The sequence below is a fragment of the Methylophaga sp. UBA3613 genome (genome assembly GCF_002375415.1).
In the GTDB taxonomy this organism is placed as follows: domain Bacteria; phylum Pseudomonadota; class Gammaproteobacteria; order Nitrosococcales; family Methylophagaceae; genus Methylophaga.
In genome coordinates this window covers 57,672-114,623 of the sequence record NZ_DFLS01000002.1, presented here as the reverse complement: position 1 = coordinate 114,623, position 56,952 = coordinate 57,672, and the positions used below count along the sequence as shown (strand labels likewise).

The 56,952-nt window shown below is 45.0% G+C and carries 56 protein-coding genes and 1 tRNA gene (2 of these 57 running past the window's edge); 27 read left to right on the top strand and 30 right to left on the bottom strand.

The features are described from left to right. Both hisD and hisC read left to right on the top strand, forming a co-directional pair. Positions 1–841, top strand: the 3' portion of a protein-coding gene (hisD, locus tag B3S93_RS00995; RefSeq protein ID WP_292356541.1) for a histidinol dehydrogenase. It extends 464 nt beyond the left edge of the window; 841 of the gene's 1,305 nt are visible here — the last part of the coding sequence; its start codon lies off the left edge, out of view; the stop codon is at positions 839–841. Next, positions 841–1,896: a histidinol-phosphate transaminase gene (hisC, locus tag B3S93_RS00990; protein ID WP_292401255.1), complete on the top strand. Its 1,056-nt coding sequence runs from the start codon at positions 841–843 to the stop codon at positions 1,894–1,896. Before hisD ends, hisC begins: the two co-directional genes overlap by 1 nt. Here hisC and B3S93_RS00985 read toward each other — a convergent pair. Continuing rightward, a complete protein-coding gene (locus B3S93_RS00985; RefSeq protein ID WP_292401252.1) occupies positions 1,893–2,561 on the bottom strand; it encodes a DUF4124 domain-containing protein in 669 nt (222 codons plus the stop codon). The genes hisC and B3S93_RS00985 overlap by 4 nt on opposite strands. Positions 2,562–2,588: 27 nt before the next feature. Between B3S93_RS00985 and B3S93_RS00980 the strand changes: the two genes are divergently transcribed. After that, complete coding sequence (locus B3S93_RS00980; protein ID WP_292401249.1) at positions 2,589–3,347, top strand: sulfite exporter TauE/SafE family protein; 759 nt, start codon at positions 2,589–2,591, stop codon at positions 3,345–3,347. 328 nt (positions 3,348–3,675) lie between these two features. On the opposite strand, the gene pyrE is transcribed toward B3S93_RS00980, so the two are convergent. The 6 genes from pyrE to B3S93_RS00950 are packed head-to-tail and all read right to left on the bottom strand — an operon-like array spanning position 3,676 to position 8,234. Next, the gene (gene pyrE, locus B3S93_RS00975; RefSeq protein ID WP_292356533.1) at positions 3,676–4,317 is read right to left on the bottom strand and encodes an orotate phosphoribosyltransferase; all 642 of its coding nucleotides are present in this window, start codon (positions 4,315–4,317) and stop codon (positions 3,676–3,678) included. Further along, entirely contained in the window at positions 4,314–4,916 is a 603-nt protein-coding gene (gene metW, locus B3S93_RS00970; protein ID WP_292356531.1) for a methionine biosynthesis protein MetW, read from the bottom strand. Before metW ends, pyrE begins: the two co-directional genes overlap by 4 nt. Then, positions 4,916–6,064 carry a homoserine O-succinyltransferase MetX gene (metX, locus tag B3S93_RS00965; protein ID WP_292401246.1) on the bottom strand — a complete coding sequence of 383 codons (1,149 nt, stop codon included), beginning with the start codon at positions 6,062–6,064 and terminating at the stop codon, positions 4,916–4,918. Before metX ends, metW begins: the two co-directional genes overlap by 1 nt. 21 nt (positions 6,065–6,085) lie before the next feature. Beyond that, complete coding sequence (locus tag B3S93_RS00960; RefSeq protein ID WP_292356527.1) at positions 6,086–6,661, bottom strand: YggT family protein; 576 nt, start codon at positions 6,659–6,661, stop codon at positions 6,086–6,088. Next, the gene (proC, locus tag B3S93_RS00955) at positions 6,654–7,487 is read right to left on the bottom strand and encodes a pyrroline-5-carboxylate reductase (protein WP_292356525.1); all 834 of its coding nucleotides are present in this window, start codon (positions 7,485–7,487) and stop codon (positions 6,654–6,656) included. The genes B3S93_RS00960 and proC overlap by 8 nt, the downstream gene beginning before the upstream one ends. A 48-nt stretch (positions 7,488–7,535) precedes the next feature. Continuing rightward, positions 7,536–8,234 carry a YggS family pyridoxal phosphate-dependent enzyme gene (locus tag B3S93_RS00950; RefSeq protein WP_292356523.1) on the bottom strand — a complete coding sequence of 233 codons (699 nt, stop codon included), beginning with the start codon at positions 8,232–8,234 and terminating at the stop codon, positions 7,536–7,538. Positions 8,235–8,325: 91 nt separating this feature from the next. On the opposite strand from B3S93_RS00950, the gene B3S93_RS00945 reads away from it, so the two are divergent. The 7 genes from B3S93_RS00945 to B3S93_RS00915 all read left to right on the top strand — a co-directional run bounded on the left by B3S93_RS00945 (position 8,326) and on the right by B3S93_RS00915 (position 14,834). After that, positions 8,326–9,363 (top strand): type IV pilus twitching motility protein PilT, encoded by a 1,038-nt coding sequence (locus tag B3S93_RS00945; protein WP_292356521.1) that lies wholly within the window; start codon positions 8,326–8,328, stop codon positions 9,361–9,363. Between the two features lie 9 nt (positions 9,364–9,372). Further along, the gene (locus B3S93_RS00940) at positions 9,373–10,515 is read left to right on the top strand and encodes a PilT/PilU family type 4a pilus ATPase (protein WP_292356520.1); all 1,143 of its coding nucleotides are present in this window, start codon (positions 9,373–9,375) and stop codon (positions 10,513–10,515) included. 172 nt (positions 10,516–10,687) lie between these two features. Further along, positions 10,688–11,533, top strand: coding sequence for an OmpA family protein (locus tag B3S93_RS00935; protein ID WP_292401243.1), 846 nt, complete (start codon positions 10,688–10,690; stop codon positions 11,531–11,533). 392 nt (positions 11,534–11,925) lie between these two features. Continuing rightward, positions 11,926–12,117, top strand: coding sequence for a CsbD family protein (locus B3S93_RS00930; RefSeq protein ID WP_292401240.1), 192 nt, complete (start codon positions 11,926–11,928; stop codon positions 12,115–12,117). A 216-nt stretch (positions 12,118–12,333) separates the two neighbouring features. Beyond that, positions 12,334–12,894 carry a BON domain-containing protein gene (locus tag B3S93_RS00925; protein WP_292401237.1) on the top strand — a complete coding sequence of 187 codons (561 nt, stop codon included), beginning with the start codon at positions 12,334–12,336 and terminating at the stop codon, positions 12,892–12,894. 7 nt (positions 12,895–12,901) lie between these two features. After that, the gene (locus B3S93_RS00920) at positions 12,902–13,363 is read left to right on the top strand and encodes a hypothetical protein (RefSeq protein WP_292401234.1); all 462 of its coding nucleotides are present in this window, start codon (positions 12,902–12,904) and stop codon (positions 13,361–13,363) included. 220 nt (positions 13,364–13,583) lie between these two features. Continuing rightward, positions 13,584–14,834 (top strand): sigma-54 interaction domain-containing protein, encoded by a 1,251-nt coding sequence (locus B3S93_RS00915; RefSeq protein WP_292401231.1) that lies wholly within the window; start codon positions 13,584–13,586, stop codon positions 14,832–14,834. Positions 14,835–14,869: 35 nt separating this feature from the next. Here B3S93_RS00915 and B3S93_RS00910 read toward each other — a convergent pair. The 3 genes from B3S93_RS00910 to yihA form a co-directional block, all read right to left on the bottom strand. Beyond that, positions 14,870–14,946 (bottom strand) — tRNA-Arg (locus B3S93_RS00910). Between the two features lie 122 nt (positions 14,947–15,068). Then, entirely contained in the window at positions 15,069–17,576 is a 2,508-nt protein-coding gene (locus tag B3S93_RS00905) for a glycogen/starch/alpha-glucan phosphorylase (protein ID WP_292401228.1), read from the bottom strand. A 208-nt stretch (positions 17,577–17,784) separates the two neighbouring features. Continuing rightward, complete coding sequence (gene yihA, locus B3S93_RS00900; RefSeq protein ID WP_292356508.1) at positions 17,785–18,399, bottom strand: ribosome biogenesis GTP-binding protein YihA/YsxC; 615 nt, start codon at positions 18,397–18,399, stop codon at positions 17,785–17,787. A gap of 85 nt (positions 18,400–18,484) precedes the next feature. Between yihA and B3S93_RS00895 the strand changes: the two genes are divergently transcribed. The 4 genes from B3S93_RS00895 (at position 18,485) to B3S93_RS00880 (ending at position 23,027) form a co-directional block, all read left to right on the top strand. Further along, a complete protein-coding gene (locus tag B3S93_RS00895; RefSeq protein WP_292356505.1) occupies positions 18,485–19,093 on the top strand; it encodes a c-type cytochrome in 609 nt (202 codons plus the stop codon). Between the two features lie 73 nt (positions 19,094–19,166). Beyond that, positions 19,167–21,185 (top strand): cytochrome c biogenesis protein ResB, encoded by a 2,019-nt coding sequence (locus B3S93_RS00890; RefSeq protein WP_292401225.1) that lies wholly within the window; start codon positions 19,167–19,169, stop codon positions 21,183–21,185. A 28-nt stretch (positions 21,186–21,213) separates the two neighbouring features. Then, positions 21,214–22,362: a c-type cytochrome biogenesis protein CcsB gene (ccsB, locus tag B3S93_RS00885; RefSeq protein ID WP_292356503.1), complete on the top strand. Its 1,149-nt coding sequence runs from the start codon at positions 21,214–21,216 to the stop codon at positions 22,360–22,362. Between the two features lie 23 nt (positions 22,363–22,385). Next, positions 22,386–23,027, top strand: coding sequence for a thiol:disulfide interchange protein DsbA/DsbL (locus B3S93_RS00880; protein ID WP_292401222.1), 642 nt, complete (start codon positions 22,386–22,388; stop codon positions 23,025–23,027). Positions 23,028–23,080: 53 nt separating this feature from the next. Here the strand turns inward: B3S93_RS00880 and mltF are convergent, their stop codons facing one another. From mltF to waaA, 3 genes are all read right to left on the bottom strand, one after another. Beyond that, positions 23,081–24,502, bottom strand: coding sequence for a membrane-bound lytic murein transglycosylase MltF (gene mltF, locus B3S93_RS00875; protein WP_292401220.1), 1,422 nt, complete (start codon positions 24,500–24,502; stop codon positions 23,081–23,083). 78 nt (positions 24,503–24,580) lie between these two features. Then, on the bottom strand, positions 24,581–25,009 hold the full coding sequence (gene tadA / locus B3S93_RS00870; protein WP_292401216.1) for a tRNA adenosine(34) deaminase TadA: 429 nt from the start codon (positions 25,007–25,009) through the stop codon (positions 24,581–24,583). Between the two features lie 7 nt (positions 25,010–25,016). Next, on the bottom strand, positions 25,017–26,291 hold the full coding sequence (gene waaA, locus B3S93_RS00865) for a lipid IV(A) 3-deoxy-D-manno-octulosonic acid transferase (protein WP_292401214.1): 1,275 nt from the start codon (positions 26,289–26,291) through the stop codon (positions 25,017–25,019). 150 nt (positions 26,292–26,441) lie between these two features. Here waaA and lpxL point away from each other — a divergent pair, with 150 nt between their 5' ends. After that, positions 26,442–27,290, top strand: coding sequence for an LpxL/LpxP family Kdo(2)-lipid IV(A) lauroyl/palmitoleoyl acyltransferase (gene lpxL, locus B3S93_RS00860; protein ID WP_292401211.1), 849 nt, complete (start codon positions 26,442–26,444; stop codon positions 27,288–27,290). 61 nt (positions 27,291–27,351) lie between these two features. Here the strand turns inward: lpxL and B3S93_RS00855 are convergent, their stop codons facing one another. From B3S93_RS00855 to B3S93_RS00840, 4 genes are all read right to left on the bottom strand, one after another. Next, on the bottom strand, positions 27,352–27,840 hold the full coding sequence (locus tag B3S93_RS00855) for an acyloxyacyl hydrolase (protein WP_292401208.1): 489 nt from the start codon (positions 27,838–27,840) through the stop codon (positions 27,352–27,354). 122 nt (positions 27,841–27,962) lie between these two features. Then, positions 27,963–28,352, bottom strand: coding sequence for a 30S ribosomal protein S9 (gene rpsI / locus B3S93_RS00850; RefSeq protein WP_292356490.1), 390 nt, complete (start codon positions 28,350–28,352; stop codon positions 27,963–27,965). 12 nt (positions 28,353–28,364) lie between these two features. Next, a complete protein-coding gene (rplM, locus tag B3S93_RS00845; protein WP_014705973.1) occupies positions 28,365–28,793 on the bottom strand; it encodes a 50S ribosomal protein L13 in 429 nt (142 codons plus the stop codon). Positions 28,794–28,879: 86 nt separating this feature from the next. After that, positions 28,880–29,677 (bottom strand): undecaprenyl-diphosphate phosphatase, encoded by a 798-nt coding sequence (locus tag B3S93_RS00840; protein ID WP_292356484.1) that lies wholly within the window; start codon positions 29,675–29,677, stop codon positions 28,880–28,882. A gap of 123 nt (positions 29,678–29,800) precedes the next feature. On the opposite strand from B3S93_RS00840, the gene B3S93_RS00835 reads away from it, so the two are divergent. Beyond that, entirely contained in the window at positions 29,801–33,658 is a 3,858-nt protein-coding gene (locus tag B3S93_RS00835; RefSeq protein ID WP_292356482.1) for a DUF3683 domain-containing protein, read from the top strand. A 58-nt stretch (positions 33,659–33,716) separates the two neighbouring features. Here B3S93_RS00835 and B3S93_RS00830 read toward each other — a convergent pair whose 3' ends face one another. From B3S93_RS00830 to B3S93_RS00820, 3 genes are read right to left on the bottom strand one after another with little or no spacing between them, the layout of a single operon-like run. Then, entirely contained in the window at positions 33,717–34,064 is a 348-nt protein-coding gene (locus B3S93_RS00830; protein ID WP_292401206.1) for a HopJ type III effector protein, read from the bottom strand. A gap of 15 nt (positions 34,065–34,079) precedes the next feature. Beyond that, the gene (locus B3S93_RS00825) at positions 34,080–34,745 is read right to left on the bottom strand and encodes a nitroreductase (protein ID WP_292401205.1); all 666 of its coding nucleotides are present in this window, start codon (positions 34,743–34,745) and stop codon (positions 34,080–34,082) included. Continuing rightward, on the bottom strand, positions 34,735–35,124 hold the full coding sequence (locus B3S93_RS00820) for a YbaN family protein (RefSeq protein WP_292356477.1): 390 nt from the start codon (positions 35,122–35,124) through the stop codon (positions 34,735–34,737). Before B3S93_RS00820 ends, B3S93_RS00825 begins: the two co-directional genes overlap by 11 nt. Before the next feature lie 324 nt (positions 35,125–35,448). Here B3S93_RS00820 and B3S93_RS00815 point away from each other — a divergent pair, with 324 nt between their 5' ends. The 9 genes from B3S93_RS00815 (at position 35,449) to gnd (ending at position 44,366) form a co-directional block, all read left to right on the top strand. Beyond that, complete coding sequence (locus B3S93_RS00815) at positions 35,449–38,604, top strand: HD domain-containing phosphohydrolase (RefSeq protein WP_292401202.1); 3,156 nt, start codon at positions 35,449–35,451, stop codon at positions 38,602–38,604. Positions 38,605–38,655: 51 nt separating this feature from the next. Further along, positions 38,656–39,564, top strand: coding sequence for a ribosome biogenesis GTPase YlqF (gene ylqF, locus B3S93_RS00810; protein ID WP_292401199.1), 909 nt, complete (start codon positions 38,656–38,658; stop codon positions 39,562–39,564). Between the two features lie 82 nt (positions 39,565–39,646). After that, entirely contained in the window at positions 39,647–40,162 is a 516-nt protein-coding gene (locus B3S93_RS00805; RefSeq protein ID WP_292356471.1) for a Slp family lipoprotein, read from the top strand. Between the two features lie 108 nt (positions 40,163–40,270). After that, positions 40,271–40,456, top strand: a complete 186-nt coding sequence (locus B3S93_RS00800) for a hypothetical protein (protein ID WP_292401196.1) — start codon at positions 40,271–40,273, stop codon at positions 40,454–40,456. A 2-nt stretch (positions 40,457–40,458) separates the two neighbouring features. After that, positions 40,459–40,725: a hypothetical protein gene (locus B3S93_RS00795; protein ID WP_292356467.1), complete on the top strand. Its 267-nt coding sequence runs from the start codon at positions 40,459–40,461 to the stop codon at positions 40,723–40,725. A 31-nt stretch (positions 40,726–40,756) separates the two neighbouring features. After that, the gene (locus B3S93_RS00790; RefSeq protein WP_292401194.1) at positions 40,757–40,975 is read left to right on the top strand and encodes a hypothetical protein; all 219 of its coding nucleotides are present in this window, start codon (positions 40,757–40,759) and stop codon (positions 40,973–40,975) included. 218 nt (positions 40,976–41,193) lie between these two features. Further along, positions 41,194–41,901, top strand: coding sequence for a peptidase (locus B3S93_RS00785; protein WP_292401191.1), 708 nt, complete (start codon positions 41,194–41,196; stop codon positions 41,899–41,901). Between the two features lie 45 nt (positions 41,902–41,946). After that, a complete protein-coding gene (locus B3S93_RS00780; protein WP_292356462.1) occupies positions 41,947–42,903 on the top strand; it encodes a hypothetical protein in 957 nt (318 codons plus the stop codon). Then, positions 42,900–44,366, top strand: coding sequence for a decarboxylating NADP(+)-dependent phosphogluconate dehydrogenase (gnd, locus tag B3S93_RS00775; RefSeq protein WP_292356461.1), 1,467 nt, complete (start codon positions 42,900–42,902; stop codon positions 44,364–44,366). Before B3S93_RS00780 ends, gnd begins: the two co-directional genes overlap by 4 nt. A gap of 58 nt (positions 44,367–44,424) precedes the next feature. On the opposite strand, the gene B3S93_RS00770 is transcribed toward gnd, so the two are convergent. From B3S93_RS00770 to guaB, 5 genes are all read right to left on the bottom strand, one after another. Next, positions 44,425–45,291, bottom strand: a complete 867-nt coding sequence (locus tag B3S93_RS00770; protein ID WP_292401189.1) for an SdiA-regulated domain-containing protein — start codon at positions 45,289–45,291, stop codon at positions 44,425–44,427. A gap of 125 nt (positions 45,292–45,416) precedes the next feature. Further along, a complete protein-coding gene (locus tag B3S93_RS00765; RefSeq protein ID WP_292401187.1) occupies positions 45,417–45,848 on the bottom strand; it encodes a DUF6524 family protein in 432 nt (143 codons plus the stop codon). Positions 45,849–45,874: 26 nt separating this feature from the next. After that, entirely contained in the window at positions 45,875–46,150 is a 276-nt protein-coding gene (locus B3S93_RS00760; protein ID WP_292401185.1) for an acylphosphatase, read from the bottom strand. After that, positions 46,141–47,718, bottom strand: coding sequence for a glutamine-hydrolyzing GMP synthase (gene guaA / locus B3S93_RS00755; protein WP_292401182.1), 1,578 nt, complete (start codon positions 47,716–47,718; stop codon positions 46,141–46,143). The genes B3S93_RS00760 and guaA overlap by 10 nt, the downstream gene beginning before the upstream one ends. Before the next feature lie 64 nt (positions 47,719–47,782). After that, positions 47,783–49,246, bottom strand: coding sequence for an IMP dehydrogenase (gene guaB, locus B3S93_RS00750; RefSeq protein ID WP_292356453.1), 1,464 nt, complete (start codon positions 49,244–49,246; stop codon positions 47,783–47,785). A 62-nt stretch (positions 49,247–49,308) separates the two neighbouring features. Here guaB and xseA point away from each other — a divergent pair, with 62 nt between their 5' ends. After that, the gene (xseA, locus tag B3S93_RS00745; RefSeq protein ID WP_292401179.1) at positions 49,309–50,811 is read left to right on the top strand and encodes an exodeoxyribonuclease VII large subunit; all 1,503 of its coding nucleotides are present in this window, start codon (positions 49,309–49,311) and stop codon (positions 50,809–50,811) included. After that, positions 50,808–51,644, top strand: a complete 837-nt coding sequence (locus tag B3S93_RS00740) for a peptidoglycan DD-metalloendopeptidase family protein (protein ID WP_292401175.1) — start codon at positions 50,808–50,810, stop codon at positions 51,642–51,644. Before xseA ends, B3S93_RS00740 begins: the two co-directional genes overlap by 4 nt. Here B3S93_RS00740 and B3S93_RS00735 read toward each other — a convergent pair. The 5 genes from B3S93_RS00735 to kdsC all read right to left on the bottom strand — a co-directional run. Next, on the bottom strand, positions 51,638–54,310 hold the full coding sequence (locus B3S93_RS00735; protein WP_292356448.1) for an ABC transporter substrate-binding protein: 2,673 nt from the start codon (positions 54,308–54,310) through the stop codon (positions 51,638–51,640). The genes B3S93_RS00740 and B3S93_RS00735 overlap by 7 nt on opposite strands. Before the next feature lie 73 nt (positions 54,311–54,383). After that, entirely contained in the window at positions 54,384–55,109 is a 726-nt protein-coding gene (lptB, locus tag B3S93_RS00730; RefSeq protein ID WP_292356447.1) for an LPS export ABC transporter ATP-binding protein, read from the bottom strand. Positions 55,110–55,122: 13 nt separating this feature from the next. Beyond that, a complete protein-coding gene (gene lptA, locus B3S93_RS00725) occupies positions 55,123–55,932 on the bottom strand; it encodes a lipopolysaccharide transport periplasmic protein LptA (RefSeq protein ID WP_292356446.1) in 810 nt (269 codons plus the stop codon). After that, the gene (gene lptC / locus B3S93_RS00720) at positions 55,913–56,482 is read right to left on the bottom strand and encodes an LPS export ABC transporter periplasmic protein LptC (RefSeq protein ID WP_292356444.1); all 570 of its coding nucleotides are present in this window, start codon (positions 56,480–56,482) and stop codon (positions 55,913–55,915) included. The genes lptA and lptC overlap by 20 nt, the downstream gene beginning before the upstream one ends. Continuing rightward, positions 56,466–56,952 carry the 3' portion of a 3-deoxy-manno-octulosonate-8-phosphatase KdsC gene (kdsC, locus tag B3S93_RS00715; protein ID WP_292356442.1) on the bottom strand. 35 nt of this gene lie beyond the right edge of the window, so the window shows 487 of its 522 coding nt (coding positions 36–522); its start codon lies off the right edge, out of view; the stop codon is at positions 56,466–56,468. Before kdsC ends, lptC begins: the two co-directional genes overlap by 17 nt.

The window sequence follows — 56,952 nt, the reverse complement described above, 5'->3', positions numbered from 1 at the left end:
AGGGGTTCAGGAATTAATCATGGTGGTACCTACACCGGATGATGAAGTAAATGATCTGGTTTTAGCGGCTGCAGCGATTGCTGGTGTTGATCGCATTTTTGCAATTGGTGGTGCGCAGGCTGTTGCGGCATTGGCTTATGGTACAGAAACGATTCCACAGGTCGATAAAATTGTCGGCCCGGGCAATATCTTTGTGGCGACAGCAAAAGGCATGGTGTTCGGTACTGTTGGCATCGATATGATTGCCGGACCATCAGAAATTCTGGTGATTTGTGATGGCAAGACCGATCCTGACTGGATTGCCATGGATCTGTTTTCTCAAGCTGAACATGACGAAGATGCTCAATCGATACTGATTTCTCCTGATGCAGCGTTTCTACAGAAGGTGAAAGAATCCATTGCACGTTTGCTACCTACCATGGAACGCAAGGCCATTATTGAAACGTCACTGAATAACCGTGGTGCAATGATTCTGGTCGAGGATATGCAGCAGGCGATAGAAGTCTGCAATTATATTGCGCCAGAACATTTGGAATTGTCTGTTGATGAACCGATGGAAATGGCCAAAAAAATACGTCATGCCGGTGCAATTTTTATGGGACGTTATACGCCTGAAGCATTAGGTGATTACTGTGCCGGACCAAACCATGTATTGCCGACATCCCGAACTGCCCGTTTCAGTTCTCCCCTGGGCGTCTATGACTTTCAAAAACGTTCCAGCCTGATTCAGGTCTCACCACAAGGCGCTCAAAGCCTGGGGCAAGTTGCATCGGTGCTGGCGCGCGGTGAAAGTCTGACAGCACATGCTCGCAGTGCTGAGTATCGGTTACAGGAAAAATAATGAGCCGTTTCTGGAGTAATTTTGTTCATTCATTAGAACCTTATGTGCCGGGTGAACAACCGCGCGGCCATAATCTGGTTAAGCTCAATACCAATGAAAACCCGTTTGGTCCTTCACCCAAAGTACTGGAAGCCATTCGCATGGCTACAACCGAGCGTTTACGTTTGTATCCTGTTCCTGATGGTGGCCCGTTAAAACAGGCAATTGCTGATTACCATAAGGTGCCAGCTGAAAGTGTGTTTGTTGGCAATGGTTCGGATGAAGTCTTGGCACATGTGTTTAATGCTTTTTTCAAGCATGGAAAGCCGATTTTATTTCCGGATATCACTTATAGTTTCTATCCGGTGTATTGTCAGTTATATGAGATTGATTCGGAGTTAGTGCCGTTGAATGCTGACTTTGCAATCGATATCACTGATTACGAACGAGATAACGGCGGTATTATACTGCCCAATCCCAATGCCCCGACCGGCTGTTTATTATCACTGGACGATATTCGTCGGCTGGTGGAAATGAACCGCGACACGGTGGTGGTCATTGATGAGGCGTACATCGATTTTGGTGGAGAAACAGCTATTCCGCTAACTCAGCGTTTCCCTAATCTGCTGGTCACACAAACTCTATCTAAGTCACGTTCCTTGGCAGGTATGCGTATTGGCTTTGCGGTAGGTCATCCAGAGTTGATTGAAGCACTGGTTAGGATAAAGGATAGCTTTAATTCCTATCCGCTAGATAGTCTGGCGATTGCAGCGGGCGTTGCAGCCTATCAGGATGAAACCTACTTTAAACAATGTCAGCAACAGGTTATTACCGAGCGAGAATGGCTAACCCAGTCTATGACAGAATTGGGTTTTGAGGTTTTGCCTTCGGCGGCGAATTTTGTGTTTGCCAGACATCCACAACACGATGCTGCAACAGTAGCGGCGGGCTTGCGGGAAAAAGGGGTGATTGTTCGCCACTTTAACAAGCCGAGAATTGATCAGTTTTTACGAATCAGTATTGGCAATCACACTGAAAATCAATTATTGATGAGCCAACTGGATTTGCTGGTTTAATCTTCTGCCGCGGTTCCCAACAGCTCACCCAGGCGCTGACGATCCAGTTCATATTGCATATTAAGCGTATCAATTTCAGTTTGTAACTGTTGAATGCTGGACTGATTATTATCAAGTTCCTGTTGCGCAGCTTGCAGGCGACTTTGCAGATTGGCACTGAGACCCATACCACTTAATTCATTATCGGCAGCTTGCTGTTGCACCTGCTGTAATCGTTGCTGTAAACCCTTACGCTTCTTTTTTAATATTTCGATACGTTTTTCTCGGTATTGCAGGTCTTTGTTACGTTCATTAAGCAAATCCTGTTCGGATTGATAGGCAGAAAGCAGGTTATGATCATAAATAGCCTGTTTACGCCGTTTTTCGGCTTCTATTCTGGCGGCTTCTTCAGCCTGTTTTTGTTGCTCGAGCTCCAGTTTTTTCTGTATTTCCCGCTCAGCTATTTCCGCTTCAGTCGGTGCAGGGGGAACCCGTTCAATCACCCGCATCGTTTTCTCATCCAGAATATCGTAACCTTGTTGAGCAACTTCTGCCGGTAGGGTTTTGCTTATAGTGGGTATACCGTTTTCGTCAGTAAAACGGTACAGTTGAGCCGCTGATACGGTTGTGGCAATTAATAATGTTGCGCTGAGCATCGAAGCCGCTACAAAGCGTATTGAAATCATTATGTTTTCCCAGAGAGCCTTATTAAATTGAGCTTTATTGAACATTTTATTCTGTTTGTCATTTCTTTGCTGGCAAATACTTTTTCGGCATTAAGTGGCGGCGGTGCAGGATTAATCCAGTTCCCGGTTTTGATATTCCTTGGCTTGACCTTTTCTGTGGCTTTAGCCACCCATAAAGTGGCCAGTGTAGCGTTAGGGGTAGGCGCAGCATTGCGTTACATCTCTACCAGCCGACTTGAACGTCAGTTTGTGATATTGCTCTTGGTGGCCGGCCTGCCGGGGGTAGTGATCGGCGGCAGTGTGATATTAATGGTACCAGATCGAATCGCAGAGATTGCCCTGGGCGTATTAACCGGATCATTAGGCATATATTCTTTATTTAAACCGGCTTTAGGTCAGTTATACACGCCGTTAAATCGTGAGCGCCATGGTTACCTGATTGGTGCAGTTGTATTGTTTATTCTGGGCATTCTCAATGGCTCGCTCACCTCGGGAACCGGGCTGTTTGTGACCATATGGCTGATATTATGGTTTGGCATGGATTACCAGCGGGCCGTTGCTTACACGCTGATTCTGGTTGGATTATTTTGGAATGGTGCAGGCGCGATTACGTTGGGTATTCTAGGCGAAATACAATGGGACTGGCTTCCTGCGTTACTGTTAGGATCGTTATTGGGTGGTTATCTGGGATCCCATTTGGCGTTGCGTTGGGGCAACCGCTGGATAAAACGCAGCTTTGAAATTGTGACCTTATTAATTGCCATCAGATTAATTTGGGGGCCCTAGGGTCTGTTGATCTTTCAAAGCCACCTCTGCTGAAGGCTATTTTTTTGTCTCACAAGGCGGAAATGATGCGATGTAGTTGTTCTACATAAGTCATTTCCAACGCTGTGGGGCGGAAAAATAGTCCCAGCCCTTCGGGTTGTGGCTGAAAATGCACCACTCAGCGTTACTCGTTATTTATTTAGAACAACTACAAAAACGTCAGGAACGTTTTTGAGCGTAAGCCCCTTAGGGGTGAGATACATGGATGTATCTCACAAACTGCATTCCTCGCGCCTTGATTGGTGCATTTTCAGTCACAACAGAGGCGGCTATGAAAGATCAACAGACCCTAGACCCCATATCGTTCCCGATAGGCTTTTACCGCAGCTAAATGTCGTTGCAAGTCGGGATGATCCTGCAGATAGCTGAGTAAGTCATTGAGACAGATAATACTGACGACGGGGATCTTATGCGTTTGCTCTACCTGTTGAATAGCGGATAATTCGCCCTGACCACGTTCCTGACGATCGAGTGCAATAATGACACCTGCTGGTTCAGCGCCTGCTGCGCGAATGATATCGACAGATTCTCCTACGGAGGTCCCGGCGGAAATTACATCATCAATTATTAGTACCTTACCGTTAAGAGCGGCGCCGACCAGCTGTCCGCCTTCACCATGATCTTTTTTCTCTTTGCGGTTAAATACATAAGGTACATCGCGATCATGCTGGTCGGCCAGTGCGATAACTGCAGTGGATGCTAACGGGATACCTTTATAGGCTGGGCCAAACAACACATCAAAATCAAGCGCGGATTCGGTTATCGCCTGTGCGTAAAAACGTCCCAGCCGAGCCAGTGTTGCACCGCTGTTAAACAAGCCACTGTTAAAAAAATAAGGGCTGATGCGTCCGGATTTGAGGGTAAATTCACCAAAGCGTAAAACGCCGGTTGCTAAGGCGAATTCGATAAAGTCGCGTTGATAATCTTTCATGAGTTTCCGTTATGAATCAAATAAACAGCTATCTGGCCGAACAGGTTAGGTAATAAGCGAATACCAAGCGTATCTTTATGTTCGTGATTAACGACACTGCGGCTCACCACACTAAAACCATATTGGTCACAGAGCTTTTCAAAATCTTTCAACGTACATAAATGAATATTGGGTGTATCAAACCAGGCATTTGGCAGGTTTTTGGATACCGGCATTTTACCTCGTAACCCTAGTTGAAAACGGCATTGCCAATGTCCGAAATTAGGAAAACCGATAATTCCCTGCTTGCCAACCCGCATGATTTCTCTCAGTAAAAAGTCGGGACGTTTAACGGCCTGAAGGGTTTGTGACAAAATAACAAAATCAAAGCTCTGATCACCGAACTGACTGAGACCTTCATCCAAGTCTGCTTGTATAACGTTGACACCACCGGCAATACATTCGGAAAATTTGCTGTTATCTATTTCTAGACCATAACCGGTAACATTGCGTTGCTGCAGATGTTTTAACAAAGATCCATTGCCGCAACCCAGATCGAGCACGTGGGCATTGTCTGGGATCCAGTCACTGATAATTTGTAAATCAACCCGTAAAGTCATCAGCTATTCACCTCTTTTGCAACTTGCTGCATATAGCTGGCAAAGATTTCCATATAGCGGGGGATTGGCATTAAAAAAGCATCATGACCCTGCGTGGCTTCAATTTCGGCATAACTTACTGACTTGCCAGCACTGAGCAGGGCATCAACAATTTCCAGAGAGCGTAAAGGTGAAAACCGCCAATCACTGGTAAACGAAATAATCAACGATTTGGCCTGAATGGCTTTGACTGCTTGAGTCAGATCGTCATCAAACTCCTTGGCCGGATCAAAATAATCCAGTGCTTTGGTCATTAATAAATAAGTATTGGCATCAAAGCGTTCTACAAAGCTGGAGCTTTGATAACGTAAATAACTCTCGATCTGGAACTCAACATCATAGCCATACTGAATTTTGCCACTGCGCAGTTCACGACCGAATTTTTCGCCCATGGCTTCATCGGAAAGATAGGTGATATGGCCCAACATTCTGGCCAGTCCCAGCCCCTGTCGTGGAACAGTATCGAATTCCTGATAGCGGCCCTCATGAAATTCAGGATCAGACTTAATGGCAGTTCGGGCCACTTCATTAAACGCAATATTCTGTGCAGATAACTTTGGCGCTGCGGCGATGACCAGTGCATGACCGACCCTCTCGGGCAACGTAATTGCCCAATCCAGGGCTTGCATACCACCCAGACTTCCGCCCACCACCGCAGCCCATTTATGAATACCTAATGAGTCTGCCAGGATCGCCTGACTTTTTACCCAGTCAGCTACCGTCACAATGGGAAAGTCCGGACCATATAATTTGCCGGTTTCAGGATTAATAGTATTAGGACCTGTGGAACCTTTACAACCGCCAAGATTATTCGGACAAACGACAAAAAAATGCTTGGTATCAATGGCTTTTCCTGGACCTATCGCCGTATCCCACCAGCCGGGTTTACGTTCTTCCAGAGAATTAAACCCTGCAGCATGATGATCGCCAGACAAAGCGTGGCAGATAAGAACAGCGTTGCTCTTATCGGCATTTAATGTGCCGTAGGTTTCATAAATCAAATCGAACTGTGGCAGCATCCGCCCACAATCCAGCGCCAGCGGCGTATCAATATGCAAATGTGAAGGTGTTACCAATCCGACTGAGTCAGCTGGCAGGGAGTCCGACATAATGTACTGTGTCCTATAAAATTAATACTGGGGGTACGCTGAACCGAGCAGTAAAGGCATCACCAGCATCGACAGAACCTGCAGCCCTAATATGACGACTAATGGCGATAAATCAATGCCACCCATTAACGGCATTCTTTTACGTACTGGATCCAGCAAAGGGGCATTTATTGCCTGAATCAGACTGGCGACCGGATTATATCCTTGAGGAGCCAGCCAGCTAAGCAGTACTTCGATAATAATCGTCACTGTAAACAGGCTGATAAACAGGGAAAATAATTCTGCAGCCGTCAGTAGAACCAGGCCAATAAGGGCGGGCCATGCCCCAGCCAGACTCAGTAGCAACGTCAGTTTGACTAAAGTGACCAGAATCAATAGCAGCAAAACGGCAGAATCAAATTTTCGAGTGCTAGGCATAAAACTGCGTAACGGAGCACAAAGTGGCTCGGTAATTCGGATAATGGTCTGAATCAAAGGATGGGTAAATGAAGTCCTTATCAGCGGTAACAATAACCGTATGGCAACGATATACATATAAAGCTGAAAAAGTGTTTCAATCAGAAACATCAATGGATTTGAAAAATAGCTATTAGGCATGGTCTTGTCCCAGTTCATTGGCCAGCTCTCTTGCGCGCAAAGCCGCCGCCACTAATGCGTTTTCAAATAAGCCATGTAAACCACCATCTTCCAGTTCATGAATAGCTCTTTCAGTCGTGCCGCCGGGAGAGGTGACCTGTTTACGCAAAGTGCTGGCAGATTCGCCACTTTCAAGGGCCATTTTAGCGGCTCCGAATGCGGTTTCCAAACATAACAGTCGCGCGGTTTCCTGCGGTAAGCCAAGTTCAATAGCCGCATTTTCCATCGCTTCCATCACCAGAAAGAAATAGGCCGGGCCGCTGCCGGAAACGGCAGTAACAGCATCCATGTGTTTTTCTTCTTTCAGCCAGATTGCCAAACCACAGGCACGCAAGATGGATTCCGCCAATTCATGCTGCTGGTGGCTAACATATTCATTTGCAAACAGCGCGGTAGCGCCGGCTTCCACCAACGCTGGCGTATTGGGCATTGCACGCACAATCGCAGCCTGTGGTTTATCCAGCCAACGGCTAATATCTTCAATACGGATGCCGGCGGCAATTGAAATCAGTAATTGCTTTTCTTGCCAGGAAGAATGAAGCGCTTTAACAACCTCTTGCAGTTGCTGAGGTTTGACAGCAATAATAATGACATCAGCACCTTCGATAGCATGTTGGTTGCTGGTAAACGTCTGCACAGGATATTGACGGTTAAGTGACTCAAGTGTTGCGGCATTTTTATCAGCAACGTGGATATCTTCAGCTGACATGCCATTGGCGATTAAGCCACCAATTAAACTGCGCGCCATATTTCCACCGCCGATAAAGGCGAGCTTGCAAGGTATCATTTAAACTTTCTCCATTGGGACGGACTCTTCAACACTGTAGTGTACTGGTTATTGTTTATTGGGTGTATGTCTCTCACCAAACAGCGCCGTCCCAATCCGGACCATGGTGCTGCCTTGCGAGATAGCTGGCTGCATATCAGCTGACATCCCCATTGATAAAGTATCAACGGTAGCGTGGTTGGTTTTAAGTTGAGAAAAAAGTTGCTGCGCCCGGGCAAAGGCATCGAGCTGTTGTTCAACCGTTTCTGCAATTGCCGGAATGATCATTAAACCCCGCAACCGAATATTTTTCAGTTGGCTTACTGCAGCAGCGAGTTCCATTAAACCGTCGGCATGAACACCTGCCTTGCTGGCTTCATCATCAATATTGACTTGCAGACAAATATTCAAAGGCGGTTTTTCAGTAGGTCGCTGGTCAGATAACCGTTGCGCAATTTTAAGCCTGTCCACACTCTCGACCCAATCAAAGTTGGCAGCAATGTCACGGGTTTTGTTGGATTGAACTGGGCCGATAAAATGCCATTCCAGTTGTAAATCTGCTAATTCTGCGATTTTTTGTAAGGCTTCCTGCAGGTAGTTTTCACCAAAGCGTATCTGTCCTGCTTCAGCTAGCTCACGTAGCCGGGATGCCGGCCAGGTTTTGCTTACAGCAAGCAATTTCACTGAGCCTGGGGAGCGATTAGCCTGTTGTTCTGCCAATTTGATGAAGTTCATCACAGATTGCAGACGTGTTTTTGAATTTGTCATGTTGCAAGCCAGTCTGGAGCGCGCTACCTTTAACAGTATTCGCTATGTTGTCATCGACATGTAGCCATCATTATCGAATTAAGGAATGTGCATGGATATTACTGAATTGCTGACCTTTAGTGCAAAAAACAATGCATCCGATTTGCACATCTCTTCTGGTGAGCCGCCAATGATTCGGGTTGATGGCGATATAAAACGCATCAATTTGCCTGCTATGGAACACAAAGAAGTGCATGCCATGATATATGACATCATGAATGACCGTCAGCGTAAGGATTTTGAAGAGTTTCTGGAGGCAGACTTTTCGTTTGAGATTCCCAATCTGGCGCGTTTCCGGGTCAATGTGTTTAATCAGAACCGGGGGGCAGCCGCGGTTTTCCGGACCATACCTTCAACGGTGCTGACACTGGAAGAATTGGGTGCCCCCGAGATTTTCAAACAGATTTCCGACAATAATCGCGGTATTGTGCTGGTCACTGGACCGACTGGTTCCGGTAAGTCGACCACGTTGGCTGCAATGATTAATTATCGTAATGAAAAAGATAACGAACATATACTAACCATTGAAGACCCGATTGAATTTGTACACCGCAGTAAGAAATGTCTAATCAATCAACGTGAAGTGCATCGTGACACCCATGGCTTCAGTGAGGCATTACGCAGTGCTTTGCGGGAAGATCCTGACATAATTCTGGTCGGGGAATTACGTGATCTGGAAACCATTCGTCTGGCACTGACTGCCGCGGAAACCGGTCACCTGGTATTTGGCACCCTGCATACCTCATCAGCGGCAAAAACCATAGACCGTATTATTGATGTGTTTCCGGCGGCGGAAAAGGATATGGTACGTTCCATGTTGTCAGAATCCTTACGTGCGGTTATTTCCCAGACGCTATTGAAGAAAGTCGGAGGGGGGCGCATTGCGGCACATGAAATTATGATTGGTACGCCGGCTATCCGTAATCTGATTCGTGAAGATAAAGTCCCGCAAATGTATTCTTCAATTCAAACAGGTGGTGCCTTAGGAATGCAGACATTGGATCAGTGTTTACAGGATTTGGTACGTCGTCAGCAAATTACCAAGCATGAAGCATTACCCCGTGCCGTGAACAAGGATCTGTTCCGTTAGGAGATCATGATGGAAATAGTCACTATTCTTAAAGCTGCGGTAAAACACGAAGCCTCAGATATTTTTATTACTTCAGGCCGTCCAGCCACCTTGAAAGTAAATGGCCGTATGGCAACACTTTCGCAGGAACCTTTAACTGAAGAAGAAGCCCGTGAATTGGTGTTGAGCACCATGAACGATGAACAAAAACGTACTTTTGAACGCGATAAGGAATGTAATTACGCTATCGATACCAAAGGTGCCGGCCGTTTTCGAGTCAGTGCACTGTATCAGCGCAGTCGAATCGCTATGGTCTTGCGTCTGGTAAAAGGGGAAATCCCCACCATTGAAGAACTTCATGTTCCTGAAATCATTAAAGAACTTGCAATGACCAAGCGTGGCCTGGTGATGTTTGTGGGGGCCACCGGAAGTGGTAAGTCAACCACACTGGCGGCGATGATTGGTTATCGTAATCAAAACAGTACCGGTCACATTTTAACGATTGAAGACCCGATTGAATTTGATCATAAACACGCAGGATGTGTCGTCACGCAGCGAGAAGTGGGGGTGGATACCGACTCCTACGAAGTGGCATTGAAAAATTCATTGCGACAGGCTCCAGATGTCATTATGATTGGTGAAATCAGAAGTCGTGATACTATGGATTACGGTATTTCATTTGCTGAAACCGGTCACCTGTGTTTATCAACCCTTCACGCCAATAATGCCAATCAGGCGATGGAAAGGGTTATTAACTTTTTTCCGGAAGACCGGCACCAGCAATTATTTCTTGATTTGTCTCTCAACCTTAAAGCTGTTGTGGCACAACGGCTGATTCCAAAAAAAGATGGTTCAGGACGGGCGGTGGCAGTTGAAGTCCTGCTCAATACGCCATTAATTGGAGATTTGCTCGAAAAGGGTAAGGTTGCGGAAATCAAGGATGTTATGAAACGTTCTCGGGAATTGGGGATGCAAACGTTCGATCAGTCTTTATATGATTTGTATAAAGCTGGAGAAATCTCATATGAAGACGCATTGCGAAATGCTGATTCAAGTAATGAAGTAAGGTTGATGATCAAGTTAGGCTCGGAAACTGGTGAACTCCCTGTGGACGCTGGTGCCCAAGCTTTATCCCTAGAAATGGAAAGCGACCCAATGGATAGCCGCTTTTAATTTTCAGGGACATAACTAAGATTAAATATGCCTTTTTTTTAATATGTTACACTCCAAATGTAAATCGTATTATTATGATATCTGAATCTGAACACATGGATTAACCACCGTGTCAGCCAAGATATCAAGAAACGATTACCAACTAAGCAATAAATCTAAAGGAACTAAAACTATGAATATTACAGTTAAATTAACGGCAGCATTGCTGACGATTGGTTTGCTGGCTGGTTGTGCAGGTCCAAACCAGCGTGCGTATCAAGATTATACTTTGTGTTCTGCTCTTGGCGGTGCCGTTGGTGGCGCAGCAGTCGGTGCAGCGGCAAGTGGTGGCTCTGGTGCTGTAGGTGGCGCTGCAGTCGGTGCAATGTTGGCATTATTACTTTGCCCAACTGATGAAGCCCAGGCAGAAGAAGTAGCAGCAGAAAAAATGATGTGTGAGCATGAGCCAGTTCCAGGTGCATTGCTTGATGCCAATGGTTGTGCAATGGATTCAGACAATGATGGTGTTGTCGATGGTATCGATATGTGTGCTAACACACCAGCTGGTGTAACAGTTGATGATGTTGGTTGCCCAATTGATTCAGACAGAGATGGTGTAGCGGATTACAAAGATCTTTGCCCAAATACGCCAGAGGGTGTAATCGTTGACCAAGATGGATGTCCAATCGCCGGTGAAACCATTCTGTCATTGAATGACGTTCACTTTGAATTTGATAAAGCAACACTAACTCCTGAAGCTCAATCAACTCTTGATGAAGCAGTAGATGCTTTGTTGAACAGTGATGAAGTGGTTGAAGTACGTGTTGAAGGTCATACAGATAGTATTGGTACTGAAGCATATAACCAAAACTTATCACAACGTCGTGCAGAGTCAGTGGTTGACTATCTCACGTCAAAAGGTGTTAATGGCAACAACCTGATTCCAGTTGGTATGGGTGAAAATCATCCAATCGCTAACAATGAAACTGATGCAGGTCGTGCTCTTAACCGTCGTGTTGATTTTGTTGTTAACCCATAATAACTAGAACTTTAGTTGAAATGAAAAAGGCCCTTAACCGGGCCTTTTTTGTGTCTGCTGTTTTGAGTGAAGTGGTAAAGAAGGTACTTTGAGTTGCAACTAAATGATTCGTTTTAAAACGCTGAAGCGTTGAAAATTTTACATTTCACCATGTTATTTCTACCACGGTTTAGTGCATCTTTATTTTTAAAATTTCCAGATTTAATATGGAAAACAGATACATATCATCTTGGCATGATTTCTGTAATATTCCTTGTGACTGATATTTTTGCTGAAACTGCATTGAGCTTTATTGCAATTATTTAAAGTTTATTTCAGCAAAAGCCTTTGGTAATAAATAAAGAGCAACAAGCCCTAGGTATCAGATTTTTTAGAGCAACAAGGAGAAAAAAATGAATACAGATATTGCAGAAGGTAAATGGACTCAAGTTAAAGGTAAGCTTCGTGAAAGCTGGGGTGACTTAACTGATGATGAAATTGAACAAACAAAAGGTAATGCCCAGCAATTGGTTGGTCTCCTGCAGGAGCGATATGGCCTGGCAAAAGATCAGGCAGAAAAGGAAGTTGAAGCGCTTACCAAATAGAACGCTTTTTGCTGGATTCCACTAGCTCCAAAGACGCCGAAAGGCGTCTTTTTTGTTAAACATGAATATTTTCCTGATAAAGCTTGTAATTTATTCATGATTATTAAAGTATTTAAAGTGGGAGAGTTGAGTAACCCCATGAATTTATTTGGTTTATATACTTGGCATGGTTATAGCACCTGTTTAGTGAGTGACATTAAATCAATTAGGAGATAAATGATGAAAATTAAAATGAACCATTTAGCAATTTTGACCGCAGCTACCTTAGTTACTACCCCTGTGCTAGCAAATGACTGGCAAGGTGAGGCTAATGATGCTTGGCTGGATGGCAAATTAGAAACATCATTATTGCTGAACACCGAACTGAATAATTTTAAAATTGATACGGATATTGAAAGTGGGGTTGCAGTTTTAAGTGGTGAAGTGAACAACCAGACGCAAAAAGAGCTGGCTGGTGAAATTGCAAAAAATATTGAAGGTATCTCTGAGGTTAAAAATAACCTGACGGTAGATAAAAACTATCGTAATGAAGATAACAACGATGATAAATCTTTTAGCCGTGCATGGCATGATATGACTGTAACTGCCGGACTTAAGATGGAGCTTGCTGCTCATGATGAGCTTGAAGCCACTGCCATTGAAGTCTCAACCGACAATGGCGTTGTCACATTGAAAGGTAACGTGAAAAATGAGGCCGAAAAAGATCTGGCGGTCGAAATGGCGAAAGGTTATGACAAGGTTGTTGAAGTCAAAGATGAACTCGTTGTAACAAACTGAATGTCACATGTTGAATAACAGAGATCAGCAACTTATTCAGGAGTTGAAGAGTATCTGTGCAGATGGACGCAACTTCTACGATATGACCGCAAGGAAAGTGGTCAGCAGTGAAATAAGAATGTTGTTGCGTGAAATGGCTCTGGTACGGGCTGAAATTGTTGACGATATTAACAAGCGTTTTGCCGGGCTCAAGGATACTCAGCCTTCCAATAGTGAGTTAGCGTTAACAATGCGGGCAATCTACAAAGTTGCATATGGAACATGTGAGGATGTAATTGATAAAGATTGTCTTGCTGATTTGGAATCAATGGAAATGCATTCATTGGAAATTTTTAAAATTTATGTAAGAAGAATGCACGATCGGCAAATGTCATCTTATCTTGCAGGCCATCTGGCGAATATACAATTAAGTCAGGATCGTTTGCTAAGATTAAAAAGTGATAAACGACATCATCGCCGCATAGGTTGACTAATCAGCTATTCCATAAAAGAGGTTGAAACATTAAGTTTCAACCTCTTTATCTATGTTAAGAAATCTATAAAATCCGCATGTTAGACTCGAATTTAATTATTATTTAAAAACGGGTCTTATGCCAAAATTACTGTTAATCACAACTGATGAAATCTTATCAGCGAAATTGAGCAAACTGCTTTCTGCCTGTAACTTTAGTTTAGTTCAGGTTGCAGACTTGAGTGAGCAAGATTATCAAGCAGATTTGGTTATCTATGCCCCCCAAAAAGCCACTGAGTCTGACTATAAATTATTCGAAACACATCCTTTGCAAACTACTGCTGACTGGATTTTATTAAGTGACGGTTTACCCAATAAATGGTTGGACTTAATGATGAGTAAAGGGGGGGCTTATCATTTTCGACAGATGAGCGACTTCACCCCCCTCATTGAAGTGGCCCAGGAATTTGCTACAGAATTCAAACAGCTGAAAAAAAACCGTCAGACTGCCACACTTACCTCCACACTTGATCAATATGGCTCGCTTCTGGGCTCCTCTGCTGCTATGCATAAGCTTTATCGTTTGATACGACGTGTCAGCCAGACAGATGCCAGTGTATTTCTGATAGGCGAAAGTGGCTGTGGTAAAGAAGTTGCTGCCAGAACAATTCATGAACAAAGTGAAAGAGCTAACGAACCGATGGTTTCAGTCAATTGTGCGGCGTTGGCTGCAGATCTTATTGAAAGCGAATTATTTGGTCATGAGAAAGGTGCGTTTACCGGGGCAGTAAACCAACATATCGGCTTTTTTGAACAAGGCGGCAACGGCACGTTATTACTGGATGAAATCACTGAGATGCCTCTGGCATTACAAAGTAAACTGCTGAGAGTATTGGAAAGTGGTGAGTTTCGTCGAGTAGGAAGTGATGTGGTGCGGCAATCCAAAGTAAGGATTATTGCCGCGACCAATCGTGAACCAGAAGAAGCGATTGAAGCCGGTTTTCTGCGTGAGGATCTCTATTTTCGTCTGGCACATTTTCCCATCAAACTTCCTCCGTTACGGCAGCGGGACAATGATGTCATTGAGCTGGCCAAACATTTCCTCGCTTACCGAAATGAAGCGACAAATTCAGGCAAAGTATTTTCCGATGATGTACTGGATATTTTTGCTCAATATAGTTGGCCGGGAAATGTCAGAGAGCTTAAACATTGTGTTGAACGGGCGCATATATTGGCAGAAGATGTAATAACCGTTGATGATCTACCTGATTTTGGCAACGGCCACTCTGCAATAGAAAATGATATCGGGCCCGGTACTTCGATTAAAGATGCTGAAAAAAGCCTGATTCTGTCGACATTAGAAGCCTGTCAGCAAAATAAAACCAAGGCAGCCAAGCAGCTTGGCATTACCGTTAAGACTTTATATAACAAACTTGATCAATATGGCCAATTAGAACCCAATATTCATGCAGGGGCTGAATCAAACTGATAACGCGTGGCCAGAGAAGAGAGTTAAGTAAAAATTGGTGCGCCTGACAGGAATTGAACCTGTGACCTTCGGCTTCGGAAACCGACACTCTATCCAACTGAGCTACAGGCGCTTTGTGTGATTGCTGACAGCGCGAATTATACGGACTTTGCTTGTCTTAAACCACAGGAAAAATAGAAACCCACTGCCAATACACCTATATGGTTAATGACAGTGGGGTTTTTCTATCCGGTATCAGCTATCTGGATGTGGCGCAATTTTTTCCAGCTTCCAGATACCCTGATTGTATTCTTCCATGGTTCTGTCAGTTGAAAATTTACCGCTGTTAGCTGCATTGATAATACTCATAGCTGTCCAGCGCTCTTTATCCAGATAAGCCTGTCCGGCCTGTTTCTGAGCATCTATATAACTGCGGAAATCGGCTACGGTCATCCAGGGGTCATTTGAACTGGTAAAGGCATTAATAATGTTATCGAAGCAGCCCGGCTCAAACTGATTGAAATGGCCGCCGGTTAATAAGTCCACCACGCGTTTCAAATCAGCATCATTCTCAATAATAGACTGTGGATTATAATGCCCTCGATTTTCTGCAACTTCTTCTTCAGATAAACCAAACAGGAAAAAGTTATCATCACCAACTTCTTCGCGAATTTCGATATTTGCCCCATCCAGCGTACCAATGGTAATAGCACCATTCATCATAAATTTCATATTGCCGGTACCGGAAGCCTCTTTACCGGCTGTAGAAATCTGTTCCGATAAATCTGCTGCGGGGCATATGACTTCCATTACAGAAACCTGATAGTTGGGGAAAAAAACAACTTTCAGCCAATCGCCCACATCTGGATCGTTGTTTACAACATCAGCAACATTATTAATCAGCTTGATGATTTGTTTTGCCATGACATAACCCGGGGCTGCCTTACCACCAAACAAAACACAGCGTTTGGGTAATCCCTCGGTTTTACCGCGTTTAATCTGATCGTAAAGATGAATGACATGCAAAACATTTAATAGTTGGCGTTTATATTCATGAATGCGTTTCACCTGAATATCAAACATGGCTTCCGGGTTAAACACCACGCCACATTGTTTTTCGACTAATGCCGCTAAACGTTTTTTATTCTCATATTTAGCTTCGTGCCAGGCTTTCTGAAAATCTTTGTCATGGGCCAGTGGAGCGAGGTTTTCCAGCTCATTAAGGCGGGTAATCCATTTATCCCCAATGGTTTCGCTAATCAGTTGACTTAACACCGGATTACACCAGGCCATCCAGCGGCGTTGGGTCACACCGTTAGTTTTGTTGTTAAATTTTTCCGGCCATAACTGATAGAAGTCAGCAAACAAGCCTTTTTTCAGTAATTCAGAATGTAAGGCTGCAACACCATTGACGGAAAAACTACCGATAATGGCCAAATGAGCCATTCGGACCTGTTGCTGGGCACCTTCTTCAATAATAGACATACGTGCCAGCCGCTCTTTATCGCCAGGCCAATGATTAGCCACTTCCCTGAGGAATCGGGCATTGATTTCGTAAATTATTTCCAGAATGCGAGGCAGTAGACGACCAAACAGGTTTGCCGGCCATCGTTCCAGTGCTTCGGGTAACAAAGTATGGTTGGTGTAGGCCATAGTTTTGGTGGTGATTTGCCAGGCTTTATCCCAGCCTAATTGATGTTCATCCATAAGCAGGCGCATCAGTTCTGCAACGGCAACAGTAGGATGAGTATCGTTAAGTTGAAAGACGTTTTTATCGGCAAAATTTTCAAAGTTGCCATCATGAGTCGTCACCCAGTAATCCAGAATATCCTGCAGACTGGCTGAGGCCAGGAAATACTGTTGGCGTAAACGTAACTCTTTACCATTTTCACTGGCATCGTTTGGGTACAAAACCATGCTGATATTTTCAGCTTCATTTTTCGCTGCAACCGCTTCTGTATACGAACCGGCATTAAAATCTTCTAGGTTAAACTCATCGGTAGCCGCTGCTTTCCACAACCGCAAACGATTGACGGTGCCATTCTGATAGCCGGGAATAGGTAAGTCATAGGGAACAGCCAGTACATCATTGGTATCAACCCACTGAATTTCCATTTGACCACTACTGTTACGATGTAACTCGGTATGTCCACCAAATTTGACACGTTGAGTGTATTCAGGCCGTTCCAATTCCCATGGATTACCATCACGCAACCAGTGATCCGGCATTTCCTGTTGGCGGCCATTTTCAATTTTTTGTTGGAACATGCCGTATTCATAACGCAAGCCATATCCCGTAACCGGTAGTTGCAGGGTGGCACAGCTATCAATAAAACATGCAGCCAGACGACCTAGCCCCCCATTACCCAAACCGGCATCATGTTCAAATTCGGCAAGTTCTTCATATTCGAGTCCCAGATTGACCAGCGCTTTTTTCAACGGTTCTTCAATGCCAAGGTTTAAAGCGGCATTGCCGGTGGCGCGGCCCATTAAAAATTCCATGGACAGGTAATAAGCCTGTTTGCAGCGCGAATCGGCATAGGTGTGTTTGGTATTTTTCATTCTTTCAAACAGCCGGTCACGCAGTGTATGGGCCATAGCTGCATACAGGTAATGACCTGAAGCACAGCCCTTGTCCTGACCAAGGTAAATACCGAAATAGCGTTTGAAATCCTCAGTTAATGCAAGCGTATTCATCCCCAGTTTTGATGTCTGATAAAGTTCAGGCAGCGGGGTGGTAATCGGAGTATATCTTGGCGTCATAGCGGAATCCTTGAATGGGCATCGTTATGGAAAAAATCGGGGATAGGGAACCAGCTCTGGCAACATTGCCATTAAGCGGCAGGTTCAGCATTGAACTGGAAATGTTATGTTAGCACTGCATGTCCCAATGCCGTAAACGTTAGCAGAGAGTGATGACATCTGCCATCACCTGAAGCATAAATTTTCAGCGAACAGAAAGAAAAATATTCTATTGCTGTTCGGCGGTCGATAATTCAAACCAATTATCAAGTACCTGAATCGCTTCATCACGTCCCTGATGATTTAAAGAAGAGAATAATTGTACCGATGCTTCCAACCCAGCATCTTTTAATTCTTTACGAACCTGTTGCAGGGCATTACCCCCAGCACCGCGTCCCAATTTATCCGACTTGGTGAGTAAAATATGAATCGGCAGTTCAGCCTGTTTTGCCCAGTCCAGCATTTGTAGGTCAAAGTTTTTTAATGGATGTCGAATATCCATCATCAGCATTAATCCGCGCAACGATTGGCGCGTTTCCAGATATTTGCTCAGGGTGGCTTGCCATTTAAGCTTCATCTTTTCCGGGACTTTGGCATAACCATAACCGGGAAGATCTACCATGGCTCTTTCATCGTCCAGATGAAAAAAATTGATCATTTGTGTTCTTCCTGGTGTCTTACTTATTCGCGCCAGAGCTTTGATTCCTGTGATGGTGTTGATTGCGCTGGATTTTCCGGCATTTGAGCGGCCCGCAAAAGCTACTTCGAAACCTGAGTCAGGTGGCAGTTGAGACAATTGTGTGGCGCTGACAGTATAATGTGCGCTTCGGTATAACTCTGACATGTCAGTCTTTCCAGGTGCAAAAAAGTGCCAATAAGAGTAGCATACCGAAAGTTTTGTATCCGAAAGTTAGTAGCCAGGAACGACAATGAAAAAATTTATTTTTGCAGTGGTGTTTGGGGTGGGTGTATCGAGTTCACCACTTGTTTTTGCCACAGGAGACATTTCCGCTGGCAAAACAAAATCAGCTGTGTGCGCTGCCTGTCATGGTGCTGATGGTAACAGTCCTTCTGATATGTACCCAAAACTGGCTGGACAACATGCCAGTTACCTCTACAAACAGCTAGTCGAATTCAAAAGTGGTAAACGTAAAAACGCCATAATGGCGCCGATGGTGGCCAACCTGTCGGAACAGGATATGGCTGATTTGGCGGCTTATTTTGCCAGCAAAGAAACTGCGCCGGGCGCCGTGAGCGAAGACTTGCTGGAACTGGGAAAACAGATTTATCGTGGCGGCAATAGCGAATCCGGGGTGCCTGCCTGCATGGCATGCCATGGTCCCAATGGCAGTGGTATGCCCGCGGCGAAATGGCCGAAACTATCTGCTCAATATCGTGCCTATACAGAATCGCAATTACACGCTTTTGCAAATGGTGAACGTCATAACGATCCTAATGGAATGATGCGTGATATTGCTTCCAAGTTGACTGAGGAAGAAATTAAAGCGGTTTCCGCTTATGTATCCGGTCTGCATTAATTGCTGATAAGCTCCGGTGACAATGATTCTGATTGCACCGGAGTAACTCATCGGCTCATGTTTGAGCAATTTCATGTCTGAAGTTACCCCGAAAGATCACTCCCACAACAGCTACTCTCGCCGATTATTTTTATTTCTTGGCTCTATGGAGTTGGCAATTACGTTATTGCTGACACTTGCCATTGCCTCTGTTATCGGCACTGTTCTACAGCAAAACCAGCCCTATGCTGATTATGTCATTAAATTTGGTCCTTTCTGGTTTGAAGTATTTGAACAGCTTGGGCTTTATGATGTTTACAGTTCTATCTGGTTTATCGCCATACTTGCATTGCTTGTCATTTCCACATCGGTTTGTGTAATTCGTCATTTTCCGGCGATGGCTAAAGAAATGTGGCAGTTACGCACTAATGTGCAGAAAAAATCCTTAAAAGCTATGCATCACAGTGCTCAGTGGCAATCAAATGCAACCATGCCTTCAGTAGCAAATGATTTGCAGCACGAGTTCAAAAAACTGGGGTTCCGCAGTAGACAAACGGTTAAACAAGATGATGCTGTATTAATTTCTGCAATGCGTGGCGGTATGAACCGTCTCGGCTACCTGTTTACCCATATTGCCATTGTGGTGATCTGTGTTGGTGGTCTGTTTGATAGCAACATGCCATTAAAATTTGCCGAATGGCGCGGTGAAATCAAAATTGAGACCCGCGATCTTTCGATCCGTGAAATACCTGCAGAAAGTCGTCTTGCAGTTGGTAGTCAGGGTTTTAGGGGGAGTGTAAGTATCCCGGAAGGCAAGGCGGCAGAAGTAGTTTTTTTACCGGTTCGTGACGGTTATTTGTTGCAAGCCCTGCCTTTTCGTATTGAAGTAAAAGATTTCCGAATCGAACATTATCCCAATGGTCAGCCAAAATCTTTTGAATCGGATTTAGTGATTCACGACGATCAACTGGCGGAACCCTTTGAATCTACTATTGCGGTAAACCACCCATTAATTTATCGAGGCCACTCGATCTATCAATCCAGTTTCAGTGACGGTGGTTCTTCGCTTAGTATCGATGCATGGCCTCTTGATAGCCGTGCCGGGACTGAGCCTGTTTCTATCCAAACCAAAGTATTTGAAAATCGTCAAATGCTGTGGGGAGAAGAAACCATGCAGCTGGAAATGACCAGTTTCCGGCCGTTTAATATCAACCCTGATCCGACAGAAGAAGATGAGCGAAATTTACGTGATTTTGGTCCGAATTTTACGTTTAAGTTACGTACAGAGACTGGTGAAGCCAGAGAATACGAAAACTATATGTTTCCGGTTGAGCGTGATGGTCGCGAATACTTTTTAAGTGGTGTTCGTAACAGTCCTGCAGAATCCTTTGCCTACCTCTATTTACCTGTAGATGAAGATGGCAGCTTGCAGCAGTTCTTGAATTATTCAGCGTTATTACGTGATGAAGAGCTGGTATCAGATATTGCCAATTCGATGATGAAAGAAGCGTTGGCAATGTTGCCAGAACGTGATGAAGCTCTTGAAGCCAGTTTGCAGCAAACCCTCGAAACATTGATCACCATGTTTGTCAGGGGTGGTTTTGATGAGGTCAGGGATTTCATTGATAACAATCTTCCTGACGCCGAGCGTGACAATCTGGCGCCTGCTTATCTGGGCATGTTACGGGAGATGCTGGCGCGGATTTATTTCAGCATGGATGGCATTACTCCGCAAACTGTGACCAACGACCAGTTACTGTTTTTACAGGATAGTGTGGATACAATTGGCACCTTATCGCGTTACGGTTCGCCGGTCTTTTTGCAGCTGACTGATTTTGAACATGTTCAATCGACCGGCCTGCAAATTGCCAAAGCCCCAGGAAAGAATGTGGTGTATTTCGGTTGTGCGCTATTGATAATCGGTGTGTTTTTACTGTTCTATCTTCCACAGAGACGCTTATGGGCATGGGTGGAAGAGGGTGCTGAACACACGGAAATTATATTGGCAGGTTCGACAAATCGAAATGCCCGCGAGTTTGATACATTTTTCAATGAGCAACAAACTGTTTTAGCAACTAAAACCGGGAACTCCAACCTGGAGCCAGGTTCTTAATGAAAGCGTTAAAGAGTATGAGAAACCTATGACAACGAATACTGAAATCATGACAAAACCTGCTGCCCATACCTGGTGGTGGTATGCACTTTTATTACTGGCAACCATTGGTATTTTGTCTGTTTATCATGAAGTGCTGGACGTATATGAGGTCTCAATCCTGATGTTTACGGCTATTAGCATGGGCTTTGTCGGCAATCATTGGCCCGGCTTCCGCGGTCACGCTATCGCTGTTGCTATGCTCAGTCTAATTGCCTTGCAGTTATACGGTACCAATCTGGAGGCTGCTGAAACTAACGGATTGCTCAAATACATGCTGGCCAGCCAGTCAGCCATTATGTGGATGAGTGTATTTTTTATCGCCGCCACATTTACCTATTTTGGTGGGTTGATTTTCAGATCTGACTATACCGAAAAAGTTGGTAGCGTATTTACCTGGATTGCGACGACCTTTGGTATGACAGGGCTGATGGTTCGCTGGCGTGAAACGCATATGATGGGTGCTGATATTGGCTACATTCCTGTCAGCAATCTTTACGAAGTCTTTATTCTGTTTGCTGTCGTAACGGCTTTACTGTATCTGTTCTACGAACGTCGGTATCAAGTGCGTAGTCTGGGTGGATTCGTCTTGCTGGTTATCTCTGCTGCTGTGATATTTCAGCTTTGGTATGCATTTGAACGTAATGCCCACGAAATTCAGCCATTAGTCCCGGCATTACAAAGTTACTGGATGAAAATTCATGTACCAGCCAATTTTATAGGATACGGTGCGTTTGCTATGGCTGCCATGATTGGCATCGCTTATTTATTGGTCAGCTGGCGTAGTGAAAAAAATCCGGACAGTGGGTTGGTCAAAGCCATGCCGCCACTGACAATGATGGATGATCTGATGTATAAAAGCATTGCCCTGGGCTTTGCCTTTTTTACGGTGGCGACGATTCTAGGGGCTTTGTGGGCTGCTGAAGCGTGGGGCGGTTACTGGTCTTGGGATCCGAAAGAGACTTGGGCTTTGATTGTCTGGCTAAACTACGCAGCCTGGTTGCATATGCGCATGACAAAAGGATGGAATGGTAAACCAATGGCCTGGTGGGCAATTGTTGGATTGTTCGTGACCTTATTTGCCTTTCTGGGTGTCAATATGTTTCTGTCCGGCCTTCATTCTTATGGCAGTTTGTAATTAAAAAATTTAAGGATATTGAAATGACGAGATCAATTCGTGCTTTGTTACTCACCACAGCGGCATTATTAATGCCTTTGTCTGTGTCAGCTGATTCAACAAGCTACAAAGAGGGTGAACACTACAAGCCTACCACTGAGCGTATGGCGAAAAATACCTCAAATGAACACATTGAAGTCATTGAGTTGTTCTCGTACTCCTGTCCACATTGTTTTAATTTGGACTCACAAATCATGCAATGGAAAGAAACCTTGCCTGAAAATGTGAAATTTACCCAGGTACCGGCTATTTTCCGTGACAGTTGGTTGCAGTTAGCAAGGGTGTTTTATGCTGCACAAATAACGGGTGATTCTGAAAAGTTGCATAAAGCATTATTTAATGCGATTCATATTGATAAGCGTCGTCTCGATACTGAAGATCGTTTGCTCGATTTTGTTGAAGAGCAGGGGATTGATCGTGAGAAATTCGTTGAAACGATGAATTCGTTTACTGTCAAAACCAACGTAAAAAAAGCACTGATCATCAGCCAAACATCTGGCGTTCAGGGTGTTCCAGTTATTATCGTTGATGGACGTTATTTTACTGACGCACCGCTGGCAGGAGGGATGACTGAAATGCTTAATGTGGTTGAGTATTTGATTGAAAAAGTTGAAGCAGAAAAATAAAGCGAGTTTTGTTAGAGCAGGTAAGGCCGGTTAGCGAAAGCAACCGGCCTTTTTTATAATGCTGCTGGAAGTGTTTCATTAATTTCAGCGGGTGGGGTGGAAGCATTTTGATTGACTTCATCATGGTGCAACATAATATCGTAATAACGTCGGATATTACCGACGTAACGCACCGGCTCGGCGCCACGTGCATATCCATGACGTGTTTGGCTGAACCACTTCTGTTTGGCAAGTAAAGGCAGGTTTTCGCGAACATCAGCCCAGCGGTCAGGATTGCCGCCATTTTTTTCCGTCAAGACTCTTGCGTCTTCCAAATGCCCCATACCAATATTATAAGCAGCTAACGCTAACCAGGTACGATCCGGCTCAGCGATCCGCTCCGGTAAACGGGTTTTCATAATAGTCAGATAGGCTGTGCCGGCAAAGATACTCTGCTCAGGATCTTCCCGCTCGCTGACGCCCATTTCATTTGCAGTGGCTTGAGTCAGCATCATCAAGCCACGTACGCCAGTACTGGAAACGGCATCTGGATTCCAGTGTGATTCCTGATAGGCAACTGCTGCGAGAAAGCGCCAATCATAACCATAGGCTAATGCAGCAGCTTTGAAAGTGGATTCATATTGAGGGAGATGCGTCTGAATACGACGGTGAATGGCACGCGAATCAACATAATCGAAACGACGAATATGACCGAAATACTTTTCAATTAATTGATCCAGATAGCCTGAACTTTCTATTTCTTCAAAAAAAGCATTTACCGCAAGTTGTAAACTCATATCATCATTGCGACGCATACCCCAGGCTAATGGCTGGGGATCCGATATATCAAAAGCCACTCTTAGTTCGGGATAAAGACTATGGCTGGCAGCCATCTCATTAGAGTCAACGATGGTGTAATCAATAAGTTCGAGCTGGACCAGCTCAAGTAACCCGCTGGTGTCTATCGTCTGGTTTTCGGTCCAAGACAACAATGGTATTTCCTGTTGAAGATTAGCAAGCTGTTCAGCATGGCTGCTATTAGCAACAATTTCTAACTGACCGGTGCTGATTTCGGTGATATCTCGCGGTTTCTGGCTGCCATGACGGTAAATAAGCTGTTGAGTGACTTCATGATAAATTGGGCCAAACCGTAATCTGTTTTGCCGGGCCCGGGTTATTGTTAAGCCCGCAGCAGCAATATCTGCCTGACCGTTTTCAATCATATCGAGGGTTTTGCTGAGGTTATCGGGAACGGTCACTTTGAGATCAACACCGAGAAAATCGGCAAACCGTTGCGCCAGTTCAAACTCAAATCCCGCCATTTCACCACCATTATTATAATAACTGGTCAAACCATAGCGACTCACCACACGAAGTTCACCACGCTCCAGGATTTGCTCCAGTTGATTACTGGAGGAGTTGCAAGCGTTTAATACGCAGAGCATGCAAAGGAGAAAAATTAGCTTTTTCAAAACTTCACTCTGACAGTAGGGCATGAAATTATCCTACATAAGGAAGGCTTTGCACATCAAATTTCCCAAAACTTACAATTAATGAACAGGAAAATGTGATGTCTATCGCTTCCCGCGAAAGAAATCCTTCAGCAGCTTACTGCTTTCTTCAGCTAACACACCATGTTCATATTGAACACGATGGTTTAACTGACTGGTATTAAAAATATCCATACAACTGCCCGCTGCACCGGTTTTCGGTTCAGTAGCAGCGAAAACTACTCGCTCAATTCTGGCATGAACAATCGCGCCAGCACACATGATGCAGGGCTCCAGCGTGATATACATTGTGGAACCGGGGAGTCTATAGTTCTGTTGGTTGGCACAGGCTGCACGTAAAGCAACAATCTCGGCATGCGCCGTAGGATCCAGTTGACTGATAGGTTGATTCCACCCAGTACCAATGAGTTCATCCTGATGGACGATAATCGCACCAACCGGTACCTCGCCATGTTGTTCTGCCTGATGCGCCAGTAATAATGCCTGACGCATCCAATACTCATCGTTGAACATGACTGATATGAACATCAATTAGGTTGAGTAAGCGCTGGCTGGCACCTTTACTTTGTTCAATCAGGTGTTTACCCGCATCTCCCATTTCAGCGCGACGTTGAGGATCTTTTAATAACGCAATGACTGAATCCGCTAATTGTTCAGTGTTTTTTACCTCAATAGCCGCATGATGTTCGAGAAACTGTCTGGTTATTTCAAGAAAGTTAAAATAATGAGGGCCGGTGATAACGGGGCGGGAAAGCGCAGCCGGTTCTAATATATTGTGACCGCCATGATTCACCAGGCTACCTCCAACAAAAGCAACATCTGCTGTACCATAAAAAACCGATAATTCGCCCATGCTATCAACCACCAGCGCTTGAACCTGGCTACTACAAGGCTTGCCATCACTTCTTCGCAGTGTATTTAAACCAGAACGACGGCACAGTGCTGTCACCCGATCAAAGCGTTCAGGATGACGTGGAACAATGATTAATAATAAATCACGAAACTGGCCACGGATTTTGCGGGCCGCATCCAGTATTAGCTCTTCTTCGCCCTCATGGGTGCTGGCGGCAATAAATACGGATCGATTTCCCCATAATGCTCGTATTGACTCTGCACGCTCGATAACACTGGCCGGTAAACTGATTTCATATTTCAGGTTTCCCACGGCGTGGACTTTGTCTTTATGTGCACCCAGTTGAACAAAACGATCGCGGTCACTATGGGATTGTGCGGCAATGAGCGGAATGCTTTGTAACATCTGCCGTGTTAACTTGGCGACTTTCAAATATCCCCGGGCACTGCGGGCGGATAGTCTTGCGTTGGCGACTGTGAGGGGAATTGAACGTTCAGCACAAATCAGAATCAGATTAGGCCAGAGTTCAGTTTCCATAATAATGCCGAACTGAGGCTGCATTGCGTCAAGAAAACGTCTGATAGCGAACGGTAAATCATATGGCAGATATACGTGCAGTACATTTTCTGCAAACAGGCTTTTTACCCTGGCACTACCGGTGGGGGTCATTGTAGTGATAAGAACCTGATGTTCAGGGTAACGGTCCTGTAACCCTTTAATAAGGGGGCGACAAGCCTCGACTTCCCCTACAGATACCGCATGCACCCAGATAAGATTTTGCTCGGATGCGCGGGAAGGTATATGTCCAAACCGTTCATTCCAGCGTTTAAAATAAGCTGGTGCCTTAAATCCACGCCAGATCAATCTGATCAATATGAAAGGCAGAGCAAGATAGAATAGGGTTGAATACAAAACTTTCAAATTGGACTCACTGCAGGCAGTTTTTTAAGCTTAAATTGAGTTGGGATGATAGCATAGACACTGTTTTGTATTGTTATCGAACAGATGAAAATTCTCAGTAAAAAATTCCTTCACCCGCGCTTTTGGCCAAATTGGCTTGGCCTGCTTCTTATGCGTATCTCAATTTACTTGCCAAAATCCTGGCAATTGTTCGCGGGTCATAGTCTGGGCCGCTTAATGCGATTGTTTATGAAGGATCGCGAGCGTGTTGCCAGGCGAAATCTTGAATTATGCTTCCCGGAAATGAGTCAGCAAAAACGTAAAGAATTGCTCAGTGAAAATATGTTGACGATGGGCATGATGCCGATCGAGACCGCCATCAGTTGGTGGGCCAGTGACAAAAGCCTGGAAAAACGGGTGGAATATCATGGTCTCGAACATATTCACAATGCTCTGGCTAAAGGGAAGGGTGTGCTGTTACTGACCGGCCACTTTACCAGCATGGAATTGGGCGGACGGCTGATCATGTTGAAACAGCCGTGCTATGTGATGTTTCGTGAACTTAAAAGTCCGTTATTTAATGCAGTGATGCTACATCAGCGACAACGTCACAGTGAAGGGACAATCTTACAAGCAGATATGCGCGGTATGTTGAGAGCATTAAAAAAGAATAAGGTTGTATGGTATGCGCCTGATCAGGATTTTGGTCGAAGAACCAGTGTTTTTGCCAAATTTTTTGGTATAAAAGCCGCCACTATTCCAGCAACAGCTAGACTCGCCAAAATGAGTGGTGCAGCCGTTGTGCCTTATGTACCAAGACGCTTACCCAATGGAAATTATTCGATTGATATTGGACCCGCCTGGGAAAACTATCCAATAGGCGATGAACTGGCTGATGCGCAACGAGTAAATGACTGGGTAGAGGCCGAAATAAAAAAATCGCCGACGCAATATCTGTGGGTGCATCGACGATTTAAAACTCAGCCAGAAGGCAAGGGCTTATTTTACAAAAAAGCCTAGGGTCCGTTCAGGTTTCATAGCCCCAGCACTTCGGTTTGTGGCTATGAAAGCTCAAGGGACCCTAGCGATTAAACGGAGAAAAACTGTAGCTCAGCATTAATGATTCGGAGCCGGGATTGTTTTTTGCCAAGTCCGCATTCGACATATGATAGAGCGTTAACGCCAGCCGTGAAGATGAGCTAATACGATAACCGAGCTCTATTCCCGTACGAAATAAAAAACCGCTTCCCAAATCCTGACCATCGCCATCTTCATAGCCGACCACGGCAAGTTGTGGGGTTAAGACCCATTTTTCTCCAAGATTAATGTCATATCGACCGCCTGCATGGGCCCAATAGCCTCCATCGGAGTTGCCGCTGAGACCAATTGCTGGAATGATATTAAAGAACGTTTCCTGTGTGGCAAACCGATACTCAACACCCAGTTCCAATGAGTTGTTGCTTTCGAAAACTTCAAAACTTCCTGCAGACATCGCGATTGCTGGAGATTCCGCCTGAACGCTCACACAGCCTAGTAATCCGATGATTCCGATAATGCTCTTTCTTATCATAAATTATTGTCCTTTTAGATCATCAAAATCAGTTTATTAGATAACATGATTCATCCAGTTTGAGAAGTTAAATGCAAAAAAAAACCACCCGAAGGTGGTTTTTTTGTCCAATAAACGTTGAATTAACGTTTAGAGAACTGTGGTTTCTTACGAGCTTTATGCAAACCGATTTTCTTACGTTCAACGGCACGCGCATCACGAGTGATGAAGCCGGCACTACGTAAATCAGTTTTCAGTTCGCTGTTATATTCGACTAATGCGCGGCTGATACCGTGACGAATCGCACCAGCTTGACCGTTGTTACCACCACCACGAACGGTGATATTAAGGTCAACTTTGTCGGTCATTTCAACCAGTTCAAGTGGTTGGCGTACCACCATGCGAGATGTTTCGCGACCGAAGTAATCTTCAAGGGTGCGGGTGTTGATGGTAATGTTGCCGCTGCCTGGCTTCATGAATACACGAGCGGTTGAGCTTTTGCGGCGGCCTGTTGCGTAGTAAGAATCTGCCATGACGTTATCCGATTAAATTTCCAGCATTTTAGGTTGTTGAGCTGCGTGTGGATGTTCAGTACCAGCATACACTTTCAGTTTGCTGAACATAGCACGGCCCAGAGGATTTTTAGGCAACATGCCTTTCACTGCCGTCTGGATGACACGCTCAGGTGCTTTATCCAGTTGTTTTTCCAGCGAGATAGATTTGATACCACCAATGTGACCAGTGTGGTGATAATAGATTTTATCTTTCATCTTGTTGCCGGAAACACGCAGTTTTTCAGCGTTTACAACAACAATGTAATCGCCTGTATCAACGTGAGGTGTATAAATAGCTTTGTGTTTGCCGCGCAGACGGCGAGCGATTTCTGTTGCCATACGGCCCAGAGTTTTGCCATCGGCATCAATTACGAACCAGTCGCGACGAACTTCTGCTGGTTTTGCACTTAAGGTTTTCATTCCGCGGGGTGCTCCTGAAAATATACGCATGCGGTCAAATAAAGAGGGAGAATGTTACGGATTCAAGCAAAGTCTGTCAACTGCAATTAACTAAATATAAATAGCAAAAAGCCACCCAGTACTAAGCGGTAAATGACAAAAGGCCACATGCCTATCCGTTCGAGTAGTTTAAGAAACAAAAAGATACAGATGTAAGCACTGATGGCCGAGAAAACCGCGCCAGCAGTTAGGGCAAACCAGTCCGTTGCTTGATCAGCTTTGATCAGTTTAACTGTTTCCAGGCCCCCTGCCAAAAAAATAACCGGAATAGATAATAAAAATGAGAAGCGGGCAGCAGCTTCACGCGTTAATCCCAGCATCAATGCTGCGGTCATGGTGATGCCTGAGCGGGATGTGCCCGGTATTAGCGCCAAGGCCTGGGAGAAACCAATAATAAAAATGTCTTTCCAGTTCATTTGATCTTCTTGGCGGTTTCGCTTGCCTTTCCAGTCTGCCCAACCTAGTAACAGTCCGAATAAAATTGTTGTTGCGGCAATAACCAGCGGACTACGTAAGAATAACTCGATGAAATCATCCAAAAATAATCCGGCCAGTCCAACCGGAATGGTACCGATAATGACGGCCCAGGCTAATTTACTTTCACCTACAGTTTGTTTTTGTTGCAGAGAGCGAAACCAGTCAAAGACAAGTTGTCTGATGGTTGTTCGAAAATAAAAAATAACCGCTGTCAGTGTGCCCACATGTACTGCGACATCAAATGCAAGCCCCTGATCTTCCCAGCCGGCAATAATGGGTAACAGAATCAGATGAGCAGAGCTCGAAATGGGTAAAAACTCGGTTAGGCCTTGCAGTAGGGCAAGTGCAATAATTTGTATAATTTCCATATTTTTCTCATGACATAGCCATCGCTGGCAAAAGGCTCATTATTAATGGGTCTTATAATAGCTGGCTTCGTGTTAAAATTCTCGATTGAATATTACTTCTCAATCAGGATTAGCTGACCCATTATGTCAACTCGTATAAGAGAAATTCCATATAACTACACTTCTTTCTCAGATCGTGAAATTGTCATCCGCTATCTGGGCGAACCGATGTGGGAAATTCTGCAACAGTTACGTGAACAACGCAAAACTGGGCGCAGCGCAAAAATGCTGTTTGAAGTTTTGGGTGACATGTGGGTTATCACCCGCAATCCTTATATACAGGATGATTTGATTGAAAATCGCAAACGCTGGGACTCGCTGCGCCATGCTTTGCATCATCGTCTGGATCAAATCCGTGAACGTGCTACAGAAAATGATAATCAACTGGCACTTCAGCTTGAGCAAGCAGCTCGCAAGGCAGTAGAAAAGTTTGAGCGTGAACTGCTGGCAACGGCGGATCGTCGCAAAGTGGTTATGCGTCGTCTTAGCCGTGTGACCAAAAAACACAATATCTGTTTTGATGGATTATCGCGTGTGTCACATGTGACTGATGCCACTGACTGGCGTGTTGAATATCCGCTGGCCGTTATCAAACCGGACACCGAAGAAGAAATGGCCGCTATTATTGCTGCCAGTATTGAGTTGGGTTTAACTGTCATTCCTCGTGGTGGCGGTACCGGCTATACCGGTGGGGCGATTCCTTTGACTGCGGATAGTGTCGTTATCAATACCGAAAAACTGGAAGGCTTAGGGACTGTTGTTTATCGCAAGCTTCCTGGACGTGATGATGAAGTTGCTACTGTGCGTGCCGAAGCCGGTGTTGTGACCCGTCGATTGTCTGACCTTGCCGGTAAAAATGGTTTGGTCTTTGCTGTGGATCCGACGTCTCAGGATGCCTCGACTATCGGCGGTAATGTGGCGATGAATGCCGGTGGTAAAAAAGCCGTTATGTGGGGAACTGCACTGGATAATCTGGTTTCCTGGAGAATGGTGACGCCCGATGCGACCTGGATGGAAGTGGAACGCCTAAACCACAACATGGGTAAAATCCACGATATTGAGATGGCGACTTTCAGAATCAGTCGTTATAAACCAGATGGCAAAACATTGTTGGAAGCGCCTGAAGAGATTGCTATACCTGCACAGCAGTTACGCAAGTTGGGCTTGGGTAAAGATGTAACCAACAAGTTTTTGGGTGGCTTACCTGGCATTCAGAAAGAAGGTTGCGACGGCTTGATTACCTCGGCGGTGTTTGTCCTTCACCGTATGCCACAATTTATTCGAACTGTTTGTCTCGAATTCTTTGGTAACGATTTGACCAAAGCTGTACCGGCGATTGTGGAAACCAAAAACTTCCTTGATAACAACAAAAAAGTGCTGCTCGCAGGTATGGAGCATCTGGACGAACGCTACGTTAAAGCAGTTGATTACAGCACTAAAGCACCACGTTCAGAGTTACCGAAAATGGTACTGCTGATCGATATTGTCGGCGATGATGAAAATGCAGTAGCCGAAGCCAGTTCTGAGGTTGTGCGTCTATCGAATGCCCGTGAGGGAGAAGGCTTTGTTGCGGTAAGTCCTGAGGCACGGGCCCGTTTCTGGGCTGATCGTGCGCGTACTGCAGCCATTGCCAAACACACTAACGCGTTCAAAATTAATGAAGACGTGGTCATTCCGCTTGAGCGGCTGTCTGAATATAACGACGGTATTGAGCGAATTAACATCATTCATTCCACTAAAAATAAGCTGCGAATAGTGGATGCGGTGCTGCAGTTTTTGAGCAGTCAGCCTAAAGAGCTGAAACAAACCATTAAAAAACTCGATGACAGCGCTGAAAATGATGCCATTCTGCAATCGAAAGTTGATACTGCCTGCAGTCATTTACGTGTGGTACAGACCCGCTGGCAGGAAGTTCTGGATAACCTTGATTCTGTCGCATTGAATCACAAAGAGTTGTTATCCGATGAAGTGCTCAAGTTGCTGGCTGATACCGATACCTTATTTAATGTATTGCAACGCCGGGATTTACGTATCTCTTATCGTAAAGAGGTGGAAAAACCACTGAAAGAACTGTTTCAGGGCCAATCTCTGGAAGTGTTGCGTACCAAGCTGGATGATATTCATAAAGAATTACGTTCAAGCCGACTGTTTGTTGCGACTCATATGCATGCCGGGGATGGTAATGTGCATACCAATATTCCGGTGAACTCAAACGACTATCAGATGATGCATGAAGCAGAACTGATCGTTGATGGGGTGATGAAGCTGGCGGGTGACCTCGGTGGGGTTATCTCTGGTGAGCATGGAATTGGTTTGACCAAGATGCAATATCTGGATAAAGCGACCATTGATGCATTTGCCGGTTATAAACAGAAAGTGGATCCGTTGGGCCGTTTCAATGCCGGTAAATTGCTGGCGGGTTCAGGCCTGGAAAACGCCTACACACCGTCATTGAGACTATTGCAACAGGAAGCGTTAATTCTTGAAGCCAGTGATTTGGGTGAGATTAACAACGATATCAAGGACTGTTTGCGTTGCGGTAAATGTAAACCGGAATGTACCACCCATGTGCCGCGTGCCAATTTGTATTATTCACCACGCGACAAGATCCTGGGCACTGGTCTGATTATGGAAGCGTTTCTCTATGAGGAACAGACCCGCCGCGGTATTTCGGTACGACATTTTGAAGAAATGAATGATGTGGCCGATCACTGCACGGTATGTCATCGCTGTCTGAATCCATGTCCTGTCAATATCGACTTTGGTGACGTGTCAATGAAGCTGCGTGCCGTGTTGAAGAAACAAGGTAAACGCCATGTGAATCTGGGTACCTGGTCTTCGATGGCTTATCTGAATGCGACGGATCCTTTTACCGTTAAAATCATGCATAAAACCATGATTCAAATGGGGTTCAAAGCCCAGCGCCTGGCGCACTCGGCAGCTAAGTATCTGGGGCTTCTGGCCAACAAAAAGAAAAAGCCACCATTACCTACGACGGGTAAAACACCCTTACGTGAACAGGTGGTGCATTTTGTTAAAAAACCGATGCCGGGCAATCTGCCGACGCGAACCACGCGTGGCATGCTGGGTCTGGAAGATGACAAAATGGTACCGATTCTGCGGGATCCAAACAAAGTCAGCGAAGATTCCGATGCGGTATTTTATTTCCCGGGTTGTGGCTCAGAGCGTCTTTTCAGTCAGGTAGGGCTGGCAACTCTGGCGATGTTATATGAAGTAGGTACTGAAACGGTACTACCACCAGGCTATTTATGTTGTGGTTATCCTCAGGCTTCTACCGGTGATGATGACAAGGCCACGGCGATTTCAACCAGTAACCGGGTGTTGTTCCATCGCGTCGCCAATACGCTGAACTATATGGATATCAAGACTGTTATCGTGTCTTGCGGAACCTGTATGGATCAGTTGCTTAAATATGAATTTGAAGCGATTTTCCCGGGCTGCCGTTTATTGGATATTCATGAGTACCTGATGGAAAAAGGTGTGAAAATGCAGGGTGTCGACGGTATTCAGTATATGTATCACGATCCCTGCCATACACCGATGAAAACCTATAAACCAACGTCAGTGGCCGCCAGTCTGTTGGGTCAGGATGTCACCTTGAATGATCGTTGCTGTGGTGAGGCAGGTTCGTTTGCCGTTGCACGTCCTGATATTGCCACACAGGTTCGGTTCCGTAAGGAAGAAGAGATCACCAAGGGCATTCAAGAATTAACTGGCCAGGACAAAGCGGTTAAAGGCAATGTGAAAATGCTGACGTCCTGCCCAGCCTGTCAGCAGGGGCTGTCACGCTACAACGAAGATACCGGTATTGAAACCGATTACATTGTAGTGGAAGTGGCGAAACACGTGCTAGGTGAACAGTGGCATACACAGTTTATTGATAATGTGAAAGCCGGTGGTATTGAGCGGGTACTGCTCTAATAAATAGAATGATCCCGGACGCAGTATTCTGCGTTCGGGATTTTTTTATGAAAGGCTATCAGTGCAGAGGCGTTAACGCTTCACCGTTGAAACTGACACGATCCCAGCCATAACGCAGAAAGTTACGGATATTCTGATGGTCTTCACCTTTGGGATTCAGCAAAACATCGCTTCGGTAATAACGCCCAAAACAGGCTAAGGTCTGTGACTCTCCCAATTCATGCAAAATACCAAAAAACAGAATTTTGCATGATCCATTATTCTCTCCAACATCATTATGCAGCTCACCGTTATGAAATGCGGTGGGGGTGAACTGATAATTGGTATCAATCACCGCAATGGTATCTTCGAAATCAATTGCGGACGGATTATCAGTCAACGTGCTGAGAAAGGTCGCTAAATCCATAGTAAAACTCCAAAATTAATAAAAAAAGCGGGTAAATTCGGCCACTGGTTCACGAGCAGTGCGGTATTTATTAACCGCAGCATGAGTATCTTCATAACCTATTGCCATACCGCACACCAGAATAGTGTCGGCAGGATACTCCAGAATTTTTTTAACATTTTCAGGGTATTCCGCTAGAGCCGCCTGCGGACAGGTGGCCAGACCTTTATTCTGCGCGACCAGCATCAGATTCTGTATAAACATACCCAAATCCAGAAAGGATCCGGTCTGCATCTCTGCATCCATAAAAAACAGCATCATCACTGGTGCGTCAAACGCCCGATAATTGGCTTCCCATTGTTTCCGTTGGGCGTGTTTGTCTTTGCGGTCAATCTGCAAACTCTGATAAAGCTGTAAACCACAGGCACGGCGACGATCTATATACGGCGACTGCCAGGTTTCGGGGTAATAAGAATAGTCTGGCCTGGACGCATGACCTTCTCTGAAAGCGTGAATCAGACTCTCCGAGAGTTGTTGTTTGGTGTTGCCGGTCACGACTGCTACCTGCCAGGGCTGGGTATTGGCGCCTGAAGGTGCATGACGGGCGATATCGAGTATTTCATGAATAAGTTTATCGTTAACCGTTTTATCCAGAAATGCCCTGGTGCAGTGACGTTGTTTAATTACTTCATCAATCTTCATATTTGGGCTCTGCTTCTTTTAATCTCAGCACAAACCCTATCATTACCGCCGCTAGGCCCAATAGCATCAATTGCAATTCAATATGTCCCCATAACAACGTGATTGAAAAGCCAAAGGCGATGACCAGCATAACAAGTGCCTGGATTTTGGTACGGCGCCGTACTGTTTTGGTTTGATCCCATTGTCTTAATGGGGCCCCTATCCAGCGGTTATTCAGCAACATGGCGTGAAACCGTGGTGAAGTCTCGGCAAAACAGCCCAAGGCGAGAATCATAAACGGCGTAGTTGGCATTACGGGCAAAAATGCGCCAATTATTCCTAAAATGACGCATAACCAGCCAAAGCTGAAAATTAAAAAATGTTTGATTCTTTTTCTCATATTGAAAAAAAAGTTGCCTGAATGTCAGAGTTTATTACCAGGTTTTGTTTATTTTTCAGCATCACTACTGCTGGAGGCCCATATCGTCCAACAAGGCAGCTGTTAAAGATAAACAGTCCCAAAGGGTTGGCATTCGCGACAGCTAAAATGTTTAATGTCATTATCAAACCGTGATTATACGTGCTGGCAACTAATGCTGAGGTTTCAATTGCCATAAAAGTCGAAAAACCAAAGCTTGTTCTAAGAAAGCATCACTCAGTTGTGACAAGCTTGGGCTATTAATTATCTGCTAGATAAAGATCTACATCGCCAAAGAGGGTCAGCATGCAACAGCAAAATAAAACATTTCAGCTACCAATACGCACCGCAGTAGTTGCAGGGTTAATGCTTTCCAGCTTGCTGGTCGCTGTAGTCATCATTGCATTGCAATATTACTTCAATAAGAACCTGGCAGAGAAAACACTGCATTCTCGTTATCAGCAAACAAAGGCCAGTGTGAATGAGTATCTGGAATCCATTGATAATCGTGCCACGAATGAAATAAATGAACTAAAACAGTTACCCAGATTACTCGAAAATCCACAGATCAATGGTGAAGTCGGTCAGTTGTTGGTTGCCGTTATGCAACGTAATCCGTTATTTCAATCGGTTTATCTTGGTCAACAAAATGGTGAGGTAGAACAACTCATCAACTTACAGGCCACGCCAGCCCTGCGCCAGCATTTGCGTGCAGAGGAGGCAGATCGTTGGCTGTTAATCAAAATTTTCAATGAAGATGGTCAGCAACATCGACGCCTTGAATATTATGATCGTAATTTTACCCTTCGTCATGCCTGGCAGCATCAAAGTGATTTTGATATCACTACCCATTCCTGGTTTTCAGAGGCTACCGTCGATGAAGTGAGCAAAACTCAATCCTATCTGCTCGCCGAAATGCATTCTCCAGCACAAACCTACTCAGTCAAATTGCCAGACAGTGATGCCGTTTTATCGATCACCGTAGAATTGACAGGATTGTCTACTTTGCTGGAAAACCGTCATCGAGACAATGAAACGGAAATATTTTTCTATCCACAAACCGGTGGAGTTATTGCCTCAAACCAACCTGCAGAACAGATAACCTCATTGCCAGAAGCGCCAAGACTGGAACTGACCAACGAGCAACTGGCAATCATTGAAGAAAACCCGATAGTACGGGTGAGTAGTGAGAAAGACTGGCCGCCATTAAATTTTTCCAGTAACGGTGTTCCCATGGGGTATGCCGTAGATGTGCTGAATTACATTTCACGGATGAGCGGGTTGGAAATGCAGTTTATTACTGGAGACAATTGGCAACAGTTGGCCACACAGTTTGTTGATGGTGAGCTGGAAATCATGCAGCCGGTTTTTTACAGTGAGTTTCGTAACTTTATGGGTGAAATGACCATTCCGTTTGTCGATGTTCCTTACGGCATTATCACCTCTTCCGAGTCGCCTGTTACACAAATTACAGAGCTGAACGGTAAAACGGTTGCCATCCCTGAGGGCTGGTCCTTAACAGGCAGGTTGCAAGCTGAGTTTCCAGATATCAACATTATTGAAGTGGAAACGACTCGTGAAGTTTTTGAAGCCGTTATCAGCGGGGAGGCTGATGCCGGAATGGATACGGCAATTACGTTGCAATATATCACCGCCCAGGAATATACCGATGAAATAACGGTGCATCAGGGGGTAGATTTCTCGCCAGCAGAATTGCCAACCGGGCTACATTTTATGGTGAATCGACAAAATGCGGGGCTTACTGAAGTCCTTAACCGGGCACTGGAAAATTTATCGGATAGTCATCATCAGGCCTTAGTTGATAAATGGTTTAATTCCATAGATACCGACGGTAACCCCCAGGGATTTCGTCTGGAGCGCTTTAAAAATGATGCGCTACAGGTTTCCGATAAGCTTCAATCGATAAGACTTAATGAGCAGGATTATTATGTCTATCATCAGGCTATAGCCATCAATGATGTTGAACCCCAGTACCTCACCATCATGTCACCGCAGAATACTGTGATGAGTCAGGTGTGGAGCAAAACTCAAAATGCCATGCTGGTTGCCGGCTTGATGTTGTTATTCCTCTTGCCGTTCAGTTGGTGGTTTGCCTCGCTAATATTATCTGCCGTGAAAAAACTTCAGCTAAATATTGAGCATATTCAACAGCGTCAATTTTCTGCGGTAGACGTTCCATCTCATCACTTATTGGAATTCAGTGCGTTAAGCGAAAAATTACTTGAACTGTCACAGACAAGTCGAGCTTATCAACAAGCACAACAGCAATGGACCGATTCGTTGATTGCATCAGTAGCCCATGCGATTGATGCAAAATCATCTTATCCAACACATCATTGTGTGCTGGTACCCGAGTTGTCGATGTTATTGGCAAACGAAGCGGATAAATCAAACGAGCAGATTTTTAAATATTTCAAGTTGGATGATGAAGACAAGCAGCGGGAATTCCGTTTGGCAGCCTGGTTACATAGCTTTGGAAAAATCACCACGCCGGAATATCTGGTTGATAAACGTACCAAACTGGAAATGCTCTATAACCGGATTCATGAGATCCGTATGCGCTTTGAGGTGTTATGGCGTGATGCCGAAATAGAGTTCTGGCAACAAACCCTGCAACGGCCCGAAAATCGTGCAATGAATGAAGAAGCTTTAAAGGTAAAGCAACTGCAGCTAAAAGATGATTTTGCTTTTATTGCTCAATGCAATATTGGTACAGAATTTATGGATCAGAATACCAATGAACGATTGAAACGACTGGCAAAAATCACTTGGGAACGACATTTTGATGATCAATTAGGGCTATCTCCCGTTGAGCTGGATCAGCAGACTGATGCGACAACGACTCTTCCGGTCACTGAACAGTTGCTGGCAGATAAAGCGGAACATATTATTCCTCGCAATCAGAAAGCAGCTGAGGATGCCCGGGCAGGGGAGAATCTCAACCAACCGGAATACGGTTTTAATCATGGTGAACTGTACAACCTGACCATTGAATCCGGCACCCTGACTAAGGAAGAGCGTTTCAGAATCAATGAACACATTCTGACCACTATCAAAATGCTTGAATCCCTGCCGTATCCTGATGAGCTTTCAAATATCCCACGTTATGCAACAACTCATTTGGAAACAATGAATGGTACTGGCTATCCGCGGGGGCTCACTGCTGACGATTTATCGGTGCCTGAACGCATCATTATGCTGGCCAATGTTTTTGAAGCCCTGACGGCAGCAGATCGCCCGTATAAAAAAGCCAAAACCTTGAGCGTGGCAATTTTCATTTTGCATCAGCTGGTTGAGCAGGAGTTGATGGATAGGGATGTGTTTGAATTATTCCTCACCAGTGGGGTTTACAAACACTACGCTGAAAAGTTTATGGCACCAGAACAAATTGATGAAGTTGATATCAACAAGTTTCTGCGAGAAGAAGAACGTTATATTTAGCTTAGGCGGTATAATGGATTAACCAATTCTGGTGTTTGTAGTGAGTTTTTAATGGCGATTCAGTGGTTTCCCGGACATATGCATAAAGCCGGGCTGGAGATGAAAAAAATCCTGCCGCAGATGGATTTGATTATCGAAGTGCTGGATGCCCGACTTCCGTACAGCAGTTCCAATCCCATGCTGGCGGCTATTCGAGGTGATAAGCCCTGCCTTAAGGTGCTGAACAAGGCCGATCTGGCTGATCCGCAACTGACTGAAATCTGGCAACAATATCTTGAGCAGGAGCAGGGAATCAGAACACTGGTTCTGTCTGCCAATGAGACAACGCGTGGCAAAGAATTAATTGCGATGTGCCAAAAACTGGTACCGCATAAAGCCAGCAGTGTGAAAAAAATTCAGGCACTGATAATGGGTATTCCCAATGTTGGTAAATCGACATTGATAAATGCACTGGCTGGGCGACAGATTGCCAAAACGGGTAATGAACCTGCTGTGACCAAGGTTCAGCAACGCATTATCGTTGATGATGTGGTGGTATTACATGATACGCCGGGAGTGTTATGGCCCAATCTGGAAAATCATGACAGTGGGTATCGTTTGGCCATTACCCATGCCATTAAAGAAACTGCTTTTGAGAATCATGATATTGCCTTATACGCCGTCAAGTATCTTATGCAGCAATATCCTCAAGCTTTGTTCAGTCGATTTCATGTCGATGACATCACTGACCATGAACAAACGATGTTGGAAAAAATGGCCCAGAAGCGTGGTTGTATTAAAGCCGGTGGTGTGGCCGATATTGAGCGGATCAGTAAAATTCTGCTGACTGAATTACGCAATGGTCAGCTTGGCAGGCTGACGCTGGAAACACCCGAGATGACTGAACGTGAGTGGTTGCAGGTAATACAGAGACGTGAAGAAAAAGCGGCCAAAAAAGCTGCACGTAAAAATAAGCGATGATCCTCTTCAACAGAATAAATTTATTTCTGTAACATCTGTGATCTGAAACTGTCTGTTGAGTAACGGTTGTGGAGAATTTGTTATGCGAATCTTAACGGTATTACTAATGTTTTTGCTGGCTGGCTGTGCGGCGACACAACCCTCGATATACGCAAAATCTCATAATGACATCCCTTATGAAGAGGTGCTGCAGAATTTTGAATCCTATGAGCAGCAAACAGTACGCTGGGGTGGAATGATTGCTCATGTAGCGAATTATGAGAATTTTTCTGAATTGACCATCGTGCAGTTTCCATTGACGCGGTATGGCGTTCCCATCTCAACCGAAAAAAGTGCTGGCCGGTTTATTGTTCGCAGTGAAAGTTTTCTCGATCCAATGATTTATTCCCCAGAGAAACTGGCTACTTTTATCGGTACCGTTAACTCACTACAACTGCAAAAAGTCGATCAAAAAATGTTATCGCTACCGTTGATTACACTCGAGGAAAGTCACGTGTGGCCACAAAAAGATCCTGAGTCCTCACGGCCCTATAATCCAAAGCATGATGCGCCATTTTTAGGCTATGGCTATTATGGAACAGGCTCCTACTCTCCATAAAAACGACTACTCGCACCATTTTATTAATCTAAATAATAATTATTTGCATTTAGATTAATCAGTCCTTATACTGCGTTTAACCTTATCAATATTGCTGAGGTATACGAGATGCAGTCATCAAAAAATTATTTTCCGAAACAAAAAGCAATACATGTGGCGTTTAGTCCTGATCGACTAGAAGCATTAATCAGTCAGGGCAAACTACATGCCGCTGACTTTAACTGTCTGGATAAAAAATCCAAACGAACAGTGTGGAGCATGCTGCTGGCAGCGGCAGCTCACAGATTGAGTTAATCATGAATGTAAACAGAGCAGAGAGAGCAGAAACCTGGTGCGAAGCTGTCATTTTAGCCGCCAATGAACAATTGGAATTGATGTACCGCCAACACGCTTCAGCATGTATTGCGTTACAGATTTCAAGAAATTATCGGTTATTACTAACCCATAACGAGCACCCTTTAAAGAAACAGCACTGGCGAGCCTTATCGCAGCGCTGGTTACTCAGTTATCAACTTCATCGAGGCCAACAGCGTGGATTACCCGATATGTTGGAAAGTCTCTGAATCTTCAAATTTAAAATAAGGATCTTTAATCATGGCTTCAAATACCTGCCAGCCGGAAAACGTCTTTTCTTCCAGTACCTGTGATATCCAGTTTTGCCCTGATTGTCAGATGGTGCACGTCAATATGGGGGCTATCACCATTCGCATGACGGAGCAGCATTTTGCGACTTATGCGATTGATATCAGCAAAGCATTGTTTCATATGCGCCAACGTGAAATACATCAGGCCGATATGCGGGTAATGATGTAATACACCTTTCACACGATTATTCTTGATCAACACCAAATCTGACGAAGGGGCTGTTTATCTTTCCGACCCTAAAGTTCTTTCGTTAAAATGCTGGTGGTCAGTGAAAAAAGGGAGCTCTGCTCCCTTTTTTTGTCTGAAATTTATGGCAAGATAAAATTCTGCTGCTGTTTTCAGCTATGCTTGTAGCTGCACTGAAAAAATTATTTGGGACTAGGTAAATGCTGAAAGGGATAAAAGTCACAGCGATTGTGATCATTTCTGTGCTGATGCTTATTTGGCTGACCTGTACTTTGCTGCTGAACCATGCACGAGATCTCAAGCTGGACCAATACAAACTGACCAATCCCTGGTTGCTTGAACATTATCAACGGACGGATGTGCCGGTAGAACATGGATGGCGTCTGGCTGAACAGCTGTTTATGGAAATCGATTCACAACTTTATGTGAATGCCGAACCTAAACTGCTTCATAACCGTCCATTGTTAGGTGGAATTTTACTGGAGGATCTTATTGTTCTGGCAACAGATGACAATCTGATTCTGTTTGATACCGAAGGCGGGTATATCGGCACACTTGGCGCTGCAGAACTTATACCGGCTGAGATCCAGAATATTGGTTTACATCACGGTCTTCCGGTGCTGCAAACCCGAAGTGGGATGTGGCAAGGGAATTCGATTCTGGATGATTGGCAATTGATATCGTTGCAGGGAGTTTCATGGAGCGAATCCATCCCTATCCCGGAATCCACTAAAAATGAACTTAGACAGCAACTTGAAGCTCATAACATCAAGCTGACAACACTACTTGAAGGAATCTGTAACGGGCGTTTTTTTGGTGAACAGGGGCGTTGGCTGATTGATGCATTATTACTGTTGATAATGGTTCTTGCATTACGCGGCATGTTTGGATTAACAGACAAGTCATAATGGCGCGGTTATGCCACTATAAAATTTATTTCGGGAGGTAGGTTTTTGAGACAGACAGGGTTTCCGTTTCTGCCCAAAGACTTCATTGAAACTGAAGATGGATTGATATTTGCCGTCGTCAGCTATCACTCACATGATCAGAAAGTGGGCTGCTTTTTACGTTATGTGCAGGATCAACATGGTTGGCATAAAGTGGATACTGAACAGGCTAACCGTTTATTGGAACGCCATCATCCAGAGTTTTTATTTTATTCCAGCCAGTTTGATGCAGCCTTTCATGCGGTTCCGGTGAACAGCATTATTCATCATCACCGTCCCGAGCAACGATTGCAGCAATTACTTAAACAACCAGCTGAAGATCCGCTGCAGCATAAACTACATAAATTGATAGCCATTTTGCAGCAATATTCAGTGGATATTGATGCCATGGGGCTCACTGGATCAATGCTGATTAATCAGCAAAAAGCGACATCCGATATTGATCTGGTCATATACGGACGTGAGGCATTTCATCAATGTCGCTCTGCCGTTAAAAAAGCAATTGCAGATAATCTGCTGCAGAAGCTGGATATAACTCAAATGCAGGAAAACTATCAGCGGCGGGATAGTGAGCTGGATTTTGATACGTTTAGCTGGCATGAATACCGGAAATGCAATAAAGCGATGATTGATGGCAGTAAATTCGATATAGGAATGGTCTGTCTATCAGATGAGCTTGATATCGAACATCGGCATTTCCTCAAACAAGGCATTAAAACCATCCAATGTCGGGTGACCGATGACAGTCGTGCATTTGATTTCCCTGCACGATACCGAGTGGATAATGCACTGACTCCTGAAATTATTTCCTTTACCCATACCTATGTTGGACAAGTGGAAAAAGGAGAATTCATTGAGGTTTGCGGTGCATTGGAATGTGATGCTTCCGGAACCTGCCGAATTGTGGTCGGTTCTACACGAGAAGCCCGAGGCGAATATATAAAGGTGATTGAACAAAAATGAGTGAACTTATTCAAAATACAAAAGCAGATATAGGCGTAGTAGGTTTAGCCGTGATGGGACAGAACCTGGTGCTCAACATGAATGACAAAGGCTTTAAGGTAGCGGTTTATAACCGGACCACCTCCAAAGTCGATGAGTTTCTGGAGGGGCCAGCAAAAGATACCAATATTATCGGTTGCCATGATCTGAAAAAATTTGTCGAAAGCCTTCAAATGCCTCGTCGGGTCATGTTGATGGTGAAAGCGGGTCCCGTGGTTGATTCTTTTATTGAGCAACTGGTTACCTATCTGGATAAAGGTGACATCATTATTGATGGCGGTAACTCACTGTTTAATGACAGTGACAGACGTACCCATGAACTGCATAAAAAAGGCATTCTGTTTGTCGGCAGCGGTGTTTCAGGTGGTGAGGAAGGCGCACGTTTCGGACCTTCTCTAATGCCTGGTGGTAATAATGCCGCATGGCCTGCGATTAAACCCATTTTTCAGGCCATTGCTGCACAGGTTGATGGGGAAGCCTGCTGTGACTGGGTCGGTAATGACGGCGCTGGCCATTATGTAAAAATGGTGCATAACGGCATTGAGTACGGTGATATGCAACTGATTTGTGAAGCGTATCAAATGATGCGCGAAGGCCTGGGCATGTCCGGTGATGAAATTCAGCAGGTATTTGCTGAATGGAACGAAGGGGTTTTGGACTCCTATCTGATCGAGATTACCCGCGATATCCTGGCGGTGAAAGAACCTGATGGCAGTTTGCTGATTGATCATATTCTGGATACTGCCGGTCAAAAAGGAACGGGTAAATGGACTGGTATCAATGCACTGGAGTTAGGCATTCCATTAACGCTGATTGGAGAGGCCGTATTTTCCCGCTGTTTATCTGCTCTGAAAGATGAACGGGTGACGGCCTCTAGTGTTTTGCCTGCAGAAGCAGGTGAATTTTCCGGCGATAAAGCTGAAATGGTTAACGCAATTCGTGATGCCTTATATGCTTCAAAAATTATTTCCTACGCCCAAGGTTACATGCTAATGCGTGAAGCAGCCAAAACCTATGGCTGGGAGCTCAATTATGGTGGTATTGCGTTGATGTGGAGAGGCGGCTGTATTATTCGCAGTCGCTTCCTGGGCAATATTCGCGATGCTTTTGAGCGGAATCCCCAACTGGGAAATCTGTTACTGGATGATTTCTTCATTGATGCTATTACTGAGGCCTTACCGGGTTGGCGTAAAGCCGTAGGCTGTGCCATCAGTCTTGGGGTTCCGGTACCTGCATTCAGCAGTGCATTATCTTTCTATGATGGTTATCGCAGTGAACGCTTACCTGCCAATTTATTGCAGGCCCAGCGGGATTATTTTGGTGCCCACACCTATGAACGGCTGGATAAGCCTCGCGGTGAATATTTCCATACCAACTGGACCGGCAGAGGCGGTAATGTTTCAGCATCAACCTATGAAGCGTAAATCAAGGTAAATGAAACACTGAAGAGGGCGGGAAACCGCCCTTTTTAATGTCCAAAATTTACAATGGTGTCGTTCTTCTCAGCACCATAAACTGGTTAGGTTCGCCAACAACATAGATATTACCCTCAGCATCGGTTGTAACCCCTTCAGGCTGGCTCATTTTAGGCCAAAGACGATAAGGACCACTGCCTAATCTGATTCGTGATATTTCCTCTCCCGACAAATCAATTACGTGCAGGCTGTGTGAGTCATCACTTAAAACCAGTAATCTTTCTTCCGGGCCCTGCAACAAGGTAAGACCCGAGAAGTCATCGACCTCCAGACGCAGGTTTTTCATTACATCAAACTGCTTGGTCTGCTCATCATTTTCCAATGCAAAATGCATTATCCGGGCCGGGATCTCTTGCACAAAAAACACGCCGTGTCGCGGTGAAAAGGCAATCCCCTCAATGCCTTTATTATTTTTTTCAGGGGGAAGCAGGGCAAGGGTTTTGACATCAGAATAGTGAACTTCTTTCGTTGTCTCGAGTATGTCAACAAAGCTAATGGTCTGCTGCCGCTCTTCGCTGATAATAAATCGATTGCCTTCTACATAATCAATACTTTCAGTATCAGAAAAACCTATTAAATCAATTTTTCTCAGCAATTGACCATTTTTACTGATGACAACGATCTGCTCAGGATTATTAATAATGCCATAAAGATTTCCAGAATCAGGATGATAGGTTATGCCGGATAAGTTATCTTCTATACCATCAATCATCAGCGTTTTACTGAGCAGATAGTGATTAAGATCCCAGACTTCACTGGTTTTAGTTGTGGCAGAACTCACGGTGCTGAACCAGAGGCAGCCACTTAAAATCGTGCTGAGCAGTAATACAATAAGTAGTAATCTCGATCGGGTTTTATCCGAGAAAAGAGCCATGCGTTTATCCTTCAACTTGGTTACTCTACCAATGCCAGACATTGATATGACTTAAAGAAGAACGATAATCCTCGAGGCTTAATTCAAACTGAAAATTAGTGTTGGATCAGAAAAATTTTTATGGCTTACTCATCGACATCATCCATATCGGCTTGACCTGATAAGCGACGCCGTATGTGCGACCATGACATTCCCACTGCGAGCACAGTAGCGATAAGAAATAAAATGATATAGGTAAAAGCGGCATGATGACGGAATTCCAGAATACCTAAATCAAATAACCACCAGATAATAATGGCAAAAAAGGCAAACGCGAGGATAAGACCAAATCCACCTAATGAGCGGAATGTTGCTCTGAGATAAACCGTCCAGCCAATCAGGATAATAACGGTGGCCATGGCAAATGGTGGGGTAATATTCATACCAGCGTTACCAAACAGAGCGTCATTGGCCCAATGATAATAGCTATAACCACTCGGGTTATAACTGATAAATACCAGCAAAACGGCAAACAACAAACGTAATAAAAAGCCTTTACTATTAAAACGTTGTGCCATGACCGTCTCCTTAAATATTTATTGGACTAACGAATCTCAAACTGGCTAAATTCGCCAGTAGCGGTTAGTTTTTCCAGGCTGATATCAGTGACCTGTGCAAAATTCGGTCCTTGCCAGGCCCATTCGAGTAATTGTTCCAGTTGAGCGGGTTCACCTTCTGCGACCATCTCAACCTGCCCACCGCGCAGATTTCGCACCCAGCCTGTTACGCCTATTTTCTGCGCTGAAATTTGCGCTGACATACGATAGCTGACACCTTGCACGCGACCTTCAATTACAAAGTGATACCGCTTTATTCCCATTCTATAGTAGCAGGTGGTTTACCAGAGATATCGTAGACTACTCGTGATATACCATTGATTTCATTAATAATCCGACGTGACACCAGATCCAGAAACTCATAAGGCAGGTGTGCCCAGCGAGCGGTCATAAAATCAATGGTTTCGACTGCACGCAATGCAACTACATAGTCATAGCGACGACCATCACCCATTACACCAACTGATTTAACGGGTAAAAATACTGCAAACGCCTGGCTGGTTTTATCATACAAATCATGCGCGCGTAGTTCTTCGATAAAGATGTTATCGGCTTTACGCAATAAGTCGGCATATTCTTTTCTGACTTCACCCAGAATACGTACGCCAAGGCCTGGGCCAGGGAATGGGTGGCGATAGACCATATCGCTTGGCAAGCCTAATTCAACGCCCAGTTTACGCACTTCATCTTTAAACAATTCGCGTAAAGGCTCAATTAATTTGAGTTTCATGTGCTCCGGTAAGCCGCCGACATTGTGATGTGTTTTAATCACATGGGCTTTACCGGTTTTAGAGGCAGCAGATTCGATTACATCAGGATATATAGTGCCTTGAGCAAGCCATTGCACATTTGTCAGTTTGGAAGCTTCTTCATCAAATACTTCAACAAACTCACGGCCAATGATTTTACGTTTGGCTTCCGGATCATTTTCACCTGCCAGAGCAGACAAGAAACGATCTTCTGCATCAACACGAATCACGCGAATACCCATGTGTTTGGCAAACATCGCCATCACCTGGTCGCCTTCGTTTTCACGCAACAGGCCATTATTTACAAACACACAAATCAGCTGATCGCCAATTGCACGGTGCAGTAAAGCTGCCACTACCGAGGAATCAACACCACCAGATAAACCCAGCAATACTTCATCTTTGCCCACTTGCTGGCGGATGGTTTCAATGCTGTCTTCAATAATATTGGCGGAGGTCCATAAAGTTTCACAGCCACAGATTTCGCTGATAAAACGCGAAATCATCCGTTGCCCCTGAGTTGTGTGGGTGACTTCAGGATGGAACTGGACACCGTAGAACTGTCGTTCTTCATCTGCCATACCTGCAATGGGTGCACTGTCCGTGCTGGCAATAACTTTAAATCCATCAGGCAACTGGCTGACCCGATCACCATGACTCATCCATACATCCAACATGCCAAAGCCTTCTGGGGTTGTATGGTCTTCAATATCTTTTAAAAACGCAGAATGGCCATGAGCACGAATTTTAGCGTAGCCAAATTCCCGGTGAGATGACGATTCGACCTTGCCCCCAAGTTGTGTGGCCATGGTTTGCATGCCGTAGCAGATACCCAGCACGGGCACATTCATTTCAAATACACAGTGTGGTGCAGCTGGTGCAGACTCACCAATCGTTGAATCAGGGCCACCGGAAAGAATGATACCTTTTGGAGCAAATTCACGAATTTCCGCTTCGCTGATATCCGGGTTGCGTAACTCACAATACACACCGGCTTCGCGTACTCGGCGGGCAATAAGTTGGGTATATTGTGACCCGAAATCAAGGATTAGAATGCGGTGGTCGTGAATATGGCTGCTCATGAATCTCTCTTACAGTCAGATAAAAAATACCGGCTTCCGGGGAGAAGCCGGCATTATTCAAAAATTAATTAACCCGGTAATTCGGTGCTTCTTTGGTAATAGTTACGTCATGGACATGGCTTTCATTCATACCAGCAGAAGTCACACGAACAAACTCAGGTTTGGTCCGCATTTCTTCAATAGTACGGCTACCGGTATAGCCCATGGAAGCCCGAACACCGCCCATCAACTGATGGATAACCGGACTCAGATTCCCTTTGAAGGGCACTCGACCTTCAATGCCTTCCGGAACAAGTTTGTCAGGTTCACTAGACTCTTGGAAGTAACGATCACTGGATCCTTGCTTCTGTTGCATGGCACCCATGGATCCCATACCGCGATACGATTTATAAGCACGACCTTGGAATAATTCCACTTCGCCAGGAGCTTCTTCTGTACCGGCAAACATTCCACCAATCATAATGGCATGGGCGCCGGCTACAATGGCTTTGGCAATATCACCCGAATAGCGTACGCCACCATCAGCAATTAAGGGTATACCGGTTCCAGCCAGTGCTGCCGCGACATTACTGATAGCGCTGATTTGTGGTACACCTACACCGGCGACGATACGTGTGGTACAGATAGAGCCGGGACCGATACCGACTTTTACCGCATCTGCACCGGCTTCAACTAAAGCTTTGGCTGCAGCAGCAGTCGCGATATTACCGCCGATGACTTGAACTTGAGGATAGTGTTTTTTGACCCAACGCACCTGATCCAAAACGCCTTGAGAGTGGCCGTGTGCCGTATCAACAACAATCACATCCACTCCAGCAGCTACCAGAGCATCCACGCGCGCTTCACTCTCGGAACCAATTCCTACCGCAGCACCAACCCGTAAACGCTCCTGTGCATCTTTTGATGCCAGTGGGTTATCCGTTTGTTTTTGAATATCTTTTACTGTGATCATGCCCTGCAAGTGGAAGTTATCATCGACAACCAGGACTTTTTCAATGCGGTTGGTATGCAATAAATGCAGCACCTCTTCACGGGTGGCATTTTCGCCTACAGTGACCAATTTATCTTTGCCGGTCATGATCGATGAGACTGGACTATCAAAATGTTTTTCAAATCGTAAATCACGGCTGGTCACGATGCCCACCAAATCATCGCCATCGACAACCGGGACGCCGGAGATATTATGAGCACGAGTAAGTTCAACGACAGCACCAATAGAGGTATTAGGACTAACGGTAATGGGATCCCGTACCACACCGCTTTCAAATTTTTTCACTTTGCGAACTTCATCTGCCTGTTGTTCGATGGTCATATTTTTATGCAAAATACCCAGACCACCTTCCTGTGCCATAGTGATCGCCAACCGGCTTTCAGTGACGGTGTCCATGGCAGAAGAAAGCAGTGGAATATTAATGGTGATATCACGTGTCAATTGAGTTGACAAACTGACATCACGCGGCAGAACATTTGAATAGGCGGGGAGTAATAAAACGTCATCAAATGTCAGGGCTTCTTGCGCAATTCTCATGAGGCGGGTTCCCGAATTTACTGTAATATGATCGATAAATTATATCAGGAACTTAGTGGTTTATGGCATCACTTATGACATCGGATTCGCAAGTAAAACTCGCTGCCCGTGCTGTCAAGGATGTATATCCGGTTTCGCGATTGGTCAGAGAAGTCCGGCTGATGCTGGATGGTTCGTTTCCGCTTTTGTGGGTGGAAGGGGAAATCTCCAATTTGGCAATGCCGGCGTCAGGGCACATTTATTTCACGTTAAAAGACTCAGCTGCGCAAGTACGCTGTGCAATGTTTCGTGGACGCAATCAACAATTACGCTTTACACCGGAAAATGGCATGCAGGTATTACTGCGCGTCAAAGTCACCCTTTATGAAGGTCGTGGCGAATTTCAGCTGGTTGTTGAGCATATGGAAGAAGCGGGTAGCGGCGCATTGCAACGCGCTTATGAAGCATTAAAAGCCCGACTGGGTCAGGAAGGTTTATTCGATACCGCTCATAAAAAACCGTTACCGTCGTTGCCGCAAACCATCGGCATTGTGTCTTCACCGGATGGCGCAGCGGTTCACGATATTTTGCATGTTTTGAAACGGCGTTTTCCGGCAATCAAAGTGATTCTGTATCCCGTTGCCGTACAAGGTGAAACAGCGCCACGGCAGATTGCAAATGCTATTCAAACTGCCGATCAGCGACAGGAATGTGATTTGCTGATAGTAGGGCGTGGAGGTGGCTCACTGGAAGATCTGTGGAGCTTCAATGATGAGTTGGTTGCCAGAGCTTTGTTTGCCTGTCAGATACCGACCATCAGCGCGGTAGGCCATGAAATTGATTTTACCATTGCCGATTTTGTTGCAGATGTCAGGGCTCCAACGCCTTCGGCGGCAGCTGAACTGGCGGTACCTGAAGCGCGCCAATTAGCCTTAAATCTTCGCGGTTTGTTGCAGAATCTGGGCAGTCGTATTCAGCAAAAACTTGCCAATGAACAACGGCATATTCGGCATCTGTCTCAACGTCTGCCCCGCCCGCAGCAGCAAATTAAACTCCAGCAGCAACAGTTAAAACGTCTGCAAACGCAACTTGATTACAGTATCCAGCGGCGGTTACAAGGCAAGCAGCAACAACTGGATTATCTTTCAGTAAGATTTCCTCATCCAAAGTTGCGAATCAGCTGGCGGCAAACCCGACTGCAGGATTTAACACAGCGGTTTGAAAAAGCCTTTTCGGTACAGCAGCAGCAATTCAGGTTACAAAGCCAGAATCTGCATGACCGCTTAAAGCGATTGTTACCGATCTCCCGTTTGAAGCAACAGCAGCAGCATGTAGAGGCACTCTCTTCACAATTAAACCGTTTGACCGGTCAACAAATTACCAATCAAAAAAAGCAGCTGGCCCAGTTGATGCGTACCTTATCGGTGGTTAGCCCTCTCAACACACTGGAGCGCGGTTACAGCATCACCAGTGATTCACAGACTGGTAATGTTATTTACCGATCTGATGAAGTAGCAATCGGACAATCCCTGCAAATTCGTTTATTTGAAGGTCAATTGGACTGTGAAGTTCGTCGTAAGAAATGATGTATAGATTGTGCTATTGGCTGGTTCTATTAGTCTGTTCACCTGCCTGGGCTTTACCACAACAATTACCAGTGCCAGGTGGTGTCGTCATTTTGCCTTTGGAAATCGAGGGAAATGTAGCACCTGAGGTGACCTATCAAAAACAACAGGTGCTAGTGGTAAAACAAGATTCGCAATGGCAGGCTGTAGTTGGCATTCCGCTAGCAGCCGAGTCGGGGAATCACAAAATTCTGGTGGAAAGTCAGGGTGCGTTAAGCAGCATTATGTTTGAGGTCAAAGATAAAGCTTATCCCACTCAACGGATAAATGTTCCTGACGATCGTAAGGTCAATCCCTATGCGGAAGATATGGAGCGCATCGAAGCCGAAACAGCCAAAATAAATAAAGCCTTACGTCATTGGCGTGCCAGCGACAATGTGCCGTTTAATTTTGTCTGGCCCATTGAAGGAAGGGTCAGTGGTTTATTTGGCCGTCGTCGTGTGTTTAATGGCGAAGAGCGTAATCCACACAGCGGTATTGATATTGCAGCGGCAACAGGTACTGAAATTATGGCACCGGCCAACGGAATAGTGACGGATACCGGCGATTACTTTTTCAATGGCAATACAGTAATGATTGACCATGGTCAGGGTCTCGTGACCATGTTTTGTCATCTGGATCGGATTGATGTCAAAGCAGGACAAAAAATTCAACAGGGCGAGATTATCGGCACGGTTGGCGCCACTGGCCGTGTTACCGGTCCACACCTGCACCTTGGTGTGAGTTTGAATAATGCCCGTGTTGAGCCCTTGTTATTTTTTCCAGAGCGGGAAGGTTATCCTTCAGTTCAATAAACCTCTGGCTTACTGTATTTATTTAATAATTCCGTCAGCAGAATAAAATTAACCGGTTTGGTGAGATAGGCAGTAAACAGGCCTTCTGCCTGCTGCAAATCATAAGGCATGGCGGCAGCGGTAACCGCGATCACCGGAATGTGCCGGAGTTTCGGATTAGCCATGATCTGCTCGGTAGCCTGTAAGCCGCTGATTCCGGGGAGATTGATATCCATCAATATCACGGCTGGCATATTACTTTCCAGCCAGTCCAGTCCTGCCTCAGCTGTTTTGCAAATATGCAACGTGTATTGGGGCAGACGATCAAAAAATGCTTCCATCAATTTGATATTGGCCGGATTATCTTCTATATGCAGAATGAGAGTCGAAGCAGAGGAGTTAAATGGATTTTCGGCTTTAATTGATTCAGCCTGCTGATGCACTTCATCATTCTGGTTATTGTTGTCTGTTATGGGTAACTCTACCCAGAATCGAGTGCCTTGATTTTCTGTGCTTTCAAAACCAATATGCCCGTCCATGGCTTTTATCAGTCTCTTGGTCACAATCAATCCGACTCCGGTTCCTTCAATGTCCGAGTTTTCCTGACCCAGACGATCAAATGCCGTAAACAGATAGGCCTGCTTATCCCGTGGAATTCCCATGCCTGTATCCTGAATAGTGATACGCAAGCGCTTAGTGGAATCAATTACCTCACCGCTAATAATAACTTTGCCATCAGGGCGATTATATTTGATGGCATTACTGACCAGATTTATCAGCACCTGTTTGAGTTTTGTTAAATCAGCGAGTACCAGCTGTTCAGGAATGTCATCAGTATGAATGATCACACGATAGCGAGCCGCCAGGTTTTTCAGCATGGGCAAACAATGATTAATTGCGACACTGACATTCACCGGCTCAATCGATACGTCCACTGAACCCGTCTCAATTTTAGCCAGCTCCAGCACATCATTAATTAACTTGAGCAAGTGCTCACCACTGTGAATGATGAGCTTTAAACTATCTTGCTGGGTTTCTGTGAGTGGCGCATCATTGTCACTTTGCAGTAACTGGGCAAACCCCAGAATCGCATTTAAAGGCGTGCGTAATTCATGGCTCATTGCCGACAGGAATTCCGATTTTGCCTGGTTGGCTTTTTCAGCTTCTTCCTTGGCAGCGATTAATGCCAGATGTTCAGCTTTTTGAAGAGAAATATCTCGGACGATACCCGTAAAAAAATAATGGCCTTCCCATTGAAATGCGCTCAGCGTCAGTTCGATGGGAATGATTTGCCCACTTTTGTGTAATGCTTCCAACTCAACTGGCTGGCCAATTATGGTGGATTGCTCACTAATGAGGAATCGCGACATCCCATGTTCGTGATTTTTACGATGCTGGGCTGGCATCAGCTGGGTAATATTCTGCCCGATAATTTCTTCTGGCTGATAACCGAACAGGCGAACTGAAGCGACATTAAAATTCTGGATAATGCCCGTTTCATCAATGGTAATAACGCCTTCAAGGGTATGGTTAAGCAAGGTTTGTAAACGATCACTTTCACGTTTAGCTCTCTGCTCAAGTGCCTTACCTTTTTTCAGTTCTGCTTCCAGCGCTGCTGTTTGTATCGCAATCTGGTTACTGAGTATTTTGGCATGATGGCGTTTGATGAAATAGCCAATCATTGTTAACAAGGCTAATATGCCAAGTGAAACCACCAGCCATTTAAACCAGATGGACACACCTGGCGTTGTGTCATAGATAAAGCCGTTAAGCGCCTGGTCATCATTAACCAAGCCTAAATGCTGATAATGTTCAGCAATTTTTTGCCAACGCTCAATCGTCATATGGCCCAGTGAAACTGTAGGGTACAAACTGAGCTCACTAAGCTTTTCAGCTTCAAATTCCAGATGTGCACGCGTTTTATTTTGCGTGTTGTAGTTTTTTAAAATCAGATCAACCATTTCATAAGGGTGTTCCAGAGCATATTGCCAACCACGCAAGGTTGCACTGTGAAAGGCTTCTACATCTCCTGGCTGACGTTTTAAATAACGTTCAGAGGTAAAGATGATATCGCTGTAAAAGTTGATGTTGTATTCATGGGGTGACAATGTCCGATAATCCACGCCGCGACTTAACATCTGGAAGGGTTCATTGGAAATATATGCGGTCAGCGCATCTACTTTTCCGTCAATTAAATTATCAATATCCTCGGGCGAGGGATCGACAATATTGAGCTGTGAAGGATCTATCCCAAATCGTAGCAACATGGCAGATAAATCATCAGCATAAGACTGACGAGTGACTGTTTTACCGACAAAATCAGTGGGTTGTGTTATCGATGAGTCTGCTCTGACCAACCAGGTATAGGGACTGCTTTGAAAAATCGCCGCGAGCGCTACAAAAGGGCGCCCTTTAAGTCTTTCTACCACCAATCCAGCACCGGAAATTCCAAATTCAACATTGCCGGCTTCCACATCGTTGAAAGGTGCTTTTTGCCCGGTAAGTATGGTTACTGCCAGCCCGGCATCCTGATAATAGCCTTGTTCTTTTGCAGCGTAGATACCCGCAAATTGAAATTGATGCTGCCAGTGAAGTTTGATTGAGACAGGGGTGAGTTTTTGACTTGCCTCTTCAGCTAGGGATGAGCTGGTAATTAACAACAGGGCAAGCGCAATCAATCGACACATAAAAAGTACTCAAACAGAGTTCAATTCATCTTACTCCAACAGAAGCGTATTGTGGAAATTGCCTGCTAGTAATTTATAGGCGAAAGTCCCGTCCCAGATAAACACTTAAAACATGCTTATCCTGAAGGATTTCATCTGGACTGCCTTTTGCGATCACCTCACCCTCGTTGAATATATAGGCACGCTCACAAACGCTCAGTGTTTCACGTACATTATGATCGGTGATTAATATGCCGATACCTCTCGCAGCCAGTGCCTTGATAATACCCTGTATATCCAGAACAGAAATCGGATCAACACCGGCGAAGGGTTCATCCAGCAGGATAAATTGTGGATCCATGGCTAAGGCGCGGGCTATTTCCACACGACGTCTTTCACCACCGGACAATGCCATGCCTAATGATTTGCGGATGTGACCAATATGGAATTCTTCGAGTAATTTTTCCAGCAACTGTTTTTTGGCAATGATACTGAGGTTTTTCCGGGTTTCGATAATAGCGTAAAGATTGTCTTCAACGGACAATTTACGGAATACCGAGGCTTCCTGTGGCAGATATCCTATCCCCAATTGTGCCCGGGTATGGATAGGTTCGTGGGTAAGTTCGCGTTGATTGAGAAAAATACTGCCGTGATCAACTGGAATCAATCCGACAATCATGTAAAAACTGGTCGTTTTACCCGCCCCATTGGGACCAAGCAAGCCCACAATCTCACCACTGTTTACTTCAAGGGAAATATTTTTAACAACCAACCGATCGCCAAATTGCTTGGCGAGCGACCTTGCAGAAAGCTGACTCATTTAAATTCCGTGATTATTCAGGATTCATTTGCAGGTAGCGTGCACTGACCCAACCAATAATGGCTTTATCCCCACTCATACCTCTGACTTGTACCCATTCAGGCTGACGGGTCAGCACGATCACTTCAGTGTTTTCGACAAACGCCCCAAGTCGTTCATATTGAGTCCCGGGACCGGTTCTGACATTCAAAGTGGTCTGAGTCACCGCAGTAGGGTAGCTCATGTCCGATTGCTGTTCAGGAGCCTCAGTTAACGGTTGAGGCGCTTCAACAGCAGGTTCTGCCGGTTTACTTTTATTTTTTTCGCGTTGACCAGGCGGCTGGATGGTGATGTGAACGCGACCACTGGACTGTTGCTGTCCATCGACTTCGACCGGTCTTGAGTTGGCAATAACAATATTTCTGTCGATATCGTATTCGATATGATTGCCACGGAATTCATCGCCTGACTGCCAAACATAACCCTGGCCGACCAGAAAGATACGTTGTTTGCTGGCATGGTATTCCATCTGCAGGGCTTTTGCTTTAACCGGTTTATCCCCTTCCTTATGTACTTGTTCATAAGTGGCAAGGTTACCTTCAGCAATAGCTTTTTCCAGTTCGCGGTTTTCGTCATAGAAAAAAGTAATGACATCACCTTCGATACGTAAAGTGCCCTGTGTCAGTATGGCATCGCCTTTATATTGCGTGACACCGGTTTCATCATCAAGCTGCGCGTGATCTGCTTCAATATTTATCGGTTGCTCGCGATCACTTGGTAAGGCGAGGGCAATGGATGGGATGATGGTCATTCCCCAAAGCAGATTAATTAACAGGTGGCGCATTATATTGTCCTCTCACCCTAGAGTGCAGATTAATAGTTTCTTCTTGTAAAGCGGCATGAAAACCCACTGAATGGGTATCGCCATGAGGCGATTTCATGGTCACCGGCTGATCGGTATACGCCGTGTTGTTGACAGTATCCAGATTCAGAACTTCAGTTAATAACTGTATTTCCGGTTGATCTTTGTTGGTAATAATAACATTGCCGGTGAGAAGAATGTTCTCGCCTTCACCCTGAGTTTCAGCATGATCTGACTCAATGATCCAATCATTGTTTTCCGGCGCAATAAACAGGGTGTTTGGACTGAAAATTTCAGTACGGTCATTCTCCGGATAGTGATACAGCGTTTCTCCGGTAATTACCCGCGATGGTTTGCCATTGATATCCATTACCGTCATCTTGAAATCGGTCATTCCAAAATCGATACTGTAGTGCACGGCGCGTTCAGTTTTTGGTGCTTCAGGTTTGCTAAGCAACATCCACAGACTGATCCCCGCGACTAGCAGTAAAGCAATTTTGATATAAATTGGAATATTAAAAATGGCGTTCAATTTGGTCCTGCAGGGTTCCCTGTCCTTCCATTATTAATTCACATACATCACGGGCAGCACCTCTACCACCCATGGACGGAGTGATCCAGTGCGCATGTTTTTTCACCACAGCATCAGCATCCTGAACGGCTATCGCTAAACCGACTCTGCTCATGATGGACAAGTCCACCCAGTCATCACCGACATAAGCACATTGTTCCGGTTTCAGCTTAAGGGTTTTTAACAGTTCCTCAAAGGCTGGCAGCTTTACTTTTTGTCCCTGGTAAACCAGATTAATTCCAAGACTTTGCATACGATGTTCAACCACTCTGGAGGTGCGTCCAGTGATAATAGCAATATCGACACCGGTGTATTGCAGCAGTTTCATGCCGTGGCCATCACGCGAATTAAATGCCTTATGTTCCTCACCATCATCACCAATAATGATACTGCCATCAGTCAGTACACCATCGACATCAAAAATAACCAGT

What these genes read in the sequence shown, in the direction of transcription:
- hisC (WP_292401255.1), top strand. Translation starts at nt 841, where the DNA reads ATGAGCCGTTTCTGGAGTAATTTTGTTCATTCATTAGAACCTTATGTG.
- B3S93_RS00985 (WP_292401252.1), bottom strand. Translation starts at nt 2,561, where the DNA reads ATGATTTCAATACGCTTTGTAGCGGCTTCGATGCTCAGCGCAACATTA.
- pyrE (WP_292356533.1), bottom strand. Translation starts at nt 4,317, where the DNA reads ATGAAAGATTATCAACGCGACTTTATCGAATTCGCCTTAGCAACCGGC.
- metW (WP_292356531.1), bottom strand. Translation starts at nt 4,916, where the DNA reads ATGACTTTACGGGTTGATTTACAAATTATCAGTGACTGGATCCCAGAC.
- metX (WP_292401246.1), bottom strand. Translation starts at nt 6,064, where the DNA reads ATGTCGGACTCCCTGCCAGCTGACTCAGTCGGATTGGTAACACCTTCA.
- B3S93_RS00960 (WP_292356527.1), bottom strand. Translation starts at nt 6,661, where the DNA reads ATGCCTAATAGCTATTTTTCAAATCCATTGATGTTTCTGATTGAAACA.
- proC (WP_292356525.1), bottom strand. Translation starts at nt 7,487, where the DNA reads ATGATACCTTGCAAGCTCGCCTTTATCGGCGGTGGAAATATGGCGCGC.
- B3S93_RS00950 (WP_292356523.1), bottom strand. Translation starts at nt 8,234, where the DNA reads ATGACAAATTCAAAAACACGTCTGCAATCTGTGATGAACTTCATCAAA.
- B3S93_RS00945 (WP_292356521.1), top strand. Translation starts at nt 8,326, where the DNA reads ATGGATATTACTGAATTGCTGACCTTTAGTGCAAAAAACAATGCATCC.
- B3S93_RS00940 (WP_292356520.1), top strand. Translation starts at nt 9,373, where the DNA reads ATGGAAATAGTCACTATTCTTAAAGCTGCGGTAAAACACGAAGCCTCA.
- B3S93_RS00935 (WP_292401243.1), top strand. Translation starts at nt 10,688, where the DNA reads ATGAATATTACAGTTAAATTAACGGCAGCATTGCTGACGATTGGTTTG.
- B3S93_RS00930 (WP_292401240.1), top strand. Translation starts at nt 11,926, where the DNA reads ATGAATACAGATATTGCAGAAGGTAAATGGACTCAAGTTAAAGGTAAG.
- B3S93_RS00925 (WP_292401237.1), top strand. Translation starts at nt 12,334, where the DNA reads ATGATGAAAATTAAAATGAACCATTTAGCAATTTTGACCGCAGCTACC.
- B3S93_RS00920 (WP_292401234.1), top strand. Translation starts at nt 12,902, where the DNA reads ATGTTGAATAACAGAGATCAGCAACTTATTCAGGAGTTGAAGAGTATC.
- B3S93_RS00905 (WP_292401228.1), bottom strand. Translation starts at nt 17,576, where the DNA reads ATGACGCCAAGATATACTCCGATTACCACCCCGCTGCCTGAACTTTAT.
- yihA (WP_292356508.1), bottom strand. Translation starts at nt 18,399, where the DNA reads ATGTCAGAGTTATACCGAAGCGCACATTATACTGTCAGCGCCACACAA.
- B3S93_RS00895 (WP_292356505.1), top strand. Translation starts at nt 18,485, where the DNA reads ATGAAAAAATTTATTTTTGCAGTGGTGTTTGGGGTGGGTGTATCGAGT.
- B3S93_RS00890 (WP_292401225.1), top strand. Translation starts at nt 19,167, where the DNA reads ATGTCTGAAGTTACCCCGAAAGATCACTCCCACAACAGCTACTCTCGC.
- ccsB (WP_292356503.1), top strand. Translation starts at nt 21,214, where the DNA reads ATGACAACGAATACTGAAATCATGACAAAACCTGCTGCCCATACCTGG.
- B3S93_RS00880 (WP_292401222.1), top strand. Translation starts at nt 22,386, where the DNA reads ATGACGAGATCAATTCGTGCTTTGTTACTCACCACAGCGGCATTATTA.
- mltF (WP_292401220.1), bottom strand. Translation starts at nt 24,502, where the DNA reads ATGCCCTACTGTCAGAGTGAAGTTTTGAAAAAGCTAATTTTTCTCCTT.
- tadA (WP_292401216.1), bottom strand. Translation starts at nt 25,009, where the DNA reads ATGCGTCAGGCATTATTACTGGCGCATCAGGCAGAACAACATGGCGAG.
- lpxL (WP_292401211.1), top strand. Translation starts at nt 26,442, where the DNA reads ATGCGTATCTCAATTTACTTGCCAAAATCCTGGCAATTGTTCGCGGGT.
- B3S93_RS00855 (WP_292401208.1), bottom strand. Translation starts at nt 27,840, where the DNA reads ATGATAAGAAAGAGCATTATCGGAATCATCGGATTACTAGGCTGTGTG.
- rpsI (WP_292356490.1), bottom strand. Translation starts at nt 28,352, where the DNA reads ATGGCAGATTCTTACTACGCAACAGGCCGCCGCAAAAGCTCAACCGCT.
- rplM (WP_014705973.1), bottom strand. Translation starts at nt 28,793, where the DNA reads ATGAAAACCTTAAGTGCAAAACCAGCAGAAGTTCGTCGCGACTGGTTC.
- B3S93_RS00840 (WP_292356484.1), bottom strand. Translation starts at nt 29,677, where the DNA reads ATGGAAATTATACAAATTATTGCACTTGCCCTACTGCAAGGCCTAACC.
- B3S93_RS00835 (WP_292356482.1), top strand. Translation starts at nt 29,801, where the DNA reads ATGTCAACTCGTATAAGAGAAATTCCATATAACTACACTTCTTTCTCA.
- B3S93_RS00830 (WP_292401206.1), bottom strand. Translation starts at nt 34,064, where the DNA reads ATGGATTTAGCGACCTTTCTCAGCACGTTGACTGATAATCCGTCCGCA.
- B3S93_RS00825 (WP_292401205.1), bottom strand. Translation starts at nt 34,745, where the DNA reads ATGAAGATTGATGAAGTAATTAAACAACGTCACTGCACCAGGGCATTT.
- B3S93_RS00820 (WP_292356477.1), bottom strand. Translation starts at nt 35,124, where the DNA reads ATGAGAAAAAGAATCAAACATTTTTTAATTTTCAGCTTTGGCTGGTTA.
- B3S93_RS00815 (WP_292401202.1), top strand. Translation starts at nt 35,449, where the DNA reads ATGCAACAGCAAAATAAAACATTTCAGCTACCAATACGCACCGCAGTA.
- ylqF (WP_292401199.1), top strand. Translation starts at nt 38,656, where the DNA reads ATGGCGATTCAGTGGTTTCCCGGACATATGCATAAAGCCGGGCTGGAG.
- B3S93_RS00805 (WP_292356471.1), top strand. Translation starts at nt 39,647, where the DNA reads ATGCGAATCTTAACGGTATTACTAATGTTTTTGCTGGCTGGCTGTGCG.
- B3S93_RS00800 (WP_292401196.1), top strand. Translation starts at nt 40,271, where the DNA reads ATGCAGTCATCAAAAAATTATTTTCCGAAACAAAAAGCAATACATGTG.
- B3S93_RS00795 (WP_292356467.1), top strand. Translation starts at nt 40,459, where the DNA reads ATGAATGTAAACAGAGCAGAGAGAGCAGAAACCTGGTGCGAAGCTGTC.
- B3S93_RS00790 (WP_292401194.1), top strand. Translation starts at nt 40,757, where the DNA reads ATGGCTTCAAATACCTGCCAGCCGGAAAACGTCTTTTCTTCCAGTACC.
- B3S93_RS00785 (WP_292401191.1), top strand. Translation starts at nt 41,194, where the DNA reads ATGCTGAAAGGGATAAAAGTCACAGCGATTGTGATCATTTCTGTGCTG.
- gnd (WP_292356461.1), top strand. Translation starts at nt 42,900, where the DNA reads ATGAGTGAACTTATTCAAAATACAAAAGCAGATATAGGCGTAGTAGGT.
- B3S93_RS00770 (WP_292401189.1), bottom strand. Translation starts at nt 45,291, where the DNA reads ATGGCTCTTTTCTCGGATAAAACCCGATCGAGATTACTACTTATTGTA.
- B3S93_RS00765 (WP_292401187.1), bottom strand. Translation starts at nt 45,848, where the DNA reads ATGGCACAACGTTTTAATAGTAAAGGCTTTTTATTACGTTTGTTGTTT.
- B3S93_RS00760 (WP_292401185.1), bottom strand. Translation starts at nt 46,150, where the DNA reads ATGGGAATAAAGCGGTATCACTTTGTAATTGAAGGTCGCGTGCAAGGT.
- guaA (WP_292401182.1), bottom strand. Translation starts at nt 47,718, where the DNA reads ATGAGCAGCCATATTCACGACCACCGCATTCTAATCCTTGATTTCGGG.
- guaB (WP_292356453.1), bottom strand. Translation starts at nt 49,246, where the DNA reads ATGAGAATTGCGCAAGAAGCCCTGACATTTGATGACGTTTTATTACTC.
- xseA (WP_292401179.1), top strand. Translation starts at nt 49,309, where the DNA reads ATGGCATCACTTATGACATCGGATTCGCAAGTAAAACTCGCTGCCCGT.
- B3S93_RS00740 (WP_292401175.1), top strand. Translation starts at nt 50,808, where the DNA reads ATGATGTATAGATTGTGCTATTGGCTGGTTCTATTAGTCTGTTCACCT.
- B3S93_RS00735 (WP_292356448.1), bottom strand. Translation starts at nt 54,310, where the DNA reads ATGTGTCGATTGATTGCGCTTGCCCTGTTGTTAATTACCAGCTCATCC.
- lptB (WP_292356447.1), bottom strand. Translation starts at nt 55,109, where the DNA reads ATGAGTCAGCTTTCTGCAAGGTCGCTCGCCAAGCAATTTGGCGATCGG.
- lptA (WP_292356446.1), bottom strand. Translation starts at nt 55,932, where the DNA reads ATGCGCCACCTGTTAATTAATCTGCTTTGGGGAATGACCATCATCCCA.